The 57,671-nt window shown below is 56.8% G+C and carries 41 protein-coding genes; 12 read left to right on the forward strand and 29 right to left on the reverse strand.

The features are described from left to right. Positions 1-260 precede the first annotated feature (260 nt). The 3 genes from FEM03_RS05265 to FEM03_RS05275 all read right to left on the reverse strand — a co-directional run bounded on the left by FEM03_RS05265 (position 261) and on the right by FEM03_RS05275 (position 3,527). Positions 261-1,238, reverse strand: coding sequence for an NAD-dependent epimerase/dehydratase family protein (locus FEM03_RS05265; protein ID WP_138085150.1), 978 nt, complete (start codon positions 1,236-1,238; stop codon positions 261-263). A gap of 28 nt (positions 1,239-1,266) precedes the next feature. Then, on the reverse strand, positions 1,267-2,568 hold the full coding sequence (locus FEM03_RS05270) for a nucleotide sugar dehydrogenase (RefSeq protein WP_138085151.1): 1,302 nt from the start codon (positions 2,566-2,568) through the stop codon (positions 1,267-1,269). Between the two features lie 89 nt (positions 2,569-2,657). Then, positions 2,658-3,527: a VanZ family protein gene (locus FEM03_RS05275; protein WP_166442640.1), complete on the reverse strand. Its 870-nt coding sequence runs from the start codon at positions 3,525-3,527 to the stop codon at positions 2,658-2,660. Positions 3,528-3,706: 179 nt separating this feature from the next. On the opposite strand from FEM03_RS05275, the gene FEM03_RS05280 reads away from it, so the two are divergent. Beyond that, positions 3,707-5,161 (forward strand): NAD-dependent succinate-semialdehyde dehydrogenase, encoded by a 1,455-nt coding sequence (locus FEM03_RS05280; protein ID WP_138085153.1) that lies wholly within the window; start codon positions 3,707-3,709, stop codon positions 5,159-5,161. 108 nt (positions 5,162-5,269) lie between these two features. Here FEM03_RS05280 and FEM03_RS05285 read toward each other — a convergent pair whose 3' ends face one another. Both FEM03_RS05285 and FEM03_RS05290 read right to left on the reverse strand, forming a co-directional pair. Beyond that, a complete protein-coding gene (locus FEM03_RS05285) occupies positions 5,270-5,896 on the reverse strand; it encodes a hypothetical protein (protein WP_138085154.1) in 627 nt (208 codons plus the stop codon). Between the two features lie 254 nt (positions 5,897-6,150). Beyond that, entirely contained in the window at positions 6,151-6,843 is a 693-nt protein-coding gene (locus FEM03_RS05290) for an epoxyqueuosine reductase QueH (RefSeq protein ID WP_138085155.1), read from the reverse strand. 93 nt (positions 6,844-6,936) lie between these two features. Here FEM03_RS05290 and FEM03_RS05295 point away from each other — a divergent pair, with 93 nt between their 5' ends. Together FEM03_RS05295 and FEM03_RS05300 are read left to right on the forward strand one after the other, a co-directional pair. Continuing rightward, entirely contained in the window at positions 6,937-8,457 is a 1,521-nt protein-coding gene (locus FEM03_RS05295; protein ID WP_138085156.1) for an esterase/lipase family protein, read from the forward strand. Between the two features lie 47 nt (positions 8,458-8,504). Next, positions 8,505-9,356, forward strand: coding sequence for a PIG-L deacetylase family protein (locus tag FEM03_RS05300; protein ID WP_138085157.1), 852 nt, complete (start codon positions 8,505-8,507; stop codon positions 9,354-9,356). 187 nt (positions 9,357-9,543) lie between these two features. Here FEM03_RS05300 and FEM03_RS05305 read toward each other — a convergent pair whose 3' ends face one another. From FEM03_RS05305 to FEM03_RS05320, 4 genes are all read right to left on the reverse strand, one after another. Next, complete coding sequence (locus tag FEM03_RS05305; RefSeq protein ID WP_138085158.1) at positions 9,544-10,410, reverse strand: sugar phosphate isomerase/epimerase family protein; 867 nt, start codon at positions 10,408-10,410, stop codon at positions 9,544-9,546. Positions 10,411-10,477: 67 nt separating this feature from the next. After that, on the reverse strand, positions 10,478-11,596 hold the full coding sequence (locus FEM03_RS05310; protein ID WP_166442641.1) for a tetratricopeptide repeat protein: 1,119 nt from the start codon (positions 11,594-11,596) through the stop codon (positions 10,478-10,480). Positions 11,597-11,770: 174 nt separating this feature from the next. Next, positions 11,771-13,915 carry a M3 family metallopeptidase gene (locus FEM03_RS05315; RefSeq protein ID WP_138085160.1) on the reverse strand — a complete coding sequence of 715 codons (2,145 nt, stop codon included), beginning with the start codon at positions 13,913-13,915 and terminating at the stop codon, positions 11,771-11,773. A 102-nt stretch (positions 13,916-14,017) separates the two neighbouring features. Continuing rightward, entirely contained in the window at positions 14,018-14,224 is a 207-nt protein-coding gene (locus tag FEM03_RS05320) for a hypothetical protein (protein ID WP_138085161.1), read from the reverse strand. A 156-nt stretch (positions 14,225-14,380) separates the two neighbouring features. Here FEM03_RS05320 and FEM03_RS05325 point away from each other — a divergent pair, with 156 nt between their 5' ends. Next, positions 14,381-15,775 carry a DUF2851 family protein gene (locus tag FEM03_RS05325; protein WP_166442642.1) on the forward strand — a complete coding sequence of 465 codons (1,395 nt, stop codon included), beginning with the start codon at positions 14,381-14,383 and terminating at the stop codon, positions 15,773-15,775. Positions 15,776-15,858: 83 nt separating this feature from the next. Here FEM03_RS05325 and FEM03_RS24690 read toward each other — a convergent pair whose 3' ends face one another. From FEM03_RS24690 to bcp, 11 genes are all read right to left on the reverse strand, one after another. Next, a complete protein-coding gene (locus FEM03_RS24690) occupies positions 15,859-16,113 on the reverse strand; it encodes a hypothetical protein (protein ID WP_138085163.1) in 255 nt (84 codons plus the stop codon). A 160-nt stretch (positions 16,114-16,273) separates the two neighbouring features. Then, positions 16,274-17,395 carry a ribonuclease D gene (locus FEM03_RS05335; RefSeq protein WP_138085164.1) on the reverse strand — a complete coding sequence of 374 codons (1,122 nt, stop codon included), beginning with the start codon at positions 17,393-17,395 and terminating at the stop codon, positions 16,274-16,276. Positions 17,396-17,431: 36 nt separating this feature from the next. Continuing rightward, entirely contained in the window at positions 17,432-18,943 is a 1,512-nt protein-coding gene (gene rho / locus FEM03_RS05340; protein WP_138085165.1) for a transcription termination factor Rho, read from the reverse strand. Further along, positions 18,910-19,551, reverse strand: a complete 642-nt coding sequence (gene coaE / locus FEM03_RS05345; protein WP_138085166.1) for a dephospho-CoA kinase — start codon at positions 19,549-19,551, stop codon at positions 18,910-18,912. Before coaE ends, rho begins: the two co-directional genes overlap by 34 nt. A gap of 159 nt (positions 19,552-19,710) precedes the next feature. After that, the gene (locus FEM03_RS05350; RefSeq protein WP_138085167.1) at positions 19,711-22,194 is read right to left on the reverse strand and encodes an Amuc_1098 family type IV pilus outer membrane protein; all 2,484 of its coding nucleotides are present in this window, start codon (positions 22,192-22,194) and stop codon (positions 19,711-19,713) included. A gap of 148 nt (positions 22,195-22,342) precedes the next feature. Next, the gene (locus FEM03_RS05355) at positions 22,343-23,302 is read right to left on the reverse strand and encodes an Amuc_1099 family pilus-like system protein (protein ID WP_138085168.1); all 960 of its coding nucleotides are present in this window, start codon (positions 23,300-23,302) and stop codon (positions 22,343-22,345) included. Positions 23,303-23,354: 52 nt separating this feature from the next. Next, positions 23,355-24,440, reverse strand: coding sequence for an Amuc_1100 family pilus-like protein (locus FEM03_RS05360; protein ID WP_138085169.1), 1,086 nt, complete (start codon positions 24,438-24,440; stop codon positions 23,355-23,357). After that, a complete protein-coding gene (gene mul2B / locus FEM03_RS05365) occupies positions 24,440-26,203 on the reverse strand; it encodes an Amuc_1101 family PilM-like pilus complex protein (RefSeq protein WP_138085170.1) in 1,764 nt (587 codons plus the stop codon). Before mul2B ends, FEM03_RS05360 begins: the two co-directional genes overlap by 1 nt. An 85-nt stretch (positions 26,204-26,288) precedes the next feature. After that, positions 26,289-26,867, reverse strand: coding sequence for an Amuc_1102 family pilus-like protein (locus FEM03_RS05370; RefSeq protein ID WP_138085171.1), 579 nt, complete (start codon positions 26,865-26,867; stop codon positions 26,289-26,291). Positions 26,868-27,034: 167 nt separating this feature from the next. Then, positions 27,035-27,988, reverse strand: a complete 954-nt coding sequence (locus FEM03_RS05375) for a UDP-glucuronic acid decarboxylase family protein (RefSeq protein ID WP_138085172.1) — start codon at positions 27,986-27,988, stop codon at positions 27,035-27,037. A 76-nt stretch (positions 27,989-28,064) separates the two neighbouring features. Further along, positions 28,065-28,535, reverse strand: coding sequence for a thioredoxin-dependent thiol peroxidase (gene bcp, locus FEM03_RS05380; RefSeq protein WP_138085173.1), 471 nt, complete (start codon positions 28,533-28,535; stop codon positions 28,065-28,067). Between the two features lie 118 nt (positions 28,536-28,653). On the opposite strand from bcp, the gene FEM03_RS05385 reads away from it, so the two are divergent. The 4 genes from FEM03_RS05385 (at position 28,654) to FEM03_RS05400 (ending at position 34,851) form a co-directional block, all read left to right on the forward strand. After that, the gene (locus tag FEM03_RS05385; RefSeq protein WP_138085174.1) at positions 28,654-29,235 is read left to right on the forward strand and encodes a CDP-alcohol phosphatidyltransferase family protein; all 582 of its coding nucleotides are present in this window, start codon (positions 28,654-28,656) and stop codon (positions 29,233-29,235) included. Further along, entirely contained in the window at positions 29,216-30,748 is a 1,533-nt protein-coding gene (der, locus tag FEM03_RS05390; RefSeq protein ID WP_138085175.1) for a ribosome biogenesis GTPase Der, read from the forward strand. Before FEM03_RS05385 ends, der begins: the two co-directional genes overlap by 20 nt. A gap of 147 nt (positions 30,749-30,895) precedes the next feature. Then, on the forward strand, positions 30,896-33,517 hold the full coding sequence (locus tag FEM03_RS05395; protein WP_206170881.1) for a DUF1592 domain-containing protein: 2,622 nt from the start codon (positions 30,896-30,898) through the stop codon (positions 33,515-33,517). 14 nt (positions 33,518-33,531) lie between these two features. Further along, positions 33,532-34,851: a DUF1552 domain-containing protein gene (locus FEM03_RS05400; protein WP_138085176.1), complete on the forward strand. Its 1,320-nt coding sequence runs from the start codon at positions 33,532-33,534 to the stop codon at positions 34,849-34,851. Between the two features lie 26 nt (positions 34,852-34,877). Here the strand turns inward: FEM03_RS05400 and FEM03_RS05405 are convergent, their stop codons facing one another. After that, positions 34,878-35,447, reverse strand: a complete 570-nt coding sequence (locus FEM03_RS05405) for a hypothetical protein (RefSeq protein WP_138085177.1) — start codon at positions 35,445-35,447, stop codon at positions 34,878-34,880. Between the two features lie 29 nt (positions 35,448-35,476). Here FEM03_RS05405 and lysS point away from each other — a divergent pair, with 29 nt between their 5' ends. Next, a complete protein-coding gene (gene lysS / locus FEM03_RS05410) occupies positions 35,477-36,940 on the forward strand; it encodes a lysine--tRNA ligase (RefSeq protein ID WP_138085178.1) in 1,464 nt (487 codons plus the stop codon). 190 nt (positions 36,941-37,130) lie between these two features. Here lysS and FEM03_RS05415 read toward each other — a convergent pair whose 3' ends face one another. Next, complete coding sequence (locus FEM03_RS05415) at positions 37,131-38,087, reverse strand: hypothetical protein (protein WP_138085179.1); 957 nt, start codon at positions 38,085-38,087, stop codon at positions 37,131-37,133. Then, positions 38,084-38,686 carry a hypothetical protein gene (locus FEM03_RS05420; RefSeq protein WP_138085180.1) on the reverse strand — a complete coding sequence of 201 codons (603 nt, stop codon included), beginning with the start codon at positions 38,684-38,686 and terminating at the stop codon, positions 38,084-38,086. The genes FEM03_RS05415 and FEM03_RS05420 overlap by 4 nt, the downstream gene beginning before the upstream one ends. 178 nt (positions 38,687-38,864) lie before the next feature. Here FEM03_RS05420 and FEM03_RS05425 point away from each other — a divergent pair, with 178 nt between their 5' ends. Then, on the forward strand, positions 38,865-40,268 hold the full coding sequence (locus FEM03_RS05425; RefSeq protein ID WP_138085181.1) for a hypothetical protein: 1,404 nt from the start codon (positions 38,865-38,867) through the stop codon (positions 40,266-40,268). On the opposite strand, the gene FEM03_RS05430 is transcribed toward FEM03_RS05425, so the two are convergent. Both FEM03_RS05430 and hydA read right to left on the reverse strand, forming a co-directional pair. Next, positions 40,256-41,563, reverse strand: a complete 1,308-nt coding sequence (locus FEM03_RS05430) for a right-handed parallel beta-helix repeat-containing protein (RefSeq protein WP_138085427.1) — start codon at positions 41,561-41,563, stop codon at positions 40,256-40,258. The two genes, FEM03_RS05425 and FEM03_RS05430, sit on opposite strands and share 13 nt — an antisense overlap. 60 nt (positions 41,564-41,623) lie before the next feature. Then, complete coding sequence (gene hydA, locus FEM03_RS05435; RefSeq protein WP_138085182.1) at positions 41,624-43,003, reverse strand: dihydropyrimidinase; 1,380 nt, start codon at positions 43,001-43,003, stop codon at positions 41,624-41,626. Between the two features lie 188 nt (positions 43,004-43,191). Here hydA and FEM03_RS05440 point away from each other — a divergent pair, with 188 nt between their 5' ends. Then, positions 43,192-45,894, forward strand: a complete 2,703-nt coding sequence (locus FEM03_RS05440; RefSeq protein ID WP_166442643.1) for a right-handed parallel beta-helix repeat-containing protein — start codon at positions 43,192-43,194, stop codon at positions 45,892-45,894. Between the two features lie 12 nt (positions 45,895-45,906). Here the strand turns inward: FEM03_RS05440 and FEM03_RS05445 are convergent, their stop codons facing one another. From FEM03_RS05445 to FEM03_RS05455, 3 genes are all read right to left on the reverse strand, one after another. Then, entirely contained in the window at positions 45,907-48,669 is a 2,763-nt protein-coding gene (locus FEM03_RS05445; RefSeq protein WP_138085184.1) for a WD40 repeat domain-containing serine/threonine protein kinase, read from the reverse strand. After that, on the reverse strand, positions 48,666-49,361 hold the full coding sequence (locus FEM03_RS05450) for an RNA polymerase sigma factor (RefSeq protein WP_138085185.1): 696 nt from the start codon (positions 49,359-49,361) through the stop codon (positions 48,666-48,668). Before FEM03_RS05450 ends, FEM03_RS05445 begins: the two co-directional genes overlap by 4 nt. A 142-nt stretch (positions 49,362-49,503) precedes the next feature. Beyond that, a complete protein-coding gene (locus FEM03_RS05455) occupies positions 49,504-54,534 on the reverse strand; it encodes an autotransporter outer membrane beta-barrel domain-containing protein (RefSeq protein ID WP_138085186.1) in 5,031 nt (1,676 codons plus the stop codon). A gap of 330 nt (positions 54,535-54,864) precedes the next feature. Here FEM03_RS05455 and FEM03_RS05460 point away from each other — a divergent pair, with 330 nt between their 5' ends. After that, the gene (locus tag FEM03_RS05460) at positions 54,865-55,548 is read left to right on the forward strand and encodes a helix-turn-helix transcriptional regulator (protein ID WP_206170882.1); all 684 of its coding nucleotides are present in this window, start codon (positions 54,865-54,867) and stop codon (positions 55,546-55,548) included. A gap of 15 nt (positions 55,549-55,563) precedes the next feature. Here the strand turns inward: FEM03_RS05460 and FEM03_RS05465 are convergent, their stop codons facing one another. Further along, on the reverse strand, positions 55,564-57,615 hold the full coding sequence (locus tag FEM03_RS05465) for a hypothetical protein (RefSeq protein ID WP_138085188.1): 2,052 nt from the start codon (positions 57,613-57,615) through the stop codon (positions 55,564-55,566). Between the last annotated feature and the right edge of the window lie 56 nt (positions 57,616-57,671).

The raw sequence follows: 57,671 nt of genomic DNA on the forward strand, positions 1-57,671 counted from the left end.
TTTCGTCTCGTATTTCTCTCCACACGACTTCGCAGCCGTGCAGTTACACTCGACTACCATCAAGGAGCATCGACCTCGAAGACCTGGACTTTCACTGGTTGGTTTCATGTTTTCATATGCGAACGGAGTGCGCCGCTCTGCGGCGCTTTGGATTGTCACTGTGCCCCCGACAACACGCCTCTCTGCCAATCGATCCACCCAGTTCCGCCGCGCAAAAAAAGCGGTGCAGAGCCCCGCACTCCAAAAACTTGCGCCGTTCCTCAAAACGACGCCACCGTTTCCTGAAGACCTTCTCGCAGCGCGTGTTCGGGAGTAAATCCCAGCACGTCACGCGCCCTGGCGACATCCGCACATGAATGCCGGATGTCTCCCGCGCGGAAATCGCGATGGATCACCTCCTTGACCACTTTGCCCGTCTGCTCCTCAACCAGCGACTTCAACACCGCAAACAACTCAATCAAACTGGTCGCATTGCCCAAGCCCACATTAAAAACTGATCCAAAAGCCCGTTCATCGTCAATCAACGCCGCCAGCAACAATGCCTGTGCCACATCGCGGACGAAACAAAAATCCCGCGTGTTCCCTCCATCCCCGTTGATGAACACCTCACGCCCCGCCTTCATCGCGTCCACCCATTGGGGAATCACCGCCGCATAAGCACCATTGGGATCCTGACGCGGACCAAACACGTTAAAAAACCTCAGTCCCACCACCTTCATGCCATAGCAATTCGACAGCACCTGCGCATCGATCTCGTTCATCCGCTTGCTGGCGGCGTAGGGACTCAAACAACGACCAATGCTCTCCTCCTTTTTGAAATCCAGCGAATCATCGCCATAGACCGCACTGCTGCTCGCATAACTTACCTGGACAACCCCCGCCTCTTTCGCTGCAAGAAACACATTGAGCGTTCCCGTGGCATTGATGTCATGACACAAAGCCGGCTTGTCCAACGACAAAGGCACACTGCCCATGGCCGCGAGATGAATCACCCGCTCCACCCCCGCCATCGCCGACGCCACCTGCTGCCTGTCCCGAATGTCCCCCGAAACCAACTCCGCATCCGATTTCAAATTCGCCTCTTTCCCCGTTGAAAAATCATCAAAAACTCTCACCCGTTGGCCAACATCCAACAACTTTTCCACCACATGTGAACCAATAAAACCGGCTCCTCCGGTAACGAGCCATTGTTGGGGACGAGATACCAATACCTGCTGTTGAATCTGATAGGGGGTCATAACAAACAATCACTGAATCAATAAAGGCTTACCAACAAGCACCCTCATACTGCCACGGAAGGAGCTTTAGCTCATTCCATCCGTTCACATCCACCACATGCTGATCCGCCCTCGCGGCCGAGGCCAGTTCATCCGTGCGCGCGCATCGCTGGGATGCCACAATTACATCGCAACGCGACAACACCTCACGCGGACTCTCGCACATCAGCTCCGTTAAATGCGGCATCCTCCTTTGAATCTCACTCGCATTGGCACCGATCAACCTGGCCAAATTGAGCTGTGGATCATAGATGCTCAACTCGCACCCGTTCGCCAGCAATGCCTCCGCCACCGCCACCATCGGACTGCCACGCAAATCGTCCGTATCCGCCTTGAACGCCAGACCCAACAATCCGATCCGCGTTTTCCCCTTTCCAAGAATCAACTTCACCAATGCCTCCAGATGCGCCCGGTTGGTCGCCAGAGTATGACCAAGCAAAGGCAGTTCCACCCCAATCCCATCCGCAAAAGCATTCAGCGCGCTCACATCCTTCGGCAGGCACGACCCGCCAAAAGGCGTCCCCGGTCGCATGTAATACTTCGAGATGTTCAGCTTCGTGTCCGCACACACCACCTCCATCACGGTCTGCCCGTCCTCACCCAACTGCTTGCAAAGCCGGCCAATTTCATTCGCAAACCCCACCTTCACCGCATGGAAATAATTGCACGCATACTTGATCATCTCCGCCGCCCGCCATCTCAACGCCGCCGGTTTGCCGCCCAGCAATTGTCGGGCCACGCCATCCGCTGGCGCAAGGCCATCAAACGTCCCGATCACCGCCAATGACGGATCACGGAAATCCTGAACCGCCGTCCCCTCACGCAAAAACTCCGGGCAATAATAAATCTTCACGCGCCCGCTCAAGCGCAGTTCCTCAAAAAACTCCGCCACCATCAACCCCGTGCTCCCAGGCAACATCGTGCTGCGAAAAATCAACACATGCTCCTTGCCGCTCGTCTTCAACGCTTCAGCGATCTGCCCGGAGACATGACGCACATAATCCAGATTCAACTCTCCCGAAGGCAATGAAGGCGTCCCCACACAAACAATCGACACCTGCGTCTCCGCCACTGCCGCCACCGCATCGGTCGTCGCCCGCAAAGCCCCATCCCTGACCGCCTTGGCAAGCAATTGATCCAATCCCGGCTCCACTATCGGCGAACGTCCCAGATTGAACGCCTCGATCTTTTCCTTTTGCACATCCACTCCGATCACTTCGTGACCCGCCTCAGCAAGGCACGCCGACGTGACAGCTCCCACATATCCAAGGCCAAAAACACTTACTTTCATGATCCACTACACTCGTCGAAAATTTCTCCACAGCCGTTAAACACTCGCCCTCCATTACGCAACCATAGAATCATACAATCCTGTAGCATTTATTGCGGTTGCCCCATCTCCTTTTCACGCCAAAGCCGCATCTCCCCAATCCTGATCCGCCCTTCATTCTCACCCGGCCGAAAGAAGCACACCAACTGCTCCACCTCATTCAAAACCGCCTCATCATTTTCAGCAAACCTCATCATCAATCGATTTGTCCCTGGCTGCAATTCCACCTCTCCGTTGATGCGCCCACCATTCCTGCCATCAATGCGCAAACCCATCTTCACCGCCGCATCACCCTTCCCCATCCACTCATACTCCGCTTCGATCCCGGCATAGTCAGACCAGTCCCCACCAAATCCCGGTCGGCGCAAACTCGACCACTTTCCTGCAACCAACTCCAGCACCAAATCATCGCCATCTCCCCGAACCACCCCATCCACCTCGCGCTGCCACAGACCCACCGGCCCCTGCCCACCCTGCGAACCTATCACCGGCAATAACTCCCGTTGAGCCGTCTCCAATTGAACCCGCTCCACCAATGGCCACCAGGCCGGAACCGAGGTCATCAGCGCCAAAGGCAACACCCAGCCGCCCCAACTTCGCCTCGCATAAGTCAACGCTCCGCCCAACGCCCCCAATCCATTGACGAACACATCGTGACCATCAAAGGTTCTCCCCGTAAACAACTGCAACATCTCCGCCCCCGCCCCTGCCACCGCCACCAGCAACACCGCCTCCATCAGACTTCCCCAACTCACCTTTCGGCGCTGCCAGCTTAACCAGCCCAGCGCCACTCCCGCCGCCACCGGCCAGTGCAACACATTCAACCACAAAGCCTTCCCCCCTTCACGCCAGTCTCCAGGCAAAGGCATCACGCACAATCCCAACACCACCGCCCCCAACGCCAGCCACAGCCACGACACAACTCGCCGACCCCTGAGTCCTGAATTGCCAGTCGGTCTATGCTTCGAAGAATCTCCCATGGGATGATGCCAACCTACCCCCCCACCCTCCAAGCGCAACCCATCCCTCGCAAAGCATTCTCCCCTCGCGATCAACCCCGCGCAAACCCTCCCTTCCCAACGTTTTCTTAATGGTTCCCATGAAAAAACTCCACGCCCCTCATCTTCTCCGTTCCGAATGCTACATCGACGGCTCATGGCAGCAGTCCGACTCAGGCTCGACCATCGCCGTCACCAATCCCTCTACCCAATCGCTCATCGGTCATGTTCCCTCCATGGAAAAAGCCGAAGCCAACCGCGCCATCGAAGCCGCCTACCGCGCCCTCCCATCCTGGCGCGACACTCCGGCTCAAGATCGCGCCACCATCCTGCGCCGCTGGTTCAACCTCATCATCGGGCACCAGGATGATCTCGCCAGCATCATGACCGCCGAACAAGGCAAACCCCTCGCTGAATCCAAGACCGAAATCACCTACGCCGCCTCCTTCATCGAATGGTTCGCCGAACAGGCCAAACGCACCTACGGCGACACCATCCCCTCCAAAAGCAAAGGCAGCCGACTCATCACCATCAAACAACCCGTCGGTGTCTGCGCCGCCATCACCCCGTGGAACTTCCCCGCTGCCATGATCACCCGCAAAGCCGGTGCCGCCCTCGCCGCCGGATGCACCATGGTCGTCAAACCCGCCAGCCAAACTCCGCTCTCCGCGCTCGCTCTTGCCGTGCTCGCCGAAGAGGCTGGTGTTCCCGACGGCGTCCTCTCCGTCATCACCGGCGACTCTTCTGAGATCGGCAAAGCCTTCACCTCCAGCCAACTCGTCCGAAAACTCACCTTCACCGGCTCCACCAAAACCGGCGCCGCCCTCATGCGCGACTGTGCCAACACCATAAAAAAAGTTTCGCTCGAACTCGGCGGCAACGCCCCCTTTATTGTTTTTGATGATGCCGACCTCGAAGCCGCTGCCGAGGGCGTCATCCAATCAAAATTCCGCAACACCGGCCAGACCTGCGTGTGCGCCAACCGCATCTTCATCCACGACACCATCTACGAAAAATTCACCCACCTACTCGCCGCCAAAATCGCTGAACTGAAAGTCGGCGACGGCTTCGAACCCGACATCACCCAAGGCCCCCTCATCAACATCGAGGCTGTAGAAAAAGTCGAATCCCTCCTCGCCGACGCTACTTCCAAAGGAGCCACGATTGCCGTCGGCGGCCGTCGCCATGCCAAAGGCGGCACCTTCTTCGAACCCACCCTGCTCACCGAAGCCACCTCCGACATGCAACTCGCGCAGGACGAAATCTTCGGCCCCGTCGCCCCCCTCTTCCGTTTTCAAAACGAAGCCGAAGTCATCGCCATGGCCAACGACACCGAATACGGCCTTGCCGCCTATTTCTACAGTCGCGACATCGGCCGCATCTGGCGCACCGCCGAAGCCCTCGAATGCGGCATGGTCGGCATCAACACCGGCATCATCTCCACCGAAACCGCCCCCTTTGGCGGCATCAAACAATCCGGCATTGGTCGCGAAGGTTCACACGAAGGCATCGAAGAATATTTAGAAAGCAAATACCTCAACCTCTCCGGCCTGTAACTCTCAACCGTAACAGACGACTTAAGTCGCTCCATACCAAGCGAAATTGTTTGGCAAATCTCCGCCCCATCTTCAACCCGATCCAATCCGTAATGCTAACAAGCCATTTTATAGGTTCGGATTGCTATGGAAGCCGATTCCTTCAAACATTACGTTGCTCCACTTTTCCTTCTCGGCCATTTGACGAATTCGGTCGCTCACAAAAAGCTTGGTCGTGCCACAAACCATCGTTCGCGGATGCTCTGAAACAAGGTCACGTCCGCTCCAGGTATCCTTGCGATAAATAAACGGTCTTGGTGGCCATGGCTTGGGATATGGCCGGAGGATCGGTTTCCCGTCAACATTGATGGGAACGTTCATGGCTCTCCAGTCCGGAACCAATTCTGGCGGCGCCTCTAACACAAAATAACGAGGTGCGTCGGCAAGCTTGGCCCTGCAGCCCGCAATGCTCTCAATCGGAAATTCGGTAATATCGAGAATCTCAACACCTTCTCTCTCCAGCGCCGAAATGACTCGCTCACTAACAAACTGGCTCACATAGCCCCCTCCATTCATCAAAAAGTCGGGCCACTTACTCCCAAAGTCTCCAATATGTATCCCCGGCTTGAAGCCACTGATTCGAGTGAATTCTTCATGCCTTTCCCGCGCGATCTCGGGGATAAATGTCTTTCGGTCGGGTAACGGCGTGTAACCACTCGCGTATGCAAAGCGCCTGCCGTCCGTTTCAGCGGACATGCGAAACAGATTGGGAAGATTGCAAGTCATCATGTTACCCCATAGCACGCCAATCCATGGTTATGAAGGTTAACATTGTCCTGTCCCATCCACATTTGAAGACATTTCTAATGCGGCCTCGTCCAGCTTCCCACAATAAAAACGGATTTGGCATCACGATTTCAAGCACCCAGCGAGAGCCTTTGCGCACCCTCCACAAACTCTTTCCCACCCCTCGTAAACTCTCTCGCTGGTCCGTCGCTTCTCACCCCACCTCAGCAAGCCGCCCCACCGGCATCATCCACGCCGTAATACTTCTCGCCGATCACAATCTTTGGCCGGCCATTCTTCACCCGCCATTGATTGCTGTCGCGCAGGGAGAAAATGCACCCGCAATACTCCTGCATGTAAAACTGCTCGCGTTTGGAAATCTCCAACATCCTCGCCGCGCCGCCGCCTTTGCGCCAGTTGAAGGTCCAGTAGCTGACCCCCTCATACTTCGCCGCCGCCCGCTCCCCGCAGCCATTGATCTGCGCCATGTTTTTCCAACGCGAAATTCCCAGGCAACTGGTGATCACCGGAAACCCATGCTCATGCGCATACAACGCCGTGCGCTCAAACCGCATGTCAAAACACATCGTGCAACGCGCCCCCTTCTCCGGCTCCCACTCCATCCCTTTGGCCCGCTTGAACCAGTTGTCGGAATCATAATCCGCATCCACAAACTCGATCCCGTGCTTCTCGGCAAAGCGGATATTCTCCTGTTTGCGTAAATCATACTCCTGCCGCGGATGGATGTTCGGATTGTAAAAATAGATCGTCATCTCCACCCCGGATGCATGGATCGCCTCCATCACCTCCCCCGAACACGGCGCACAACAGGAATGCAGCAGCACCTTTTTCGCCCCATTGGGAGGGGTCAAAACTGGGCGCTCAATTTGAGTCGTGACTGGGGCCGCATCGGACATTCCCCATCCATACCTCCAATCTCCCTCCGAATCAAGCCTCCACCACAGTTGCCAAACCTGCCCATCTGCCTTTCAATCATCCCATTCCCTGCGATGCGCTCCACGCTCCCCTTTCTCCTTTTTGCCCTTTTCCTGTCGACCGCCTGTCAGTCGACCACGGAAAAAGCCGACCGCCCATCCCATCGACAGCAGGCCGCACTCGCCCAGTGGCTCAAACGCGCCGCTCATGCCGATCGCCGCAACGACGACGAAGCCCTCCGACGCGCCACCGCCAAAGTCGCCGAACTGTGGCGCGAAAATCCCTCCGCCCCCACCGGCAGCTTCAAGCTTGAAGTCGACTCCGGCCCGCACAAAACCGCCCATCCCTATTATTTCCAACACTATCGACCCGCCGACACCAGCAGCGTCAGCGGCATGAACACCCGTTACACCCGCGACGGCATTGGAACGCCACTCATAGGAATTCGCACCTTCGCCGAGGACGACCCTCTGGCCCAATACCATCCCGAAGAAGGCATCGAACGCGCCGTCACCGCCGTCCTCGATTTCCCCCAACCCCATCAGGCCAAACTCACCTTCTACGATCCAGGAAAAACTCTGAAAGTTTCAGGCCAGCCGCTCGCCGCCGACTTCACTGCCCCCCTCAGCAATGCTCTTGGCGATCCCGGTCGCATGCGTCGACTTGGCCTCATCGGCCTCCTTCGTTCCGACAACCCCAACCTCAAAGCCGGCTTCCTTCTCACTCAACCCTACGATCCCCAGAAAACCCCGCTCATCCTCGTCCACGGCCTCCTCTCCAACCAGAGCGCCTGGCGCAACGTCGCCAACGACCTCATCGCCGACCCAAAAATCCGCGCCCGATATCAGATCTGGTTCTACCACTACCCCACCGGCAACCCCGTCCTCCTCTCAGCCGAAGTTTTCCGTCGCAACCTCAATCAGCTCCGCCGCGACCTCAACCCCAGTCAGCATGATCCCGCCATGCGCCACAGCGTGGTCATTGCCCACAGCATGGGCGGACTGCTCAGCAAAACGCTCATCACCACCACCGACGACAAACTCTGGAAACGCGCCTTCACCATCAGCACCGAAGAGCTGCGTCTCGATGCCAAAAACCGCCAATTGCTCGTCGACAGCTTCCAGTGGAAAGCCCGGCCCGACGTCAAACGCATCATCTATGTCGCCGTTCCCCATCGCGGCAGCACCCTCGCCACCAGCTTCCCTGCCCGGCTCATCCAACGGCTCATCCGCCTTCCCGAAACCCTCCTCAGCGTTACCGCTGACCTCATCGCATTGGATGCCGATGCCCTCACTGAAGAAGCCCTTCAAACCGTCGAAAGCCTGAGCCTCAGCAGCATCCACAACCTCTCCCCAAACGATCCCCTCCTCCATTCTCTCAACGAACTTGAAACCGCCCCTTGGGTTCGCCGCCACAGCATCATCGGCAATCGCGGCCGCAAAGGCCCCCTTGAGAAAAGCAGCGATGGCGTCGTCCCCTACACCAGTAGTCACCTCGAAGGCGTCGATTCCGAAGTCATTGTCCCCGGTGACCACGGTGCCTACAAAACCCCCGAAGCCCTCGCCGAAATCATGCGTATCCTCCAACTCCCCTGACGCATTTTATCTATCCTTTAGCCCTTATCCTTTAGCCTTTCTTTTTCATGCTCTTCCGCCATTCCCACGCCGACCTTTTCGTCCCCGATCAATGCGACCCCGCCCAAGCCTTCGCCCGCGTCACCCACCTCGGCATCGTCAGCCATCAGGACGACCTCGAAATCGCCGCCTACCACGGCATCACCGAATGTTTCCGCCGCAACGACCAATGGTTCGGCGGTGTCGTCGTCACCAACGGCTCGGGCAGTCCCCGCAAAGGTGCCTACAGCCATTACACCGATGAAGAAATGCAGGACGTTCGCAAACAGGAACAGCGCAAAGCCGCCTTCGTTGGAGAATACAGCGTCATGGTTCAACTGGGGTATCCCAGCGAAGACGTCAAACACACCCGCCACGACGACGTCTCCTCCGACCTCCTCAAAATCCTCCAACTCTGCCAGCCCCGCTTCGTCTATCTTCACAATCCCGCCGACCGACACGACACTCACGTCGCCACCTTCCTGCGTTGTCTTGAAGCCCTTCGCCAGCTTCCCAAACAAGCGCGTCCGCAAAAAGTCTACGGCTGCGAAGTCTGGCGCAAACTCGACTGGCTGCTCGCCCAGGACAAAGAGATGCTGTGGGTCGATCAATACCCTCATCTCATCGGTGCCCTGCTCGCCGTTTTCGATTCCCAAATCAGTGGCGGCAAACGTTACGACCTTGCCGAAGAAGGCCTGCGTCGCGCCAACGCCACTTACTTCGACTCCCACACCACCGACAACACCAACGCCCTCACCTACGCCATGGATCTCACCCCGCTGATCCAGGACGACACCCTCGATCCCGAAACCTACACCACCGCCTACATCGACCGCCTCAAGGACGACGTCCAGCAACGCCTGCGCCGCTTTCAACCGTGACACAGGCTTGCAGCCTGTGGGTGCGACAGGCATTTCGCCTGTGCGACTGGAAGGTTCGGCTCGGAGCCGTAACACAGACTTCCAGTCTGTGCTTTCAGAAAGTCCTCCGCCCAAATAAGCCCCCACACCGGGCAGGTTGCAAACCTGCCCCACCCACAGGCTGCAAGCCTGTGTCACCTCCCTACACCTACTGGTTCTTCTCTCCCCAGGCCTTCACGAACTCGATGCACTTCTTAATGTCGCCGACATTGTCCTCCCACTTGTTTTCATACTCGACCGACACGTTGCCATCAAAACCCTGTGCCTTCAGTTCCGCAAGCATCGCAGGCACATCGCAAATCCCCTCGCCATAAATCTGATCCTTCGCCTGTCTGCCGATCTCCGTGCGATCCTTCAAGTGGGTGCTGATGATCCGACCTTTCAAAATTTTCAAGCAGTCCAAAGGCACCAATCCACTCGTCGCCCAATGTCCGGTATCGCCACAGGCACCCAAACGCGGATCACGATCCTTCACCAGGCTCAACACGAAATTGGGATCCCACAATTGATAGGCCCGGTCCAAACGTTTGGCATGCTGATGATACCCCGCCTTGATGTCATACTCCTTCACCATCTTTTCGATGATATCGACATTCTTCACGTCTTCCGTCGTCACCGCATAAAGCCCCAGCTTCTTCGCAAACTCAAAAATTTGCTTCCACTCCGCTTCATCCTTGCCGCCCACCACCCCGTAGTTGACCGCTTTCACGCCGTGTTTGGTCAGCTTTGCCTGAAGCTCCGCGAAATCTTCGTCGCTCATGGTGTGATGCAACTTTTTGTCCGGCTTCTCCACGCTCAGCTTTTGTCCTGGATAAAACTCAATCACCTTCGCCCCCGCCTCCGCCGCCTTCTCCACCGCCTCAAACGCCGTGAACTTGTTGAACGAATAAGCCTGCGGCCCGACCGCAAAGCCTCCTTGCTTCACCTCCTCGGGAATCTGATTGGCTGCAAAAAGACCGCCAGCCGCCAGAACGGCCGCCGCAAAAAACGAAAGGAAACGGGTGCATGTTTTCATCAGCCCCAGTCCAGCTTGCAGCGACTCCGATGTCAAGACGCAGTTGAATGGAAAACCCGATCAGCCCTCAGGAAATTTCAATGTCATTCCCTGGACTAACATTGCGTTTCTTACGACGCGGCATGTGCTCTTCCTCGAGTATCCGATCGTCCATCAACGGTTTCGTGCCCGCTTCAAATTTCGGTTCCTCCTCAGTGAACGGTTGCTGTCCGCGATAGGTCTTCAGACGCTCACTCAATTCCTGCTCCAGCTTCGCCACGTCTTCAGGCGACATCTCCTTGTTGCTGGTCTTCTCTTTTTCAAAAGCCAAAATCGCCTTGGTCTGGGTCTGCACCGCCTCGCCATAGTTGCCACTGCGCGCCAGTGCGGCGGCCAGGGTATCAATCACCTGGTAATCCTCCTCCTTCAAATCTGCCAGAGAACTGCGTGCAAAATCCACCGCACTGTCGCCGTCATGAAAATTGTCATCGGGACAAACCGAAAGGAACCACGCCAGGTCATTGCGGGCCATGGGATCATCCGAACGCGCCGCCCGCCGATACCAGGCCTCCGCCCTTCGGTAGTCCAACGGCACCCCTTTCCCGATGTAATACATGTAAGCCAGACGAGTCATCGCACGCACCAGACCACCTTGGGCCGACTTCAAATACCAGTTCGCCGCCTCCTTCGTGTCTTTCTCAATCCCCGTCCCCGTTTCCAGCTTCCAACCATATAGCGCCTGCGCAGGAGCAAAATCCTGATGAGCCGCGCGGGCCAGCCACTTGGACGCCTCTTTCGAATCCTGCGCCACTCCACGACCCCGCTCAAAACATTCCGACACATTCTGCTGCGCCAGCGGATAACCATACTCAGCCGCCCTCAAATACCACTCATAGGCCTTCTTCTCATCCTTGGCCAAACCCGCCCCGGTTTCATAAAGCGTTCCCAACGCATTCATCGAAGGCAAATGCTGCTGGGCCGCCCCTTTCTGCAACCACTCCGCCGCCTTCTTCTCATCCTTTTCCAGACCCTCTCCCCCCAACAGGCGAATGCCCAGCTCAAATTGCGCATCGGGGTTTCCCCGTTCCGCCATCTGCTCCAATATCGCGGGGTTCACCGGCTCGTCCCGCACTTGAGCCCTCATATCGAAGGCCATCGACAAGCTGAAGATGACCATAGCCAAGATCACCCGGGGAAATGTGTTCATGAGCGGAAATATAGAGTGAACCATCAAATCGGCAACTGCGTGCATGCGCCGCGCTGCGGAGGCAAGACCCATCGCCCTACTGTCGCAATTGGACCTCCTTGCAAAGATACGCATACGCCATGCCAGCAGGTTGCCAAGCATTTACGCATTGACCAAGGATTAGCCATCCGTTCTTCAAGCCAGCAACGGTGTCAGCAATCCCGCCCGGGCAAGAAGCGCATTCGGATCTGGATCGCGACCCATGAAATCATGAAACAGCTTGGCTGGATCATCACTGTTGCCACGACTGAGGATGCTGTCGCGCAATGCACGCCCCACCTCTGGATTCAACACGCCCTCCTCCTGGAATCGCGTAAACGCATCCGCATCAAGCACCTCAGCCCATTTGTAGCTGTAGTAGCTGGCCGCGTAACCTGTCGGATTCGAGAACAAATGGCTGAACCGCCGCGCCATCGTAGGAGCCTCGGTTCCGGTCGGAAACATGTAGTCTGCCAGAATCTTGCGTGCGAGCTGATCCAGATCGGTGTTCTCGTCCGTTGCATGATGCATGTGCAGTTCCAGATCCAGCTTGCCGAAGCTCAACTGCCTCATGATCGCCACCGCGCCCATGTAGTTGCGCGCCGCCGTCATTTTTTTGAACAACCCATCCGGAATCGGCGAGCCCGTTTCGTGATGTTTGGCAAAAAAGTCCAGGCTCTCACGCTCCCAACAAAAGTTCTCCATCAGCTGGCTCGGCAGTTCCACAAAATCCCATGCGACATTCACACCGTTCAAACTGGGGATCTCCACATTGCCCAACAACTGGTGCAGCAAATGACCGAACTCGTGGAAAATCGTGCACACCTCGTCGTGCGTCAGAAGCGCCACCTTGCCATCCACCGGCGGCGTCATGTTCCCACAAATCAAACCCAGATGCGGCTGCCGATCCCGATCACCCGACGGAGGCGCGCCCCCCTTCAAATAATTCATCCACGCTCCACCGCGTTTGCTGTCACGAGGGTGCCAGTCCGCATAAAAACTGCCCACATGCACGCCCTCCGCGTTGCGCATTTCATAAAATTTCACTTCGGGATGCCAGGTTTCCACCACGCCGCCGTCTTGGGCACTGACGCCGCTTCCATCACCTTCAGGAGCATCAGCATCAGCACCATCGATACAAACGGTCTGACGTTCCTTGATGCGAATATCAAACAAACGCTCAGCGATCCGAAACATCCCACTCAGCACCCCATCCACCGGGAAATACGGACGCAACTGCTCCTCATCAAAATCATACAGCTCACGACGCCTTTTTTCACTCCAGTAAGCCACCTCCCAAGGCTCCAGCAATCGCACCGCCGCCCCTTCCTTGTCCGCCACATACTCCTGCAACGCGATTACTTCCCGACGAAACGCTTCGCTCACCTTGGCATGCAGGTTGTGCGTAAAATCCAAAGCATTCTGCCCCGACTTTGCCATGCGTCGTTCCAGCACGTAATCAGCAAAATTCTTTTTGCCCAACAATTGCGCCTTCTCATTCCGAAGCTTTAAAATCTGCCAGATCAAAGCCGTGTTGTCATAGTTTCCCCCGCGTCCAATCGTTCCGCTGCCTTCCCACACCTGCTTGCGGATCGCCGCATCCTCGAGATGCTCCATCACCGGAATTAGCGAAGGTGCCTTCAATGTGAAGCGATACACCGGCTGCTCCTCCGTTCCCAAACCCTTCGCCGCTGCATCCGCCCGGGCGGCATCCACCGCACTCGCTGGCAGCCCTGCAAGTTTTGCAGGATCATCAATGATCAATTCCCAAGCATTGGTCGAATCCAACACATTCTCGGAATATTTCTGCGTCGCCTGTGACAGCTCGGCCTCAATCTCTTCAAGCCGCTGCTTTTTTGCCACTGGCAGTTCCGCGCCGTGTTGACGGAAATAGGCTAGCGCTTCATCCACACAACGACGTCGCACCCCCGTCAAATCACGCGCCTGATCGGTTTTGCTATAGGTCAAAAGCAGATCCCACAAGTGCTCATTCAGCGGAATCTTTGCAAAAAATGAACTCACCAACGGAAGCATTTTGTTGTGTGCCTCACGAATTTCCGGCGAGTTGCAAACCGCATCAAGATGCGTCACCAATCCCCAAGCTTCGTTCAATTCTTTCAAAGCGTCCTCATACGCCAGCATCACCCGTTCAAATGTCAGCCTCCCGCGATCCTGACTGATCAGGGCATCAATGGCCTGCTCTGCCCTCAGAAGCGAAGCGGAAATATCCGACTCGATGCAGGCAGGATTTAAAGTGGACCATCGAACGTGAAACGACTGGGCAAGAAAGGGAGCGGACATGGGATAATGAATGGGCAAACATGGCGTGTCGAACACGAGTTTGCCAGCCTAATTTGTCAGGTTACGCATGCCCGTGACCAAACAGATGAAATTTCAATGAACTCATCCGTTGGCCCAAGACTGCCGTCCCTGATCAATGCCATTTGCGATCACGACGCTGGCTATGACCAGAACCATGACCACGGTCATGATCACCACGACGATGATCATTTCGGTCATACCGGGAATGACTGCGGTCGCGATCATGATCACGGCCATAACCATGACCAGGCCCATGACCACGGTGGGGAAGATGATGATAACAACCACTCGTCAAGAGCGTGGTTCCGATGACAGCCAAAAGCATGAAGAGTTTCATAATGAGTAAGTTCCGATGAAATCGCCCCTGACAGCCAATCCGGCTGTCACCTGTTCAGGCGCACAAGATTGCTTGAGCTTCTTTTGCTCTTCGCTATGATGGTATCCATGCCATACCCCCTTGCGGCACGATACACCCAATTTCTCGACGCCGTCTTCGGTGGACTTGCAGAACCTACCTCCCCTTCATGGCCAGGTGCCTTCTCTGAACTCGACCTTCAAAGCTTGTGGTTTTCGGGCGAGTTCGGCCATTCGTTTCTCACCACCTGCGGCCAGCAGGTCACCATCCGCGACTTCGGCATCTGGAACCACTCTGCCGGACCTGACTTTATTCAAACCTGCGTCCAGATCGGCGACAAAACATGGCGTGGTGCCATTGAACTCGATCCCGATGCACGCGATTGGGAACGTCACGGCCATGGGTCCAATGCCGATTACAACCACGTCGTCCTCCACCTGTTCACGCAAACTCCCTTGGCGAGGTTTTACACGCGCAACAGCGAGCATCGCGAGATCGTGCAGGTCCATCTTCAACCTGAAATGCTCGCGGCCAATGCGGTTCCCCGACGACAGGCCGAAGCGCATCTCGGACGATGTTTTACACCGCTCGCCTCCATGCAGGACGCCAAGATTCACAGTCTGATCGAAGCCGCAGCCGAACATCGACTGGAGAGAAAATCCGCACGGCTCCAAACTCTCATCGCCATTCATGGTCGGGATCAGGCCATCTATCAAACTCTCGCCGCCATTCTCGGCTATCGTCCGAATCAACGTGCTTTCACCATCCTCGCCCAGCGACTCCCGCTCAAACTTTTGCTCAAGAAACCAAGGAATGAACGAGAATCCCTGTTGTTTGGAGTGGCCGGTCACCTCGAACCCATCAAGGACGAGGACACCAGCCCTGACACCCGCCTCTATCTGAAAACGTTATGGTCGGAATGGTGGAAACGCCGCCACGCCTTTCTCACCTGGTTGGAACCTGCCACCCTGCCGCCATGGCAAAACACCTCCTCGCGACCAGGCAACCATCCTCAACGGCGGCTGGGCGCGCTCGTCAGCATCCTCGGCTCTTGGAGGCCCATCACTGCACCGCTCCGAAACCGTGAATGGGATCTGAAAAAATTTTGCGATGCCCTTGCATCACTCGATCATCCCTACTGGAGCCACCACTACACCCTGCTTTCCAAGCCCATTGTCAGACCTATGGCATTGCTTGGAAAAACGCGAATCCGCGAAATCCTCGCCAATCTCGTTTACCCCTTGTTGATTCCTGATCAACCCGAACTCGGGGACGAATACCTGCAACTCAGCGCCGCACTCGACAATCACAAAGTGCGTCGTGCCGCCCTGCGGCTGTTCGGCAACGACCCCCGATCCGCAGCTTTCCAAAAACGTCTGCATCAACAACAAGGCCTTCTGCAATTGTATGAAGACTTTTGCCTTGAAGATCATTCGGCGTGCTCCGAATGCCCATTCCCTGAACGGTTGCGCGAGTGGAGTTGACCTCCTGAAACTGGCTCCCAAAAAAATTCTTGAATAAGCCGCAAGGGGCTTCGTCGAAGAAAACAGCTGCGGCCAACTGGCCTTCAGCCGCCAATCAAAGAATTCAACCGCCAATCCATATGAAATACATCCTTGCCATCCTCGCCCTGCTTTTTGTCGCCGCCACCTCGCCGCTCGAAGCCCGCGACCATCATCGTCGCGACCGCCATCATGACCATGATCGTGGACATCATCATCACCGCGATCACCATCGCAGCCACTATCGTGGCCATGACTACGGCCACAGCTCCCATCACCGCCACCACTACCCAAGCCGCGGTCCAAGCTATCGTTGCCATGGCGGATTCATGGTCTGGCTACCTGGGTTCGGATACGTCTTCAGAAGCTCACATCATCACCACTGCGATTGATCATCGCATGGCATTCAACGAACAATTTTCAAGCTGCTGGTCGAACCAGCAGCTTTTTTGTTTGTTTCAATATCAGGTCGAGACTGGCTCAAGCCGCCTGCCGGGTTGGCTGAACCAGCTCCAGCGCATCGCCAAGCACTTCAATCTGCCAGCGCATCAATCGCTCCTGCGGCGAAGCCTGGTTCAACACCAGATCCTCCATCACCGCACGCGAACCCAACAACGAAGGTTCAAGTCCCAGCGCATTGGCCTTCGCATCGCGTGCCCTGCACAGATTGTCAATGCGGGTGCGCTCTTCATCCGTGCAACGCCGTTGCAATTTCTTGGGACGCTCCGGCCAGGTTTGTGGATCGCTGTTTTTTACCCCGTTCAATATTTCCTCGAACGAAGTGCGCCAGCGACCACGCCAGCGATTGGGGATGTTGACCCTCCCCTGCTGCTCCCAGTCAGCCGCCATGGTGAGCATCTGCTGGTTGTTCAAAATACGGAACGGCGGCACATCGCGCTCGCTTGCCATGCCCTCACGCCAGCGCCACATTTCGCGGAGCAAGGCGAGTCCCGCAGGTCGAAATTTGCCAGCCCCTGAAATGCGCCAGGCCTCCTCGCGATCTCGCACCTGCCGCGCCAGCACGTCCGAACGAAGCGTTTCGCAACTTTCTTCAAACCATTCCACCCTTCCCGCCGCGCGGAGTTCGTCCATCAATCGCGATGACAACTCTGGGAGATACCGAACATCGTCGACTGCGTAAGCCTGCATTTTTTCCGACAGCGGTCGCTGACTCCAATCTTCCTTCTGCGAACTTTTGCACAGCGTCACTCCTGTGTAATGCAGCACCAATGCCGCCAGACCAAAAGCCCGATGCCCGGCCAGTCGGGATGCAATTTGGGTGTCAAAAAATCTTGGGGGGGTCCACTCGTAGGATCGTTTCAACAAGGTCAAATCATAGTCCGCCCCGTGCAACCAAAGATCGCACTTCTCCAGCAACGACAGCAGCGGTCTCATGTCGGCAATCGCCAGGGGATCGATCAAGGCAAACCGGTTGCCAATGGCCAGCTGAAACAAACACAGCTTCTCCTGGTAATGATGCAGACTGTCCGCCTCAGTATCGATGAAGGCCGGAATCACCGTTCCGTCCGGCGGAGACGCCGCATCGCAAAACTCGCGCAGTTCGGCGTCCGTGCTGATCCAACTAAAGTCTTTTTCGCTCACGATGGAAAAATGGCAGGCTCAACCTCATTCATGAATTCAACGCAATCCCGAGAGCAACAGTTCGGCATTGCTTCCGCTGCGCTCGATGTTCTTCAGCAAAAATTCGATGGCTTCGTAAGCGGGCACACTGGCCAGTTGCTTGCGGATCACCGCCACCCGTTTCATTTCTTCAGGATGATAAAGCAGATCATCGCGACGGGTGCCTGACTTCAAAACATGGATCGCAGGATAGATGCGACGCTCTGCGATCTCACGATCAAGGCTCACCTCCATGTTGCCCGTGCCCTTGAACTCTTCAAAAATTAATTCGTCCATCCGGCTCTCGGTATCCACCAAAGCCGTTGCCACAATCGTCAAACTGCCGCCCTCATCCACCTTGCGCGCTGCCCCAAAAAATTTCTTCGGCTTCATCAACGCTTTTGAGTCCATCCCGCCGGACATCGTGCGACCCTTGCCGCCCTGAAGCGCATTGTATCCCCGTGACAAACGGGTGATGCTATCGAGCAAGATCACCACATCCTTGCCCATTTCCACCAGCCGCTTGGCCCTTTCGAGAACAAGCTCAGCAACCTGCGAATGGCGCTTCGGACTCTCGTCAAAGGTGGAACTGTAAATCTCCGTGGCCACGGTGTCTTCAAAATCTGTCACCTCCTCAGGCCTTTCATCCAACAACAGGATGATGAGATTCACCTCCTTGTGATTGGTGATGATGGAGCGTGCCACATCTTTCAACAACATGGTCTTGCCACTGCGCGGCGAGGCCACGATCAACGCACGCTGGCCTTTGCCGAGCGGGGCGACCAGATCCATCACACGGGAACTCACCGAAGCCTCCTTGGGAGTTTCGAGAATCAACCGCTGCGAGGGAAACGTCGCCGTCAATTTTTCGAAATCGGCCGTTGGCTGCCAATCATCGGCAGGCACCCCTTCAATTTCCAGGATACGATCCATCGCTAAAAACTTCTCCTTCTCGCGCGGCGTTTTCAGCGTCACTTTCACCTTCTGACCCGCACGGATCTGAAATTTTTTGATGGCAAACACCGGGATGAACACATCTTCCGGCAGCGGGGTGAAATTGTAGGCCGGATAACGCAAAAGCCCGAAAGTGTCCTGCTGCAACTCGACAAATCCCTCGGCCTCAATGCTGGTGCCATGTTGAAGCATCCACGAAAGCAGCTCGCAGATCAGTTGATGTTTGGTGCGACTGCCATTGACCCGCCAGCCAAGTTCCGCTGCCAGCACCTGTAGTGAACCCAACGAACGAGTCTGCAGCTCATTTACCGATGACATCTCAGGAAATGGCGGTTTAACCTTCGGTTCAGGTTCCCCCATTTCGGGGGCAACCGCCGCCGCCGCATCGTTGCCAATTTCAGCTGATCTGTTTTCGGACAGAGGTTCAGCCACTTCATTTTCTCCCGGGCTTGCGCCAGTATTGGAGACAGTGGCCGGATCGAGTTGGTCGTTGATGTTTGCCGTGGTGTCAGGGACGAGTTCGGTGGCCGACGTATCAGACGTCACGGCCTCGGTTCCAGTGGATTCAATGTGCATGTCGGGGAATTAACTTGATGAAGGATCAGTTGAGCCTGTCGTAGCAGAAGGTCGGTATCGCCCTCGTTCCAGACAACCCTGCCAGCTAGTTCGAGCTTGCTGGCAAGTGGTAGTTGCGCATCAAGGATGCGCTCCACATCAACGGAAGTGAGCCCCCGTTTTTCCATCATGCGCTGTCGCTGCACGGCGGGGCTGACCGCCACCAAAATGACCAGATCAGCCGGAAACTCCCTGCCAGTCTCGTAGAATAGCGGGATTTCCGCAATCAAAAGTTGCGTTTTTCCATCGCCAGAAAGCCTCTCCCGCAACTCTGTCAACCGCTCAAATGCCAGCGGATGAAGCAGATTCTCCAGCACCTTCCGGTCCTCGGCATGATTGAACACCCTCTGACGCAGGGCCACCCGGTCCACTTTTCCACTGGTGGCGTTCACCACCATTTCTCCGAAAAGTTGCACCAGTTCCTTTTTTACGGACGATTCTTCGAAGAGAGCATGCACGGTCTCATCACTCGAATAGAAGGCGATCTTTTCCGGCTGCAACGACTGCAGCATTTTACAAAATGACGATTTCCCTGAGGCGGCTCCTCCGGTGATGACCCAGGTCTTCATCGTGCTACTAGAAGGCGCTGCCCGGACTGTGCGCAACCACTAAATCGACAACGAGACTTCGAACTGCCCCCGCCAAAACAAAAAATGAAAGCGAACCCCGCAGGATTCGCTTTCACAGTTAAGTCTAAAGGTTGTAGAAGCCCGAGGCCAAAATCAGCATCAAGGATTCACCGCAGGGAGAAGTCCTGGACCGCCGTCCATGGAGACTGGAGCAGGTCCAATCGGAGCGGTGGTGTCAGGAGCTTTCTGACGGAACACTGGCTGGCCAGATGGATCGATCAGTTTTGCGGTAACGAAGATCATCAAGTTGCGTTTGAAGTGGTCTTCAGCTTTCGACTGGAACAAACGACCAAGGATCGGGATGTCACCAAGAAGAGGCACTTTGTCTTCCACATCTTGCACGTCTTCGCGGATCAGACCGCCGATGGCGACCGTCTGGTTGTCCCAGATGGTGACGGAGGTGGTCACTTTCCGGGTGGAGAAGATGGGCTGCTCAATGCGGTTTTCCGTAAGAGTGATGGTGGTAGGGTTGCCAAGGGCATCAGATGCACCTGTCTGAATCGGACTGCCGTAGTTGATGAATCCTTCGAATTCGGTGACTTCAGGAGCGAGGTTGAGGTCGATCGTGTAGCCATCTGGGCCGAGCACAGGATCCACTTCCATCCGCACACCCACGGGACGCATGTCGAATGCGGTTGGGGTGGTAGGAGTGACCGGGAAGGAGCCCGCACTGCCACCGCCAAGGATGTCGCCACCAACACCAGAGGTCGCACCAATGGTCTGAGGAATTTGCGGTGGATCGAACTCGGTTGGATAGATGAATTCGCGAATCACTTCAATCACCGCACGCTGACCGGAGCGGCAGGTGACACTAGGCGCACTCATCAAGTCCACCCCTTTTTTCTGGCTCAGCGCCCGGATGACCAACTGGAATTGTGGGTCAGTGAACACACCAGCAAGGGAGAACACGCCGGGGGCGATGGCGGAAGCAACGCTTTGGGCCTGCAGCAAACCATCGATCGAATCCGGAGTAAGAGCGATCGAACCGCTGCGGTTGCCCGCTGTTACCGGGTTTTGACCAATCACCGTGCCACCGTTGGCAAACGGAAAGTCGGTCTGGCTGACGGACCCATTGGCCGAGTTCCCTGACACACCGCCACCACCAAAGGTGCGGGCGGAGCCGCCGATGTTGAACTGGCCAAGCAACCAATCAAAACCAAGCTCGTCGGTGTTTTTCTGAGTCACTTCCACAAACTTGGTGGTGATGTAGATCTGCTGGGGAACCTTCTTGCGAAGGCTGTCAACAAAAGCTTCAATCGCATCAAGGTTGGGCTGGGTGTTGCGAACAATGAGCTGCGAGGTCGAAGACACGAAGTTGGCGGAGGCTCCCTCTGGGAACTGGATGCCACTGGCGGTCAACACATCCAAGGCGGTGCCTCGTCCAGCGATGGCAGCGCCGCCGCCACCTCCGGCTGGAGCAAATGGATCTGCGGGGGCTGCCGCAGCGGGGTCTCCACCAGCGGAGCTGTTGAGGAAATCCGGTGGAACAAGGAAGGTGCGGGTATACTGTTCGTCACCAACTTCAGAAAGTGGGACCACCACCACGGCGAATTTCTCCACCTTGTATTTCATGTTGGCCAGTTCGGTGATGTAGCGAAGCGCTTCATCCATGGGAACTTCCTTCAGGTCGAGGCTGATCGTTGCGGTCGAAGGGGCGGCACCCTGACGGAGAATCAAGTTCACCCCTTTTTTGGTGGGATCACGCTCTTCAGTATCAAAATCGCGGCTCTTGATGCGCAGGAATTCAATGGCTTCATCGATGCTGGCTCCCGAGAAGTTCACGTTCGGGAAGATAATGTTGCGCATTTTCTGACTGTAATAAGCGGAATCATCGATGGTGCTGCCATAAGCGTCACCTGGATCCTGAATGATGGCCGTGGGAACCTGATCTTCCCAAGCCTTGTTCACATCGTTCAACATCGCGGCACGACGCTGGTCGCGAGCGGTGTCAAAGTAGTTTTGACGCTTCAATTCCACCTGCTCCATGCCACGACGGGCGGCGCTGTTGTATTTATCGATACGCAGCACCCCTTGAAAGGTGGTGTTGGCATTGTCATAATCGCCAAGGTTCATGTAGCTGTAGGCCATCTGCAACAGACGGGTCACTTCGCTGACATTGGCGGCGTGCTCAGGCGTGAGCGCTGGCTCGTAACGCTCTGGATCATCAAGGTGCTCAAGCAAGGTTTTGGCATCTTCACACTCTTCATGACGGGCAATGGCTTCGTTCAGCAACGCGCGGGCATCAGCATAACGGCCATTTTCGGCACGTTCACGGGCCAGGCAGACGGCGGCAGCGCAAAAGCGATGATTGACCTGCTCACGCAACTCAGCGGTCATTGGAGCATCGGGAAGCAAATCCAGCGCGGTTTTGAATTCGTTAAGGGCACCTTCACAGTCCCCATCAGCCATCAACTTGTCTCCACGTTCGATGGCGCCCTGCGCTTCCTGCACACGCGCCATGCGGCGTGCCATTTCACGTTCGGCTGCGCCGGACGTCGACCCGCCAGGACCGCCGTAGCTTCCCGCCTGGGCGGAAGTGGCAACGATCGCTGCAGTGAGGATAAGTAACGCGGAGTGTTTCATGGGTTTATGTCTGTTGATGCGTAAGGTCATGAGAGAGGTTGAGAGCGAGGGAGTAATGAGGAATTTCGGCGGAGTGACAAACGTTATTCAAAGGAGAGGGTATTTGGCGAGAACAAAATCATCAAATGCCGGATATTTTGAGAGTTGACTAGCCTTTTTTGATTTCAATGGCGGCTCCAAGCTCTCCAGCGGCATTCACCGGGGCGATCTTGGCGTCGTCTTCATTGACTTCAATCAGCTTGTAGGTGGTCGCATCGAAGCCCGGAATGCGGAACAGTCCGTCTTTGGGAACCGTGAGGTTGGAGATCACTTTCAGACGAAACTCCAGTTCTGCACTGTAGTCTGCAATGTTGTTCTCCACGTCCTTCACCAGAACCACTTCGTTGTTGCGAACGTTGTCTTTGACCGTGAGTTCGGACACATCGCGTTCGCCAATTTTTGGATCGGGCACCACTTTGCGCTCCAACTTCACCACCGTGAATCGATTGTCCGAGCCAAAGCTCTCACCAGGACCGCCTGCAAACCAGTTCTTGCGTTTCAGATCATCGGGTGTCGCGATTTGATAAGGGCTGGAAGATGACTTCAGGATCACACGGTAGTCCTTGGCCAGACGATTCACCATAAACAACTTGTTGGTGATCGGCGGATGTTTGCTGGCATCGACCGGGCTGGTTTTTCCTTCGAATTCTTCCAGGTTGGTGAAGCCATCGTTGTCCGAGTCCAGATCCGCCACATTGGGATGTTGATAAGGCAGGCCGTTTTCACGCAGGAAACTGTTGGTCAATGGCGGGCGAATCTGAGGCTCCTCGAGGAACAGGTCAAAAAGCTGATCTTCCTTCAGAACCAGAAGAACGGACTTGTTGAGTGGGACAGGCTTCTCACGTCGAACCGGGGCAATCCACGGCTTGGTGGGGGTCACCGCACTGGCGATGGCGGACTGAACCTGCTCAATGGGGATCTCCCCAAAGTCTTTCTTGGGCACCACCTTCTCCGTTTGAACGGTGGAGCCAAAATCCAGGCTTTTGTAAATCATCCATCCACTGCCACCGAGCGCCGCGAGCGCGACGATGGTGAGGATGACTTTTTCGTAGTTGCTTTTGTCCTTCATGGATCAATAAAAATCAGCGATGTTTCAGTAGAGATAGAAATAGGATCGACCCTCAAAGAGCCACGGCAGCCGTGGTGGCCTGCTCTTCGGCAGCAGCCTCAACTGCAGCGGGACGGAAACGAATGTAGTCAATCTCAAGATAGACTTTCAGCATCTCAGCACCCATCACCGTGACGGCATCAGGAGGAAGCGGGGTGGGAGGAACAATGACCCTGGCTGCGCCCGATGCGGATGGGGTGGCCGCTGCCGCGGAAGCCGTTGTTCCGTCTGCGTTAACTCCACCGTCTCCGCCAGTGCTCCCGGAGCGGGCCTGACTGCGGATGGTTTCCTTCAGCGGACTCTCAGTCTGCTCGTTTTCGACGCGCAACAAACGAACCACCACAAAATGTGGCATTTTCGCTGGATCGCTCAACGAGTTAAGCACCGCCTGGAATGGCGCCTGGTCAGCTGTAAGAAACACTTTCACGGTGTAACGATCCAGAACCGGTTCCGCAGCTGTCTCTTCGCTGATGAGTGCTTTCTTTCCACCGCGACGGCTGGCGCTGTTTCGTCTCGCCGGTGCCGCTGGTTCAGGCTTCGGCGCAGGTGCAGCCTTCTCATTCGGAAGCGGAGCGCGCTCAAAACCATCGAGCGACTGCACCCCAGAGTCCACCAAGGCGGTGACCAGCTTTTCCATCACATCCAAATGCAACCCAAGCTCCGCCGCCACATCCGCCGAGCGTGGCAACGATCCGGTGTATTCTTCAAAGCCCAGCGCAAAGTCTTCGGGCAGGGTCATGTTGCCGGTGGCACTGCCGCGGACGGCGTTCACCCGTTCTTTCAGGCGGGCCTGAAACTCGGTTTCCGAAAGCGGTTTGATGGCCTGCTGAACGGCTGGATTCAGCAACGCAGAACGCAACAAATTGACCTGTTCAGCATACTCGGTGACGCGCTGCTCCTTTTCTGCCGCATTGGCGGCATCTGGATAGAGCTTCTGCGATTCAAGAGCTTTGATTTTCGCAGTAGTTGTCTCCCATTCCTCGCGTTTGGCGGTATAACCCGAATAGGACATAAACAGCCAAGCACCCAAAGCGATGGCTCCGACAATCATGACACCGAAAACGGCGGCAAGACTTTTGTTCTCTTTGATCCAGTTCATTATTTCTCGAATTTCATTCCGTTAACCAGTGGCAGGCGAAACTTGAACTGGTAGGCATACCGTTCGTCGTCGATGCCAGAGTCCACATCTGGCTTCTCTTCAGCCGTCACGGCTCCAAACAACTTGTCGTCCTTCTTCAAGGCTTCGTAATACTTGTAAACCACCTGCTGTCCGCCTTCGTCATTCTTGCGATAGAGACCTTGGAAGCGCAGCGCATAAGCCACCGCCGGTGGTGCGCCCGGGGCTGTGGTTGTCGCAGGAGGTGTTGGCGGCTTGGGTGCGGCCACCGGTGTGGTGCCTGCGGTGGACGTGAGGGCTGGGGTAATCGAACTGCCGTTTTTCAACACCTCCAATTGGGTAAGCCAGACGAAGTCGGTTTCAAACTGATTGTTCAAAACGGCGAGAAGGCCTTTCCAGTAACCACGGTCATTGATGGCCTGCTCGAGCTGGCCGCTCTGACCACGCAGCAACTGCAACTGCTTGTCCCAATCCTTGATGGTATCGTCATCGCGTTGAAGGTTGGCCTGAAGGGAGCGGCTTTCCACCAGTTTGCCTTCGACCACACTTGCTGCGTGGGAGAAGTAGAACCCGGCCAGTCCCAAAAGCGCAAACAGGCAGACCGTCGCGAGAATCAAGAATGGCATGCGCTTCGCTGAATCGCGGGCGGCAGCCACGCTGTCAGGCAACAATTCGACCTCAACGGGACAAGCGCCGGCGTGGCGCAGTCCAAGGCCCACCAACTCCATCATGGCAGGCGATTGCGCATCGGCCACTTGTTGCGACACTCCGCGATCAAGCGTCACACCGCGCAACGGATTAAGAACCTCGACGGGCAGGTTGAATTTCTCCTGGAAAAAGTCGACCGCCAACGGTGTCTGGGCACCTCCGCCGCACAGGAAAAAACGACGGGGAGGACTGCCGCCTTGCTGACTGCGGTAATAGTTCACCGTCCGGACGATCTCGCCATGCAAACGGGTCATGGTGTTGCGCATGATTTTCGACATGGCCTCAACCACCTCGTCGTCATTCGGTTCGTAAGCCCCACCTGGCGCCACGTAACCACGCGCACGTTTTTGATCTTCCGCCTCGGCAAAGTTCATGCCCAGCTCCTTGCCGACGTTGCCGGTCACCGTGCTGCCACCCACCAGGATGTTGCGGGTGAAAACACGCTCGCCTTCCACAAAAATCAGGTTGGTCGAACGGGCACCCAAATCGATGATCAGGGAGGTCTCATCGACATCAGGATAAGTGTAGCGGAACGCATTGAACACCGCCAATGGCGCGAGGTCCACGGCGGCTACTTTGATGCCGACCGATTCGACCTGATCGTTGATGTCATTGAGGGCATCCGCCTTGATGGCCACCAGCGCCACTTCGCGCTCCATGCTGTCTTTTGACCCAATAAACTCATAATCCCAGATCACCTCATTGATCGGGAATGGCACGTTTTGACGCGCCTCAAACTCGACAATTTGATCCGCCTTGTCTTCATCGAACGGCGGGAGCTTCACAAAACGCGTGAAGACCACATGACCGGCGATGGCATAATAAACGGTCTTGCCCTTCAGCTTGAGCTTTTCCGAAAGCTCGACCAGCGCCACACGGAGCTGCGGCAAACGGGTCGCTTCGGCGCTGGGGTCACCGTGCATTTCGGTGACTTCAAAAGCCTTCAAAATGAGCTCCCCATTGCGCCCCTTGTTGAAAACCGCTGCGCTGACACGCTGCGATCCGAGATTTAGAACTGCAAAACTGCTATCCGCCATGATGATTTAGATGATCCAATTAGTCGACTTCCACCCACGCCACGTCTTCATCCCGAAAACGCGGCCTGCTTGAGGTTGTTTTAAATTACTCGGCTGCCTCCAGATCGTAATCGCCCCACAGAGTGGCGAACGGAGTTTTTGGTTTTGCCAAAACGACGTCGCTCACCACAGAGAATTTCTCGATTTCCGCCCACCAGCGGGTGTTGCCCATGGAGGAATAAAAGCCCGCCACCGCACCACCGCGATAAATTTCCACGCCAACCGCCTTCACGTCAGCTGTGCTGAAATTGGTTTTCTCCAGCACCCGGGTGAGGGCGGAAGGAGCCACGAATGCCAACGCATGCTGCTCTTCCTTCTCCACCACGTTGTTGTAGGTGATGTTGGCTGTCAGCACCACGTTCTTGCCGTCAGCGGAAGTTTTGTTCAAACCGATGAAATAACGGAACTCCAAACTCTCGATCACCGGGCTCTTGTCGTCTTCTTTCGGAGCTTTTTTCGCTTCAAAGTCCACGTCGATCTCAAGCCAAACTTTGGGTTTCCAGCGTTTGTCGACCACGTTCTGCACGTTGAACTGGGGCGTGTTCTGAGCCTGCACCTTCACCCCTTTCACCGCCACCCTCACTTCCGTTGAAGCTTCCTGAGCATGAACAGGTGAGAGCGACATGGCAATCAATCCGACCGCGCTGAATAAAAGTGACAAAGGCTTCATATTTCGAGTGTTAAAAAAAATCGTGCTGATGGCAACTCAAAAACCAGCCGCAGTGACAATGAGTGCCTGCGGCTAATTTAAACTGCCGATTCCCAAGTTTTAGCAGTGTCGGCGCTCAAACATCAAGCGTTGAGTGCAAGAAAGTTTTTAAAATACGCCACTGTATTTACAATGCCTTCTTCAAATGGCACTTTTGGCTCCCAACCGAGCGTTTTTCTCGCCAAAGTGATGTCTGGCTGCCGCACTTTGGGATCATCCTCGGGCAATGGACGAAATTCGATTTCCGATTCGCTGCCGGTAATTTCCAAAATTCTTTGGGCGAATTCCAGCACCGTCATCTCACGTGGATTGCCGATATTCACCGGCTCATGATAGTCGCCCTGCGACAGCCGGTAGATGCCGTCGATCAGATCGCTGACATAACAAAAGCTGCGAGTTTGCGAGCCATCGCCCTGCACCGTCAGCGGCCTGCCCTGCAATGCCTGACCAATGAATGCCGGCACCACACGGCCATCGTCCAGTCGCATGCGCGGGCCATAGGTATTAAAAATGCGCACGATCTTCGTGTCCAGCTTGTGAAAACGATGATAGCCCATCGTCATCGCTTCGGCAAAACGCTTCGCTTCATCGTAAACTCCGCGCGGCCCCACCGGATTGACATTTCCCCAATAGGTCTCCTTCTGCGGGTGCTCGAGCGGATCGCCATAACACTCGCTGGTCGAGGCGATCAAAAAGGTCGCCCCTTTTTCCTTCGCCAACCCCAGCGTGTTGTGAGTGCCCAGGGACCCCACCTTCAGGGTCTGAATCGGTTTCTCCAAATAATCGATCGGACTCGCCGGTGACGCGAAGTGAAACACCAGATCCACCGCGCCCGGAATGTAGATGAACTTGGTGACGTCGTGTTTGATGAATTCGTAATCCTGATTGCCCGCCAGATGCTCAATGTTGCGCACGTTTCCGGTGAGCAGATTGTCCATCCCAATCACCTTGTAGTCTCTCGCCAGCAAATAATCGGTCAGGTGGGAACCAAGGAACCCGGCAGCACCGGTGACGACAGCAGTTTTTTTATGACTCATAGGGGACAAGATTAGGAACCCAGTCCAAAGCGGGGAAGACGCCCCGGCGCAAGTGAAATTTGTCGACTCCTGCCTGTCACAGCGCCTTCAGCAACAACGAAGCGTGATCCTCAGGCTTTACCTTTTCCCACACCGCCGCCACCAAACCATCCACTCCAATCAGAAAGGTGCTGCGCTCCATGCCCATGTATCGTTTCCCATACATGCTTTTTTCCACCCAAACGCCGTAAGCCTCCGCGATGGCGCGATTTTCATCAGCGATCAAAGGAAACGGCAGCTCAAACTTTTGGATAAACTTCTCATGCGACTTCACCGGGTCCGTGCTGATGCCGAACACATGAGCCTTCGCAGCGATATCGCCCCAGACATCCCGCAATCCGCAAGCCTGCGTCGTGCAGCCCGGCGTCGCGTCCTTCGGGTAAAAATACAACACCACCGGCTTGCCGCGCAATTCGCTCAAAGTTACCGAATCCCCTGCCCCATATCCACCGCCAACGACCACTGCCGTAAAATCAGGGGCCACAGATCCAACTTCCGGTTTGCTCATGCCGTGCCTTCGCGCTTGAGCCCCACATTTGCAAGCAATCCCCACCGAACTCTCCAACTTGCGCCCTTGCACGTAACATTTGCAACTCGCCAGCCTTGCCGTTAAGTAGCCGGTTCACGTGACGCTCGCCAACAAGATCACTCTCAGCCGCATTCTGCTCATTCCAGTCTTCGTTTGGCTCGCCGTTGAATACACGCGTGGCACCACCAGCAAAGGCAGCAACGAGGCCCTGCGCTATTACGCCACCGCCGTTTTCGCGGTCGCCGCCGTCAGCGACGCCCTGGACGGCTGGGTCGCCCGACGCTTCAATCAGCAAAGCAAACTCGGCGTCATCCTTGATCCCCTCGCCGACAAACTCCTCGTCCTCTCCGCCGTCGGCGTCCTCGCCTTCTCCGGCTGGCCGGTCACCATCCCCCTCTGGTTCGCCGTCATCATCTTCGCCCGCGAAATCTTCTCGACCATCGGCGCTTTTGTCATCAACCACTTCGCCGGCAAGGTTACCATCGTGCCCCACTGGACCGGCAAAGTCTCCACCTTCTTCGCTTTCGTCACCATCAGCCTTGCGCTGTTGTGTCACGCCCCCCTTCTCCCCTGGGTCGCTGCTCCTGCCGCGTTCTTCGCCTGCGCCTCGGGAGCCGTCTACACCCTTCAAGCAGCTCATCAAATCCAAGCCGCCGGTCATGGAAATCCAGAACACTAAAATCGTCGCCATCGTCGGACGCCCCAACGTCGGCAAATCCGCCCTCTTCAACCGCCTCGCCGGGAAGAACATCGCCATCGTGCACGACCGCCCCGGCGTCACCCGCGACCGATTGATCGCCTCCTGCCGCAAAGCCGAACCTCCGTTCGACATCATGGACACCGGCGGGATCGGCGAAACCATCGAAGACGACTTCAACCTCCAGGTCAAAGCCGAGGCCACCCTCGCCCTCGACGTCGCCGACGTCATCCTCTTCGTCGTCGATGGCTTCCAAGGCGTTACGCCCGTCGACCTCGAACTCGCCAAAACCCTGCGCCAGTCCACCAAACCGCTCATCCTCGTGGTGAACAAAATGGACTCCGAAAAACGCAAACAGCACGGCAGCGAATTCAGCAAACTCGGCTTCAAGGAAATCCACGAAACCAGCGCCGCCCACGGCCACGGCATCACGGAACTCATTGCCACCGTCGGCAAACACCTCAATTCCGTCCCCGCCAAGGCCACCCGCCCTCCCCGCACCGCCACCGCGCCACCGCTCAAACTCGCCATCATCGGACGACCCAACGCCGGCAAATCCTCCCTCGTCAACGCCCTCATCGGGGACCAGCGCACCATCGTCAGCGACATCGCCGGCACCACACGCGACTCCATTGACATCCCCTACGAACACGACGGCAAAGCATACACCCTCATCGACACCGCCGGCCTCCGCAGAAAGGCAAAAATCCACGACGCCGTCGAAACCTTCAGCGCCCAGCAGGCCACCCGCAGCATCAAACGCGCCGACCTCTGCGTGCTGCTCGTCGACGCCAGCGGCATGACCATGCAGGACCGCAAAGTCGCCCAGATTGTCGTCGAACTGCAAAAACCCTGCATCATCGTCCTCAACAAATTCGACCTCTACCACCCCGGCGCCAAGCTCAAGGACCGCAAAGAAGAGCTGCTCGAAACCGCCCGGCGCGAGTTCTTCTTCATGCCCCACGCGCCGATGATCCCCATCTCCGCCAAGGAAGGCCAATACCTCGACAAGATCTTCAACGCCGTCGAACGCGTCCACCACGGAGCCCAAAATCCTCCCGGCACCGGTGCCCTCAACCGCATTCTGCACAAGGTCATCGACACCTCCCCCGCCGCCCTTGGCCGCACCGGCAAATCCTTCAATCTCCTCTACGCCTCCTTCATCAAGGAAGACAATCCGGCACCGATCCCCGTTCCGCACATTGTGCTTTTCGCCAATCGAGTCGACAAACTTCAAGACAGTTTCCTTCGTCACCTCGAAAGCGTCCTGCGCAAAACCTGGCCCGCCGAAGGCATCCCGATGCGTTGGAGCATCCGCGGCAAAGGCAAAAAGAAGGATCTGGAAACCATGCCCGCCAAAAGATCCCGAAAGGACATCACTGGCGAAGAGCCACCACCGAAAATGATGGTCGACCGCCGCGAAGCCCGTCGCAAACATGCCGCATCGGACCGGCCAGGCCGACCCGACTATCGCAAAAACCGCAAGCCTAGATAACTAATGGATTCTTGGAGGTGCCTGGTTGCAATGACGTGACAGCCTGCCCAACTCAAAAGCGGCGAAAATCGCCGCACTCCAAATCCCCTCAAAACGATAGATTTTCCTAGGGACGGGCGTATCTTCCTTGTCCCTTTGGACACTTTCATGCTCATCCCTCGTCCACACTCCATCCTCCTTGCCCTCGCCATCCTTGCTGTGGTGCCTTTGGTCCATGCCACCCCCGAGATCGCCCTTAAACAACGCGGCGCGGAAATTTACAAGCAAATGTGCATCTCCTGCCATGGCGATCAAGGTCAGGGCGTTTCCGGCAAATACGACGAACCCATCCACGGCACCCGCACCCTCGACTCCCTCGCCAAACGCATCGACCGCACCATGCCCGAGGACGATCCCGATCTCCTCGACGAAGAAGGTGCCCGCGCCGTCGCCGCCTACATCTACGACGCCTTTTACTCTCCCTCCGCCCAGGCACGCAACAACCCCGAGCGCCAGTCCCTCTCCCGCCTCACCGTTGCCCAATACCAAAACTCCGTTCTCGACATCTTCAGCCGCTTCCGTGGTGGCAACGACCGACCCAAACCCGAAGAACGCGGACTCAAAGCCCGCTACAAAGTCGTCAAAGGCATGGGACGCGATGGCGGATTCGATCGCATCGACTCCAAAATCGACTTCAACTTCGGCAACTCCACACCTGATCCCGAAAAACTCAATGGCGAAGGATTCTCCATCAGTTGGAACGGAGCCCTGCTCGCGCCCGAAACCGGTCACTACGAGTTCATCCTCAAATCCGAAAACGGCATCAGCCTGTGGTTGAACTCCAATCGCGAGCCCACCATTGATGGTGCCATCGCCAGCGGCGAAACCGTCCGTGAAGAGAAGAAAACGGTCTTCCTCATTGGCGGTCGCTCCTACCCCATCCGCGTCGAATACCTCAGCTACAAACAACCCAAATCGTCCGTCCAGCTCATGTGGAAAACGCCACACGGCGTGCAGGAGGTCATCCCGGCCCACTATTTCTACAAAAACTCCGGTGCCGAACGCATGGTCGTCACCACCACCTTCCCAGCCGACGACCGCAGCGACGGCTACGAGCGTGGCACCACCATTTCCAAAGAATGGGATCGCGCCACCACCAACGCCGCCATTGAAGTGGTTACCCACGTCGAAAAATACCTCGACTGGCTCGCAGGCACCAAAGCCGACCAGCCGGATCGTGTCGACAAGCTCAAAAAATTCGCCCACGCCTTTGCCGAAGCCGCCTTCCGCCGACCGCTCAGCGACGAACAGAAAAAAATCTTCGTCGACCTCCAGTTTGAAGGCGCCCCCACCCCTGAGATCGCCGTCAAGCGCGTGGTCCTGCTCTCCCTCAAATCGCCCCGTTTCCTTTATCCTGACCTCAAACTCAACAACAGCGACAAGCCCGACGGCTACGACATCGCCACCCGTCTCGCGCTCGCCATGTGGGATTCTGTTCCCGACACCAACCTCCTCAAAATGGCCGCTGAAGGCAAGCTCACCGATCCCCGTCAGGTCGCCGCGCAGGCCAGCCGCATGCTCGACGATCCCCGGTCCAAAAACAAACTCCATGGCTTCTTCCACCACTGGCTCGAGCTCGAACGCGCCGAACTGGCCAACAAAGACGCCAAACTCTTCCCTGGATTCGACAACACCATGCTCGCCGCCCTGCGCGAATCGCTGCTCACCTTCATTGACCAAACCGTCTGGAGCGACCAGTCCGACTACCGTCAACTCATCAACGCCGACTACCTGATGCTCGACGAGCGCCTCGCCCGATATTACGGCAAGAACGACCTGAAAGGCGGCGAATACCAACGCGTTTCCTTCGATCCCAACCAGCGCGCCGGCATCATCACCCATCCCTATTTGCTCGCCTCCTTCGCCTACAACAAAACCACCTCCCCCATCCATCGTGGCGTTTTCCTTACCCGCAACATTGTCGGCATGACCCTTAAGTCTCCTCCCATCGCCGTCGCTTTTGAAGACTCCAAGTTCGACCCCACCCTCACCATGCGTGAGAAAGTCATCGAGCTGACCAAGGACACCTCCTGCATGGGTTGTCACTCCTCGATCAACCCCCTCGGCTTCGCCCTGGAAAACTTCGATGCCGTCGGACGCTGGCGCACCCAGGACAACAACAAACCCGTCGACCCCACCGGCGAATTTGACACTGAAGACGGCAAGACCCTCAAGCTCAAAGGTCCCCGGGACATCGCCGTCTACGCCGCCAACAGCCCCGCCGCCCACCGCGCTTTCATCCGCCAACTCTTCCATCACTTCAACAAACAACCCGCCGGAGCCTATGGACAGGACACCGTCGAGTTCCTCCGTCAGACTTTTTCTGACCAGACATTCAACATCAAAAAACTCATCGCCAACGCCGTCTTCATCCACGCCAGCCAGGGACTTCCCGAAGCCCGCCAGGTGATCGCCCAATCCAAACCCGCACAACCGAAGCCAACCGATCCTCAACCGAAACCCACGGCAGCAGCCGCAGCACCAACGAAACCCGCCACACCTGCTCCTACACCACCACCAGCCGCCACCCCACAAAAAAATCCGTCCGAAAAACCCCAGAAACCGCCTGTTGTTGTTACCAAGGCCGATCCTCCCAAATCCCCGCCACCGCCTCAAACTCAGACTCAACCGCCAGCTTCCAAACCGCCTGAACCTGCCAAACCTCAGGCCACACCAACTCCAGCGCCTGCTCCTGCTCCCACCCCTTCGACCACACCTGCCAAGCCATGATCAAGCTCACGTCCATGTCCAAGTCCCTAAACCGCCGCCAGTTCCTTCGCGACCTTGGAGTCTCCGCCGCCGCCTTCCCCTTCCTGGCCGGACTTCCCAGCCTCACCGGTGCCCCGCTTCCCCAGCGTCGTCAGCGCTTGATCATCGTCTTCTCGCCCAATGGCACCCTGCCCAACGACTTCTGGCCCAACCAGTTCGGCGAAAACTTTGATCTCAAACCGATCCTCAAACCCCTTGAGGCTTACAAAAACAAGATGCTCCTGCTCAAGGGCATCCACAACAAGATCCGCGGCGACGGCGACCAGCACATGCGCGGCATGTCCTGCCTCCTTACCGCCAGCGAACTGATGCCCGGCAACATCCAAGGTGGCTCCGACAACCCCGCCGGCTGGGCCAGCTCCATCTCCATCGACCAGGAAATCAAAAACTACCTGCAAGGCCGACCCGACACCAAAACCCGCTTTGGCTCCATCGAATTCGGCGTTGCCGTCCCCAACCGCGCCGATCCCTGGACCCGCATGTCCTATACCGGTGCCAACCAGCCCGTCGCTCCCATTGATGATCCTTACCAAATGTTCTCCAAGCTGTATGGTCAGATGAAGGACAAGGACAGCCTCGTCAGCATTCTCGATGACGTCAGCGCCGACCTCAAACGCGTCTCTGCCAAACTCAGCGAGCGCGACCGGGCCATGCTCGACGAGCACCTGACCCTCGTCCGCAACCTCGAGAAGGAACTGCAAACCCCAGTCGACCAAAACCTCAGCCATCCGATGCCCGATCTCGATCCCGGCATCGAACTGGTTAATGACAACACCCCCGAGATCAGCCACATGCAGATCGATCTCCTCGTCAACGCCCTCTCCAACGACATGACCCGTGTCGCCACGCTGCAATACATGCGCAGTGTTGGCCAGGCCCAGATGCGCTGGCTCGGCGTGGAAGAAGGACACCACGGCCTCTCCCACGATCCCGACGACAACAAGGACTCCTACGACAAGCTGATGAAGATCAATACCTGGTTCGCCGGTGAAGTCGCTTATTTGGCCAAACGTCTCAGCGAAACCAAAGAACCGACCGGCGAAGGTTCCATGCTCGACAACACCCTCATTGTCTGGACCAACGAACTCGGCAAAGGCAACAGCCACACCCTGGAGAACATCCCTATCGTCATGATCGGCGGTGGCGCCGGATTCAAAATGGGCCGCGCCCTCGACCTCGGCCAGACCCCGCACAACCGCCTCTGGCTCACCCTTGCCCACGCCATGGGTCACCGCGATCTGAAAACCTTCGGCAAGGTCGAACTCAACGAAGGCGGCATTCTCCCCCTCGCCTAATCGACAACCTCCATCTCAAAGACCAATCACGGCTCCTTTAATCGGGAGCCGTTTTTCATGTATTCATCAAAATCCTTGTGGGTCATCATCAATCCAAACACATGCACCTTCTCCATACCCAGCGATCTAATCTCCTGATATTTGTGCAAATACAAAGCCTGACTCAGCCTTTGAATACTCCCCGGCCTCTCCATCAAAACGTTAAACTCAATATCATCACCCCCGGATACTCGAAGTCTCAGCCCAAGTAATCCATCCCCAGACGCCCGGTGCACCTGCTGCACCACAAAAATAAATCCCTCCGGCACCTGGTAGCCACGGCTGATCTCCACCGTCTTCGGAACAATGTCCGCCTGCACCTGTGTGACTGTCAGACAAATCGAAAACAGTAAACCAAATAGAATCGCGGATTTCATAACGATCGAGTCAACATCCTTCAAGTAGGCTTGGCAATAGACAAACGGCGAATGGCCGGCCCATCCCGGGCCTTTCATCCATCCAACAAGGCTCGGGACGAGCCTTCTACTTTTTTCATTCCTGCTGGCAAAAAAGCGGGATCGGGTATAAAGGACTTCCCCCGTCGTCAAGGCGGGCATGCAATCGCATGGAATAGAATCCCAATCTCATGGAAGCACCCGAGCAAACCGAATCCGAACTGCTGCAAAACCGCCGCGAGAAGTTGAACGCGTTGCAGGCCCAAGGCGTGAATGCCTTTGGCGGTCGTTACGACATCACCCATCAGCCCGGTGCCCTGCGAAAGGATTTTGCCGTGGAGCTCGAAGTCAAGGTGGCCGGTCGCATGACGGCACGACGCATCATGGGCAAGGCCGCGTTTTTCGATCTGTCGGATTTCACCGGTCGCATCCAGGTTTACGTGAACAAGAAAGAGATCGGCGATGAAGCCTTCGCGCAATTGACCGAGTTGCTCGACATTGGCGACTGGGTGGGCGTTGAAGGCAAAACGTTCTTCACCAAAACCGAAGAACCCTCCGTCCACGCTTCGTCGTTGACCGTGCTCGGAAAATCGCTGCGCCCCCTCCCCGACAAGTGGCACGGCGTGACCGATCGCGAAATCAAATATCGTCAGCGCTATTTGGATTTGATCAGCAACGAAAAGAGCCGCGAATTGTTCGTGACGCGCAGTCTGATGGTGGCGGAGATCCGTCGCTTTTTGCAGGAGCGCGGCTTTCTCGAAGTGGAAACGCCGATGATGCAGGACGTGCCAGGCGGAGCCGCCGCCCGGCCGTTTGAAACGGACTTCCATGCGTTGAACCAGAAAATGTATCTGCGCATCGCTCCAGAGTTGTTCCTGAAACGTCTTTTGGTGGGCGGCTTCACCAAAGTGTTTGAGCTGAACCGTAACTTCCGCAACGAAGGACTCAGTCGTCGCCACAATCCCGAGTTCACCATGCTGGAAGCCTATTGGGCGTTCAGCGACTTTGAACAAATGGCGGATATGGTCGAGACCCTGGTCTGCCATCTGGCCGAGAAGTTCTGTGGTGGATTGATCATTGAACACAAAGATGATGAAGGCGAAGTAACGCGCACCATCGATCTCACGCGTCCATGGAAACGCGCCCCGTTCAAGGATCTCGTGCGTGGTGTGGCCGGTGACGACTGGTTCGATAAAACCACCGAACAGAAAAAGCTTCACGCCCGTGAGATCGGCGTCGAAGTGAGCGAACACATGGCGGACCACGAAGTCTCGCAACAGGTGTTTGAAAAGCTGATTGAAGAGAAGAGTTTTAATCCGGTCTTCGTCACCCATGTGCCGAAAGAGCTGGTGCCGCTGGCGAAGGAAAATGCCGTGGATGGGACAGTGGTCGATGTCTATGAGCTAATCATCAACGGCCAGGAAATCTCACCGGGTTACAGCGAGTTGAACGATCCCATCGTGCAACGCGAGCGGCTTGAGCATCAGGCCGGGGAGGAGACCCAAAAGCTGGATGAAGAGTTTTTGTTGGCGCTCGACTACGGCATGCCTCCCGCAGGTGGCATCGGCATCGGCATCGACCGTCTGGTGATGATGCTGACCGGCGCCGAAAGCATCCGCGACGTCATCCTGTTCCCGCAGTTGAAGAAGAAGTAGTTGGGAGCATACGGATCGCTTCGCGGCTACGCAGCTTGCGTGTCGTTCTGCGCGTCTCGCGTAGAACCCGAGCGTTTGTGTGCGACTCTGACGGTTGAAGCGTGCAATTTTTGTGCGCTTGAATGGCTATCTGGTTCCCGGCAAGATGCCGAGAACGACACGCGACCACGTAGGCTCCCCTCCCCCGCCTCTAACTTTGAGCCAGGGGACTCTTGCGCATGTTCAGCGCTTTCCTCACCAGCCACACGGTCCAGAACGGAATGTTAACGGCATAGATCCACATCATGGATTCGTGCTGTTGGAAACTGAGGCGCATGGTCAGCGTGATGATGAAATGCATGCCGATCACAAACAAGCCGGTCCAAAACGACCAGGCACGCCCGAAGAGCAAAGCGATAGCACCAAGCTCGGCAATGAGGCCGGGGGTGTAACACATCATGCTGAACCAGGGGTTGTGAATGGCGAAGTCGTTGAGTTTGTCCGCCAGGTTGGGAGGATTGGAGACCAGCGCGTTATGAAAATGCTGCATCTTGATCTTCTCAAATTGCAGGGGCATGTATTGCGAGTTCCAGATCCATTTGCCTTCGCTGATGATGAGTTTGGTGAGCCCGCACAAAACATAGTTGGCCGCAATGACCTGAAGGGTGACGCGGGTGGTGAAGCTGTGCAGCAGGCTGGGACCGACGGCAAAGTTGGTCAGCCGCCTTGGATTGCCGATCACCCACACCCACGAAGCCAGCGCCTGGGCCAACAGCAGCAGGGTCATCATTTGGTAATAATGACTGAACGAGCCAAGCGAGTTTTGCAGGGTGCAGGGAATCAGGTAACAAACAAACAGCGCGGTTGAAGCGACAGGGAAGGCAAAACCGCTCACGTAAAGAAAGCAGGCGGCGATCATGGTGAGCCGGATGGCGCTGTAGGCATCGGGTTGAAGCGCCCAGGTAAGGTCGACCCATCTGGCGATGCCGTTCGGAAACGTGAGTGGTTCATCCGCATGCGGGAGTCGACCCAAAGCAGGGAACCGGGTGTAGAGCAGCCAGGCGAATCCGATCCGCATGCAAAGCGTTTCCCACCAGGCGAAGTGGATGTGCGGCACGATGTTGAACCGAGATGGAGCGGGTGTGGAGGAATCAATTTCAGTTTTCATTCGTTGCCCTCCTCTTGATTTTCGTCATCGGCACTCGGTGGAGGTGGCGGGGGCGGAAGGGAACCTTCAGGAGCATGGGGCATGTTGGAAAGATCGATGAGGGCACCTTCAAAACGATCGCGGCGGATCTCATTGTTCTCGCCGTAGGAGAGCACCACCCGGACCAGACGCATTTTGCCGTAGTCGGTCTGCAATGATTTGGTGAGCCGCTGGGCGAGTCGTTCCGTCATCAGGACGGCTGCGTTTGCGACGGACTGCTGCTCAAACACCGGGCGCATGGCGCGGGTCTGGTCGGTCTTTCGCAATTCGGCATATTCGCGTTTGCGCTCGCTGTTGAACTGACGTTTGAGGCGCGCGGAGGTTTCGCGGAAGAGAAAGGCGGGAATGGGATCGCCCTTCTGATCCTCAAAATACACGTAGTCGACGTTCTGGGCGAAGTCGCCATACATCGGCCAGTGGGAGAAAGGAAAATTCTCCTTGGCTAAATGGCCGATGATCATGCTGAACACGAACCATGGCCAGTATTTTAACAAATAGAGCACCCCGTCGACGGGACGCTTGATCCATGGAGATTGGAGGGTGGCTTGAAGGGCGGACAATGCGAGGGTGGTTGGGTGAAAGTGCGGTTGACAAAATGAGGCGCAGGCTGGGCGAAAGGCAAATGCGGCGTGAGTTAATTGTGAACGAATTGTAGCGGGGTCAACCCTAATTTAAATGAGGGCAGATTCCAGTTGCGAGGCGGACGGGCTGGTTTTTTGTGCGTATTCCCTCTCTCACATGTTTCGCTTCCCCAATTCATTTTTTTACGCTGTCGGTTTGATGGTGGTCGCGATGTTGACCTCCTGCGACGGGGACACGAAACCGAAGCAGGAGAAAGGGCAAGAGCCACCGGTGGAGGAACTGTATGGCGGAGTCGCCAAGGTGGAGGCGGTGCGCATCGCTGCCTCCAAAGGCCGCACAGCGGAGGACATCGCTCCGTATGATGAAGCGTTGGCGTGGCATGAGTATGACGTGAAAAAGGTGTTGGGTGGCAAGCTCGAAGGACAGCGCATCCGGGTCGCTCACTGGTCGGTGGTGCGGGGAAAAACCATTCTTCAGGACACGACCATCGGCCAGCAGGTGGAGATGACCATCAAACCTTTCGATGAAAAGGTGGGAAGCGTCGAGGATGTCGCGGTGGATGATGAGCTGGACATTCTTGCTGAAGAACCCCCAAGATATCTCGACCTCAAGGTGGTGGCGGAAGGCGGGCAGACGCCGGAAGCTCTGCGATATGACTACGGAGGGCATTTTTCCAATCAGATGCAGCTCTACTGGAAGCTGCGCCCGCAATTGCGGCTGGTGGTTTTGGGCAATTCCCACGCTTCGCGCGGCATCATCACCAGCGAAATGCTGGATGACAAAAACAAAACGTTTCCTGAAGCACTCAACATGGCGGCGGGAGGCGCCGATGGATATTTGCAGTGCCTGATCGCCAAAGAATACGTCACTCCCCTGCCGAAATTGGAGACGATCGTCTGGATGGTGAGCGCCCGGACCTTCAACAAAGCCCGCCGCTCGAACCACCGGAATGAGATTTTTCAGGCCAGTCCGGCCTATGACTATGATCGCAAACACTGGCAGGAACTTTGGCCTGCCCCGGAAAATCCGGCCGGCGTCAAGGTCAACGAATTGGAGGAACTGAAGTTGGTCGGCGCCGACGTGTGGGGTTGGACCGGGCATGACCGCATGGCGCGCAACCCGGGCACGCTGGAAGAACAGGAGCCCGCCCTGCGCAAAGCCCTGACCCCGGTGCGGTATGAGTTTGATGAGGTGTTGTGGGAGCAGTTCGCGCAGATCTTGAAGGGCTTCACGGACAAGGGCGTGCGGGTATTTTTGGTGGTGTCCCCCATTCACCCCTTAAGCCAGGACACCCCGGCGGCCGATCCAGATGGCAGTTCCCGCGAAGGATTGAAGAACACCGTGTCGAGACTGGAAGACCTGGAAAAGGGCAATCCGATGATCTGGTTTCACGATACCAACCGTCGTGGCGCGCATCATTTTACCCACGAGCAGTTTTATGATGCGGACCACCTCAACAAGGTGGGGGCGACCCAGTTCACGGCTTGGATGAAAGACTGGATTCAGCGGGTGGAAAAACTCGGGCCGAGGCCGCCGGTCACTCCCGCTCAATCTCCCTGAGGCAGTTCGGTATTGGAGATCCCCTGGGTGCCGGGGTGAAAGAGATTGTTGGAAAAACGCAATCCGCGCGGGGTGTTTTCTCCGCCCGCGATGATGACGGTGTATTGGTATCGCGGTTTGCCGATGGCATGAACCAGATTGCCCTGGATGATGACGTCGGTAAGCGGTGGATCATCGGGCTGCTGACCGGTGTCGAACTTGAACGGTGAACGCTCCTCGCCCCAGATCCAGCTCGCGTCGCCGTGCCCAAAATCGGAGATGATGTTGTTCGCGATGATGGACCCGCCATCGAAATTCCCGGCGTTGGAACCTGCTCCGGGCATCAAGCCGATGGCCCAGAGACTGTTGCGGGTGAATTGATTGCCGGTGATCAGCACATTGCGGGAGCCGTGCATGGCCTTCATGCCGATAAACGCGTTGGTGACGACGTTGTTGGACACGATGACATGATCGCTATGCAGGTCAATTCCCTGAGCGGCATTCTCCACATGATTGCCGATGATGCGGGTGAAATCACTGCTGGTCGGCGAGGTCACAATGATCGCCGATCCCTGCTGCCAGGCATCGGTGTATTCCGCATCCCAGGTTTGCTGATTTGTCACTCCCCCCTTCACCGCGTTCTTCTTCACGAACTTTCCGAGTTGGTGTTTCTCCTTGATCTCCGGAGTCGGAACAAGGTGATCTTCGATCACGCGATTGCCTTCGATCAGGGTTCCGACGCTGTATTCCACACTGATGCCGGTGCCATCGGTGCAGTTGAAAGCGTAACCCCAATCCTTGCTCCCAGTGCGATCATCGATGGACAGCCTCATGTAGTTGCGCACCAGACAACGACTGATCCGGCTGTCGTTGCATTCGCGCAGCTTGATGGCGGAAGAGCGCGTTTGATTGTCGATGATCCGCAAATTCTCCAGCACCAGACCTTTGCATTGAATGGCGACAATGGCCTCGTGATCCGTCACGGCCTGGTCCTTGGAACGTGCCAGGGTGAGATCGCGGATTTCAACGTCTTCGCTGTTGCGGATCTCGATGATGGGTTGATCAGCGCGTTGCTGAATGATGCGGCCCGGACCGTAGAGGCCTGAACGGGTGCCACGGATGACGATTTTTTCGGTGATGATGTGATCGCCAGCGGGAACGAAAAGTCTTTTCTCGGGATTCGCATTCAGCGCTTCCTGGATGTTCGGATAGGTGGCCACCGACTGTTCGTTTTCAGCAAAGACCAGGGTGCCGATGCCAAGCACGAGCACGACGAATCCAGATTGCAGCCTGCGGATTGTGGGATGGCGCGACATCATTGGCAGTGAAACGACTCCTGCCGGTCACCTCTTGCCTGATAATCAAAGATCGGATCGTCAGCTCCGGGTGGGTCGTTTGAGGAATTCACCACGCGTCGGATTGCCGACGAACTTGCCATTTTTCACCGCGACCTGACCACGCACGGTGACAGTGTCGGATCGGCCATGAAGCGGCCAGCCTTCAAAAGCGCTGTAGTCGACGTTCATGTGCTGGGTTTTGGCGGAGATGGTGCCGGAATGGTTGGGATCAAAGATGACAAGATCAGCGTCGGCTCCGGGTTGGATGCAACCTTTCCTCGGAAAGAGTCCGAAAAGTTTGGCGATGTTGGTGCTGGCGATGGCGACCATGGTGTGGAGGTCGATGCGACCCGATTTAACGCCGTGGGTGTAGAGAAGATGGATGCGTTCTTCGAGGGAAGGAATGCCGTTGGGGATTTTCGTGAAGTCGTTCTCGCCCATGTGTTTTTGATCGGCAAAATCGAAGGGCGCGTGGTCGGTGGCGACGGATTGAATGAGTCCGTCGCGCAGACCGTTCCAGAGGATGTCCTGGTTGGTTTTGTCGCGAAGCGGCGGCGACATGACGTATTTCGCGCCTTCGAAGTCGGGGAGTTCCGCGTAGGTTTTGTCGAGGACAAGGTATTGGATGAGGGTTTCGACGGAGACCTTCACACCACGCTGCCGGGCAGCGATGGCATTGGCCAGGGCTTCTTTGCAACTGAGGTGGACAATGTAGGTTTCGGCTCCGGTGAGTTCGGCGAAGGTCAGGAGGTGGTGAACCCCTTCGGCTTCGACGATCGGCGGACGGCTTTCGTGGTGCTGGCCGGGATCGGTGAGTCCGGCGGCGAGGAGCTCCTTGCAGCGCTCGGTAACGAGGGTTTCGTTCTCGCAATGGGCGGTGACGATGACGCCGAGTTCGGCGGCAAGCTTAAGGGTGCGGTAAAGTTCGGTGTCGTCGATGCCAAAAGCACCTTTGTAGGCCAGAAAGATTTTGAACGAACTGATGCCTGCAGCGACGATTTCGCGCAGTTGGGCTTCGGTTTGGTCTTCGAATTTGGTGACGCCCATGTGAAAAGTGAAGTCGCAGGCGGAACGTCCTTCGGCCTGCGCGAGCCAGGTGTGGAACCCTTCGAGGGTGTCATCGCTGCGGGCGGGACAGGCCATTTCGATGAGGGTGGTGGTGCCACCGAGCAGAGCCGCCTGGCTGGCGGTTTCGTAGGTGTCCTTGGCGTAGGTGCCCATGAAGGGCAGGTAGATATGAACGTGTGGATCGATGAAACCGGGGAAGATGTATTTGCCGGTGGCGTCGATGACTTCAGTGCCTGGCGGTGCCTCGATGTTGCGGTCGATTCGCGTGACGGTGTCACCTTCGCAGTAGATGTCGGCGATGTAACGGGAGTCGGCGGTGATGATTTCGCCATTTTTGATGAGGAGAGACATGGAGCGGATGGAAAAGAAAGGTTTAAAGTCAGAGGGGCAGATTTCGTGCCGTCCAAGGGTTGAGTCGATTCACCGTGATCAAAATGAAATGGTTGCACAAGATGGGGTCAAGAACACTGTGAGTTTGCCCGTTCAGCGGGCGTTTTTTTATGATGCGGTTTTCTCAAAAATTTTCCAAGTGGGTTTTCGTGATTTTGTCAGCGGGCATGGGTTCGTTGGGTGCAGCGGAGATTGTGCTGTCTGTCGATGGAGACATCAAAACACCGGAGGCAGCGAGAGACGCGGCGCGGGCGGCGACGAAGCCGGTGAAGGTGATCGTGCAGGGCGGACGCTATGAAATGACCGGTCCCTTGGTATTGGGTGCGGATGATTCTGGAGTGACCTGGGAGGCGGCAGCAGATGCAAAGCCGGTGTTCTCAGGGGGGAAGAAGATCGGTGGATGGACCAAGGTGGAGGGCACGGAAAATCTGTGGAAAACGGAGGTGCCTGAAGTGCGCGATGGAAAATGGTATTTCCAGCAGTTGTGGGTGAATGACCAGCGGGCCACCCGGGCGCGCACGCCGAATGCGGGGAAGGGATTTTTGCACATGCGGTCCCAGGCTTCTTCGGAGATTTTTCCAGCGGAAAAGCCGGGGGATGAGAAGTGGGATCTGGCGCTGAAGTATTCAAGTTTTGTGACGGATCGCGAAACGATGGATCTCTTAAAACAGGTGAAGGACGAGGAGTTGAGCGATGTGAGCATCACCATTCCGCACACCTGGGACGTGCATCATTACCGGGTCAGCAAGATCGACCTCGGAGCCCAGGCGGTGTTGATGAAGGGTCCAAAAATTCGTGAGTTGCTGACTTATGAGCCTGATGGTCGATTTTTTGTGGAGAACTATCGCGCGGCGTTGGATGTGCCGGGCGAATGGTTCATGAATCGCAAGGGGGAACTTTTTTATCTGGCGTTGCCTGGCGAAGACATGGCGAAGGCGGAGGTGGTGGCACCGGTCGCGGAGATGTTGGTGAAAGCAGCGGGAGTGAAGGATCTGACGTTCAAGGGGATCGCTTTTGAGCATCAACAATGGGTGATGGGACCGGATGGATTCGGCATCAGTCAGGCAGCCCAAACGATGGGCGCAGCGCTGGAGTTTGATGATTCGGAGCGGATCACCTTTGATCAATGCGAGATCTCGCATGTGGCGGGTTACGCATTGTGGTTTCATCAAGGATGCCGCGAGGCGTTGGTGCAGCATTGCCACATCCACGACTTGGGGGCGGGTGGCGTGCGCATGGGGGCAACGAGCAAGGGCGCGCAAAATCCGACCAGTTTTGTGACTTTGGACAACAACATCATCCAACATGGGGGACGCATGTTTCCCGATGCGGTGGGGGTGTTTATTGGCCATAGCTCGGACAACCGGGTGACGCACAATGACATCGGCGATTTTTATTACACGGGGATTAGTGCGGGATGGCACTGGGGTTATGGCGAAACGGTTTCTCATCGTAACTTGATGGAGAACAATCATATCCACCACTTAGGCTGGGGATTTACCAGTGACATGGGCGGATTTTATGGATTGGGCGCGGCGTTTGGGACGGTGGTTCGGGGGAATCACATTCACCATGTGTCGAGTTATCGTTATGGCGGCTGGGGGTTGTATACCGACGAGGGCAGCGCTGGCGTGGTGATGGAAAACAATCTGGTGCATGACACTAGCGAGAGTTTGTTTCATCAGCACTACGGTTATTACAACACGGTGAGGAACAACATCCTGGCGTTCGGTGGCAAGGCACAGTTGCAGCGGAGCCGCAATGAGGCGCGATTAAGTTTCATCGTGGAACGCAACATCATCGTGTGGGACCCGACCAAGAGCGAGTTGTTGCACGCTGCCAAATATAACTGGGATTTTGTCGAGTTGGAAAAGCGCAACAAGGGTGAACCGGCGCAGAGTTACATCATGCGCAATAACTTGTATTGGCCGGTGACGGGCAAGATGCCGGAATTGTTGGCGAAGACATGGACTTGGGATGAATGGCGCAAGACCGGGCGCGATGCAGGATCGGTTGTGGCTGATCCGCTGTTTGAAAACATCGAGAAGCGCGACTTCCGTCTGAAGGAAGGCAGTCCTGCTTCGAAGATTGGATTCAAGCCTTGGGATCTGACGGTGGCCGGGGTGCGCAACGATGGTCCGCGTGGCAAGGAATGGCGGGCAAAGGCTTTGAAGGGAGCCCAGTATCCGAATTGGGAGGTCGAGGCCAAACCCTGGCCGTCGCCGCCTTATGAAGTGAAACTGGAGACGTTTGAGTATCGCAGCAAGCTGCCTCCCAGTTTGTTGAAGCAGAGGACGCATGTGGAGGACAAGGGAGATGCGATTGTGGTGACGGACGAAGCGGCATCGCCCATCGCGTTGCCCGAAGGTGCGCCGGGCGGCAAAGCGAAACGGAGTTTGAAGCTACAAGATGCCGAGGGACTAACCCAGAGTTACAACCCCCATTATCAACTGATGCCGGAATATGAGGCCGGAACCGTAACCTGGAGCTTCGATGTGATGGCAAAAGAAGATGCGCCGTGGTATGCGGAAATGCGTTCGCCAACGGAAGGCCCCGATTACAAAGTAGGCCCCAGACTATCCTGGAAAAACGGCAAACTCATGGCCGGATTGGGAGACAAGTTGAAGGTGCTTGATTTGCCCGCAGGAAAGTGGGCACGGATCGAAACCACGGCGGTCTTGGGTTCGGGTAAATGGGATTTGGTGGTGACCGCCGAAGACGGAACCAAGGTGATCCACGAAGGGTTGGCTGCCCAAGAGGGTTGGGCCGTGGCCAATGTGGTTTTGTGGAGTTCAATGGGGACGACGAATACGGCGGTGTATTTGGACAATTTGAGGTTGTTCAGAAAATAGCAACGCCAATACTTAGTCCACCGGCCAGTCAATTCCTATCGAGTGGAGTTGACTGGTCATTTCTTTGAGATCCCAGAGGATGATGGAACCATCTTCGAGCTGCATGCCGAGGACGGGCTGTTTTTTGTCGAACGTGATGGCGGTGTAGTGCGTGCCTGGTTGCGGGGCGGGCGTGGCGAGTTGGGCAAGCAGGTGTCCATCGCGGACCCGGTAGATCATCGCCCCGGTTTGATTGAGGACGGCGAGGAGTTTGCTATCGGGCGACCAGGCTCCGAGGGAGGCGGGTTCATGGTTGTCGATATTGCGCAAGGGGCGGCCGCTGGCGATGTCCCAGAGGGTGGTGTTGCGCCGGGAAACGGTGGCGAGGGTGCGACCATCCGGGGAGATGGTGAGCGAACTGGCGTGTTCATCGACGGGAAGGTCGTAGAGGGGCGCGGGCGTGGGCTTGAGGGTCCAGAGCCTGACGCCGGGTTTTTGAAAACTGCTGGTGGCGGCGTGGGTGCCATCGTTGGTGAGAGCGATGGAGTAGGGATTTTTTTGGGGGAGGTTGAGCATGCGGGGTTTCGGTCCCGTCTGCGAAAGAACAAAGCGGTGTTGGGGGCTTTCGAGAAGAGCGAGCAGGGGTGGGTTTGTCGGGGTGGCGGAGAAGAGCACTTTGCCGATGTATTGTTGTTGGGTCAGGTCAACGGGCGGGGTTTGGCGGGATCGAAGTTGATCGAAGTTGAGGGAACGCAAGCCGGAGTTCCACCCGCAGGTTTGCAGGCCGGTGGCGGTGAGTTGAGCACCGAGCCATTCGGTGCCGGTTTTGGGGACGAGCAGTTGCGAGCTGCTTTGCTGAAAGTCCCAGAGATGGGCGCCTTGTTCGGTGATCCACACGACGAGTCCACGTTCAGCATCGAGATCGATGGTGGGAAAGGTTTCGCGTCGACCGGAAGGGCTGTCGCTGAAGAGCAACCGCACGCCGGTGGGAAAGGTGACTTTGGCGTGCCTTGAGGTGCCGTCGGCATTTTTCCAAGTGAGACCCTGGCCGTCGCTGTCCCAGGTGAGGGTTTGACCGGCGGGGATGTAGAAGTCGCCCATGACGAGATCCTGACGGCGTTCGAGGTCCCAAAGATGCAGGGAACCTTCGTCGGTGAGGCAGGCGATGTGCCGTTCTTGAGGATGCCAGGTGAAGCTTTGGGTAGCGCTGTCGCGTCCGCGGACGTGGGGCTGGAGGAAGGTTTGACCGGCCTCCCAGAGATAGGTGTTTTTGGCGGAACAGCCGAGCGCGAGTCGGTCGCCGGAGGGGTTCCATTGGAGGGCGGTGGCGCGATCTTGCAGTTCGAGGGTGGCTTCGAGTTGGCCGTCCTGATTGAAGATTTGCACGCGTCGGGACTGATCGCTGACGACGGCTTTGCGATGGCTGGCGGGTGAGGTGTGACTTTTCGCCGGGGAGGACAGGGTATACGCGGCGCTGTTATGGGCGGGCAGGGGGCCATCGACGGTAAGATCGGCAAGGGCAAAAGCGCGGAGGACCAGCGAGCGAAGGGTTTCTCCTGGATGGGATTGCCATTCTTCGCGCAACAAGCTGAGGGCCTCCCGACGGTTGCCTGCGCGACGGGTGTCGAGAAGCAGGCGGATGTGGTCGAGACGTTCGAGGTGGCGGCGTTGGGTGGAGAGTTGATGTTCGGCGGTGGTGCGGATCTGCCGGGCTTGTTCGAATTGTTGTTGGGAAACGAGGATGAAACTGAGGGAAATGATGACGGCGAGCGCCGTGGTGAGGATGAGGGCGGTGGCGAGCGGGTTGCGTCGGATGAGGCGGCTGAGTCGGGTAAGCGGGGTGAGGCGGCGGACGCTGACACTGCGGCCTTGAAGCCAGGCGTTGAGGTCTTGTTCGAGCGCGGCGGCGGTGGGGTAGCGATCGGCGGGTTCGGGTTCGAGGCATTTGCGGGTGATCCGCCAGAGGTCGAGGGAGATGCCGCGACGGGTGAGGGGTTCGGCTTTGCCCAACTGAGCAAGTTCGAGGGTGGTGGTGAGGGTATCGCTTTTGAAAGGTGGTTCGCCCGCGAGGAGATGGTAGAGGATGGCACCAAGGGAAAAGATGTCGGCGGCGGCGGAGGGGGCGCGGCCTTGGGCGACTTCAGGAGCGGAGTAGCCGGGGGTGCCCAGGGCGGCGAGGGAGCGGCTGAAGTTGGGGTTGCGATCGTCGGCGCGAGCAAGACCAAAATCGCCTAGCATGGGGACGTTTTTTTCGTCGAGAAGAATGTTCTGAGGTTTGAGATCGCGATGGAGGATGCCGTGGTCGTGAGCGTATTGGACGGCGGAACTGATAGTGAGCAGTATCTGCGCAGCTTCCCGGGGTTCGAGGGCACCGGATTGCTGGAGGAGGTCGGCAAGGGTGCCACCTTCCGCGAGCTTCATGGCAAACCAAGGTTGCTCGGGATCGTCGCCCACTTCGTAGATGGGAAGGATGCCGGGATGGTCTAGCAGAGAGAGCAGGCGGGCTTCCTGGGCGAAACGTTTGATAAGGGACGCGCGCTGACTGCCACTGCTGACGGAGGGGATTTTCAGAGCAACGGCACGGAGGGTGTTTTCATGGAAGGCCAGAAAGACTTCGCCCATGCCGCCTTCGCCGAGCGGTGAGTCGATGACATAGGGTCCGATACGATGTTGCCCGCTGAGGCTGGTGGCTTTGAGAAGACATGCAGCGCAGACGAGGCGGGGATGAGCCTGAGGAAGCGGTGTGCCACAACGAGAGCAGCAAACGCTTTGGGACGTTTGCCGGTCGGTGCTCATGCGGAGGGACCTCCGAGGATTTCCGAGATGTAGACGAGTTCGGCCTCAAGTTCGACGTCGTTGGCAACGGTGCGTTGCACTTCCTCACGGAGTAGTTCACGAAAACGGCGGCGCATGCGGAAGACGCGGGTTTTGAGAGCAGTGACGGTGATGCCTAGTTGGGCTGCGATTTCGCGTTGGGGAACGGTGGCATCACCATTGACGAGCGCGGTGGTGAGATCGGCGTCGATCCCCTGTTGTTGGGTTTCTTTTTCAAGCCGGGTCATGCTGTGAGAAACCACGGTTTGCGCCCATTCGAGGTCAAACAACCGGGCGTGATCGGCATCGGGCGTGGCGTTTTCCTGATCCACTGCCTCAAGGGAAAGGGCGATCTTGCCGCCGCCGCGTTTTTTGGCGCTGGCTTTTCGATGCACTTTCTGGACGTGATGACGCAGGGCTCCGAGAAGGTAGGCGCGGAAGCGGCCCTGGCCTTCATCGGCGCGGTCGAGGGATCGGCTTTCGAAAAAGTTGAGAAAAAAATCCTGGGCGACATCTTCTGCTTCGGTTTCAGAGATGCCCATACGCCGCAGGTAATCGCAGATGGGACGCCAGTAGAGCTGATAGAGCTCGCTGAGCGCCTCCCGCCTTGGCTCGGGAGCGGCTGAGGCGCTGCGAACCAGCGACCACCGGGTGGTAGCGAAGTGGGCGTTCATGGACAAGTCGCGAAAATTTCCGTCGCTTGCTGCCTGGACGCTTCACGACGGTCATTCTCTCTATGCCACCTGCACGAATAGGGAGCAACCTTGGATGTGTTAAGTCTTTCACGATGAGGCGTTTGAACACTTGTCCATGATGTCAGAACTTGACGGTGGCGCTGATGCTCACGTTGTGGTTGGGGTCGTTGCGACCGAGATCGGCGTTGTAATAAAGATTGGCATAGAACCTTTGGCCGATTTGTAATCCGAGGCCGGCTCCGATGAACAAGGCGTCTTTGTCGTCGCGTTCGCTTTCGTAAGTGAAGTCGGGGCCGTTGCCGCCATCAAGACTGGCATTGAGGCTGTCGCCGTCGAGGAACTCATGCTGCCAGAAGGCGCGCAGTTCGGGGATGATCGCAACGCGGTCGGTGGCCTGGATGGTGTAGGCAACGCGGGCGCCGAGATGACTGCGTAGGCTGTCGGATTCGGGGTCGTTCATGCGCAAGTTGAGGCTGTCGGCTCCGCTTTCGATGAAGGAGTTGAGCGAGACTTTGCTGTATTGAAGACTGGCTTGCGGGCCGAAGGTCCAGTTGCCGCGACGGAAGTCGTAACCACCGCCGAGCAATGCAAAGAACTCGTGACCATCGGGTTCGCTGCTGGCGCTGCGGTTGAGCGTGGCGAACTGGATGGGGCGGTTGATGTCGTAGTCGACGGTGCCGATGCCGAGGGCGGTGTTGAGATAAAAATGGCCGATGTCGATGGTGGCGTAGGCACCGAAGAGGATGCGTTCGAGGTCGATCTCGCCGCCGTTGTCGTAGTCGCCCCAACCTTCGCTATAGCCGGCAAAGATGCCGAGGGCGAAATGGTCGGAGAGGGCGTAGTCGGCTCCGGCGATGAAGGTGCCAGATTCAAAATTTTCGCCGGGGGCGAGGGAGAGGCCGCCGCTGCTGAAGAGGCCACTGCCCTGGAACCAGGTGGACCATCGGTAGTCTTCGGAATCAGGTTGGATCTGGGGGGCGGAGATGGCTTTGACAGATTTGGGATTTTTTGCGCCATCCACCGTGGTGCTCATTCGTTGACCCAGCTGCGGCTGGGTGGCGCGTTGACCGAGACGGCGGGCACTGAGTTGTTGATGGAGCAGTTGACCCTGGCTGTGGGAAAGTTCGATGGCGGTGCTGAGGGCGGCGTCGTGGAAGCCGGGCATGATGGCTTCGAAGGCTTGCGGATATTGCTCTTCGCGCAGAAGATCGAGGGCAAGGGTGACGGCGCCGATGTCGCCGGACTCGATGCCGATCCAGTTATCAAGAGCAGCAGCGACGCGGGACTGATTGGGGGTTTCGGCAACCAAGGTATAACTCTTGGGAGCGACCAACAGAACGCCTACTTTCCCTAAGTTAAGAAAGCGACCGCGATTAACTTCAGGGTCGGGCATTTCGATCACATCGAACTTACCGGTGATGTTACCAGCGCGAAGGAAAGGGATTTGATCGCCGTATTTGGCTTTGTATCCGAGGGAGGCGATTTCGAGGGTGCCATCAAGCACGGCGGTGCCGCTGACCACGAGGACATCATGATTGTTGACGCTGCCAACTTCAATTTGCAACGCGCCACTTGGTAGCTGGGTGTAGTTGCCGAGGATGGTGAGCAGGCCGATGGAGTTGCCGGGAGCGACGGTGCCGCCGTTGAGCACGTTGCCGATGACGATGCCATTGCCCATCAAGGTGCCTCCGCCGAGGACATGCAGCAGCGGGGTTTGGAAGGTGCCATTGACGGCCAAAGCACCGCTGTGGATGTAACTGTTGCCGTTGACGACAAAGTTACTGCGGGCGTCTAACGTGCCGGATCCGAACTTATTGAATTCACCGGGGACCAGGACGGTGCCGCCTTGAATGGTAGCCTTGCCGCCGGAGACGGTGAAGTTACCACTGGTGACGGTGAGGTTGTTATAGACCTGCAGGTTGGAGCCTGGATCGAAGTGAAGCGATTTGATAGTGTTGTTTTCGTCGAGTTCGCCGGTGCGCACCTGACCTTGCACAAAGAAGTCGGCAAAGGTGGGAATGAACGCCGGGGCGCTGTTTTGTAGAAGAGGTCCCCAAGCTTGGGCGCTGAGGTTGGTGATGACAGCGCTTTCGGTGATTTCAAAGGCATATTGGATGGCGACGTTTGGGATGGCGAAGCCGCTGATGCCGGTGAAGTCGGCGTTGGTGAAGTTGCTGGTGCCGTTGTAGGTGAGTAGGGTGTATTGCTCGACAAGCGGAGTCATGCCGTCGAAGTCGAGAATAAAGGTGCCGCCGTCGCCGAGGTTGGTGAGGTTGTTGTCGATGTTGACCAGAGGGTCGCCGAGGAGGAGTCGGAGGCCGCCCTGGTTCCAGTCGAGGGAGTTGATGTTGAGGTTGCTGAGGGGCTGGATGAAACCTCCATCGATGGTGACAGGGCCGTTGCTGAGGGCGAGGAGGTTGTCGGTTTGCAGGATGCCGTTGCTGACAATGGTGCCGCCGGTGTAGGCGTTTTCGCTGTTGAGGAGAAGGGTTCCTTCGCCGAGTTTTTGCAGGGCGGCGGTGCCGCGCAAGGGAGCGGAAATGATGGCGGTGACGTCGGTGTCAACGGTGAAACGGGCACTGTTGAGGATTGGGTCGGCGGGGTTGAGAAAGATGCCGATGTCGGTGGCGAGGTCGCCGCCGGTGATTTCGTAACCGTCGGTCATGAACTGCATCCCTTGGACGTAGATTTCGTCAGCGACCGTGACAATGCCGGCGGTGCCGGCGAACATGGCGGTGCCGTTTTGCCAGGAGCTGTTGGCCGTCGCGGGAGGATCGGGGAAGTTGGGATTGAAGTTGGTCCAGATGCCGTCGCCACCCTGGACGATGCCGTCGTCAGCAATGCCAGCGTCGCCATCCCAGAACTGGGCGATGTTGTCGGGTCCGGTGACGATCAGATTGACCTGGCCGCCGATGGCGGTGCTGAGCACGAGGTGATCGGCGTATTGGGCGGGCACGTTGGATGAGTCAATGATGGGGCCGTTGTTGGTGAGGGTTCCGCCGTAGTTGAACAGGCGGTAGGCACCTTGTTGAAAACCGATATAGGGATAGATTTGCAGGGTTCCGGCAAGGGTCATGTTGCCCCCGACATCGACAAGATCACTGGTTGCGCCTCCAACCACTCCGATTTGTCCGAGCTCAAAGAGGGAAGTGGTGCCAGCAACCAACTCAAGATTGCCATTGATCTTCAGGGTTCCTTGGCCGTTTCCGATCAAGCCGATGATGATCGACGCGCCGGGACTTAGCGTGGCGGCACTGCCGAAATTGACGTTGCCCCCAATGGTGCCATTGCCTCCCAATACGGAGTTAAAAGCGACACTTGTGTCGCCGGTGGCGGCCGTTTGATCTCCACTGATGAGAAGAGTTCCGGCCAATACACCGGTTATTCCGGTGTAGGTGTTGTTACCATTCAATACCAACATGCCAGGTCCTGTTTTTCCTAAGCCACTGGCTCCAGTAATTTCTGAGCTGACGAGAAAAAAATCTAAACCTGTGTTGAACTGGAAATTGTTCGGACTGCTAAGTGTGCCGCCAGTGATGAAAAAACCACCATTGCTTGTATCAACGATGCCTGAGGTCACTTCCAGGTTGTTGGAGACGGCAAGTCCGCTGTTAGGGGTGAACTGCAGTGAATTGATGATGTTGTTCTCGGCGGGGGTGCCAGTGGTGATGTTCATCCCGTCGACGAGGAAATCGGCAAAGGTCGGGATGTTTACGGGTGCGCTGTTTTGCAAGACAGGTCCGGTGGCAGTGGCACCATTGATGATGATCTGGAGGTTGTTGCTGTTGAGAAGGAAGTCGTAGTTGTAAGTGACGTTAGGAATGGTGTTGAAGAAGGTGGCGGTGAAGTCATCGCCGCTGTTGAAGTTGGTGCTGCCGAAATTGATGAGGGTGTAAGTCTGCAGGCTAAGTCCCTGGCTGTTGATGGAGAAGTTGCGGGGATCGGTGGTTCCCGAGTATTCAAACTGGTCGGCAATGTTGAAGATGGTGGTGGCCGGATTGAATTGAACGGTGCCGTTGAGCCATTGGAAGTCCTGAACGTTGAGGTTGGACTGGAGGTCGAGGGTGCTGCCGTTGCGAAGAACGACGGCATTGGAACCGATCGTGACGCCATCGTAGACGCCGAGTGCCTGCACGTTGTTGGTGGAGAGCGTGCCGCCTTCGATGTAGGTGGTGCCGGTGTAGGTGTTGGCTGCGGTGAGGAGGAGCGTGCCGGTGCCTTCTTTGACCAGACTTCCAAAAGTGAAGGTGGGGGGAGGTCCCAGGAATGGGTTGATGGTGAAACCATCGCTGACGACGCCGCTGATGGTGGCGTTGGTGTTCTGGCTGCCGACTCGGAGTTCGCGATTGCCGAGTTGAATGTTTCCGGCGCCGGACAGGTGGCCGATGGTGACGCTGGTGGTATCGATGCGGCTGATGTCGAGGACGCCGCCCGCTTCATTGTAGAGCGTGGTGCCGGACGTGCCATTGGCATTTTGGGCAAAAAAGAGGCGCCCGCCGTTGGCATTTTGGAAGGTGGCACTGCTCGCGCTGGCGTTCCCGGTGAACTGCACGACTCCTCCACTTTGATTGAGGATGGTAGCAGTGGAGGCACTGCTGTTGTCGCTAAAAAAGAGATCGCTGCTTGAATGGAATAGATGGATCGTGGCGCTGCCGGCGTTGCTGTTGTTTTGGAAATACATGGTTCCAAAGTTGTCGATGTTGTAGGTAACGTTGGATCCTGCACCAGCACTGTTGGTGAATCCGAGGGTGGCAGAGTTGTCATTGTCGCTGCCACGCACGTTGAAGGTCTGAAGGTTCGAACTGAGGTTCTGAACCCCGCTGCCTTCGATGACCAAAGTCGCAGAGTCGCCGCTGCCGCGCACCACAAGTCCATAAGGAATGGCGTTGGCCTGGAAGTTGATGGTGCCGACGCGAATCAAGGTATCTTCGATGGTGACATCCGAATACAAGGCGGTGGGGCCGAAGTTGACGGTGGCACCGACACTGTTGGGAACGCCGCCGTTCCAGTTGTCGCCGTTGGTCCAGTTGTTGTCCTCAGCATCGTTGCGCCAGGTCGACTGCGCCAGAAGCTCGGCTGGTATCATCCAGAAGAGAAGACCCAGACTCAAAAATCCGGTTACAAGATGCGGGAGGATGGTTGTTTTTTTCATGGCAACGATGGGATGGTTGGAGGCGGTTGGTGTCGACGAAGTGGCACGGGCTGCCGGTTGTGTGGTGGAAGCTACGCACACAGCTTTCGAACGCGCTATATGCCGGTCGGCAGAGGCGCAGAACTTTTTCTGAGAAGGTCGGTAACTATGCCCTCGCTAAGGGAAATAGCTGGTTGAACACGCCGTGTTTTGATTCTGCATCATCCCTCGTTTGGGCCGTCGACGGATGGATGGATGCGACGAGTGGAACTGCCTAACCGAAGGGAACTAGCTGAGATGAAAAGATTGAGACATCAAGACTTTGTGAAATTTAATTCTGCTGTGGCTGGGATGTATCAAACCGCATTCTCACAGGGGGCATTGCACGCCATCGCCCATGCGCTGCCGGAACTGGTGGGAGCCGAGGTGGGCATTGTCTCCATGATCGACAAGACGGGCTTGTCACTTCAGATGAGTCAGGAGGAGGTTAGAAAGTCGATGCTCAGGTTTCCGATCGACCTGCTCCCGACTCATCCACGTCAGAGCAGGGATGACTTGCAAGGAAACGTGGTGATGATTTCTGATTTACTCAGTCGCAAGGAGTGGCATCGCAGGGAATTGTATCAAGTCTCGCTCGATGTCCACGCGCTGGAGGAGGATATGGGCACCGATTTTCGGCTGAGGGACGGAAGCATGGTCAACACCTGTGTCTTGCGCAAGCGCCGCACGTTTCGTGAGAGCGACCGGGATCTTTTCACCCTGCTGTTGCCTCACATGAAAGCGCTGCTGGAGTGGGATTGCCCCAAGTGCAAAGAGGCGAATCTAAACGGCTTGGGCCTGACGCGGAAGGAGCAGGAGGTGTTGCTGTGGGTCAGTGAAGGCAAGACCAATGCGGAGGTGGGCCAGATTTTGGAGATCAGTTCAGGGACGGTGAAGATTCACCTGGAACGGATTTACAAAAAGCTGGGCGTGGAGAACCGGCATGGGGCGACACGCATGGCGCTGGAGAAGCTTCATCCGCGGCGATTTTGCTGAGGTCAGGTTGTTTATTTATTGAGGAGCAAACTGCAGAAGTTTGCTGGTGGGGTCGGCAGCGTAAGTCACGTTAACGGCCGTCTTGTTGGAAAGAATAAGTTTGCCGTCCTTGTCGAATTGATGGACGCGACCGGCGTGGATGCGGGCCCAGCTCAGGATGGTGCCGTCGGCGGCGGTGGTGTAGATGTCGCGCCAGGGTTTGACGGTGGTGAGCATCTCGTTGGTGAAAGCGAAGGGCGTGGACGGGTCAAGGAAGTCGTAGAAGAGCAGGTTGCGAAGGAGCGCGAAATTGACCTGGCGCAGCTGGTAGCGTTCGCCACTGGCGAGCTTCTCGGGGGGGTAATGGAGTTGGTATTCGCCGTCGCGATTTTTGGCGAGGACAAGCATGTTGAGCGCGTGTTGAAGAGCCTGATTGAAGGGGGCGACGTTGGTGTCGGGGAGGTCGCGCATGAGCTTGCGGGCGTCGCGCTGATGGGTGATGTAGAGCTGCGGGTCGTCGGCGATTTTATTGATGGCGTCGCGGATTTGTTGAATGGCAGAGGGTTGGTTTGCAATGGGCTGGTCGAGGGCTTGCTGGACCTTGGTTTGCAGGTTTTGCTGGGCGGTGGCAGCTTGGGTGGCGAATGCGGGATCGCCTTGGAGTTTTCGCCAGGATGCCTGGAGGGGCGCGAGTTCGTCGGCGAGGGTTCCGAAATGGGTGATGAGGGTGGGGTTGAGCTGGTCGCGCAGAAGCTGGATGCTGATGTCGCTGTCTTTGCTGGCAAGCCGTCGGGCGAGGGCGAGCCAGCGCAGATCGGTGGTAGCGGGGAGGGCGAGGTCGGAATTGTTGGCTTGATAGCAGATCTCCTGAAGGCGGCCCGCGCTGTCGTAGAAGCGCTGTTCGTTGGGGAGCATGTAATAGGTGAGCATGGCGGGGGTGGACCAGGCGAATCCGTTGTGGACGAAGAGGCCGATGTCGACGCGATGGGTTTGGAATCCAGGGCGGATTTCCCAGCCGGGATGCCATTGCACGCTGATTTTTGCTTCGCTGCCGTCGGCACTGGGTTCGATTTTGACCTTGTCGGGATCGCCTTGAAGAAGCGCCCAGCGGAACGTGAGTTTGCGTTTGAGGATGTCGGCGGATTGACCGGCACTGAGGGTGATTTCGCGGGTGAGGGCGCTGCCGCGGAAAGTTCGGGCGACGGCGAACGGGGTGGTGCCGAGCACTTCGCTTTGGATGGCGGGGATTTCGAAGAAGTCGCGGTTGGGTTTGGGCGTGGTTTCGCTGATGACGCGCAGAACAGCGAGCGGCGGGACGCGGGCCGGGGACATGTCATGGGCGAGGGTGATCATTTTGTCCTCGTTGATCTGGGTGCCATCGAACACGGGAGGATGGGCTTTGCCGGTGAAATAATCCTCTTCGATCTGCACGGTTTGATTGCTGCGCCGGAAGATGTTTTGAAGGGTGGGAATGAGGAGTTTGTTGTTGATGAGCCCCTGCTGGGTTTCTTTGGGAAGGGCGGCGGCGGTGCTGAAGAAGGCCTGCATGAAGGGGAGGTCGGAGAAGGAGGAGCCTTGCGAGATGAGCACGAAGGGAATGTTGGTGGGGTAGAGGTCGCCCCAGCCGCCGCGACCGTTGTAGCCGGGGTCGTAATCCTGGTGTTCGGGATAGAAGTAGAGGTTGTTGTTGAGGTATTGGCTGGCGAGGAAGTTGAGGCCGTCTTTGTTGGACATGTAGAGCCGCGGGAGGGATCCGCCTTTGTCGGCGGGGGCGGACATGGAGCAGTTGCCGAGCACGGGTTCGCGTCGGATCATGTTGGCGGGGCCGACGTTTTTTTTCTGCGCCCATTCTTCTTCGGTGGGTTGGACGATGGTGAGTTGTGGATAGTTTTTGGCTTCAAAGATGGAGTGGCCGCCGTCGCGATTTTCGTAACTGAGGGCGTGGAGTCCGGCCGAGTCACCGTTGGCAAACCAGGTGTTGAGTTTTTGGCCGATGGCGTCAGTTCGGGTGGTGATTTGCGCGGTGACGTTGGTGGCGGCAACGACCAGGAAAAGGACGGAGAGGAAAAAAGAGAGGACGGCGCGCATGAGATTGGCGGGTCTGACGTTGGCAACGGGGAAGCGCCAGAATACTTGGTTGCGGG

Source organism: Phragmitibacter flavus (assembly GCF_005780165.1).
In the GTDB taxonomy this organism is placed as follows: domain Bacteria; phylum Verrucomicrobiota; class Verrucomicrobiia; order Verrucomicrobiales; family Verrucomicrobiaceae; genus Phragmitibacter; species Phragmitibacter flavus.

Excerpts from the sequence above, each read along its gene's own strand:
- FEM03_RS05450 (WP_138085185.1), bottom strand. The coding sequence starts at position 49,361 with ATGAACGCCCACTTCGCTACCACCCGGTGGTCGCTGGTTCGCAGCGCC.
- FEM03_RS05425 (WP_138085181.1), top strand. The coding sequence starts at position 38,865 with ATGTTTCGCTTCCCCAATTCATTTTTTTACGCTGTCGGTTTGATGGTG.
- mul2B (WP_138085170.1), bottom strand. The coding sequence starts at position 26,203 with ATGGCGGATAGCAGTTTTGCAGTTCTAAATCTCGGATCGCAGCGTGTC.
- FEM03_RS05415 (WP_138085179.1), bottom strand. The coding sequence starts at position 38,087 with ATGAAAACTGAAATTGATTCCTCCACACCCGCTCCATCTCGGTTCAAC.
- der (WP_138085175.1), top strand. The coding sequence starts at position 29,216 with ATGGAAATCCAGAACACTAAAATCGTCGCCATCGTCGGACGCCCCAAC.
- FEM03_RS05455 (WP_138085186.1), bottom strand. The coding sequence starts at position 54,534 with ATGAAAAAAACAACCATCCTCCCGCATCTTGTAACCGGATTTTTGAGT.
- FEM03_RS05300 (WP_138085157.1), top strand. The coding sequence starts at position 8,505 with ATGCTCTTCCGCCATTCCCACGCCGACCTTTTCGTCCCCGATCAATGC.
- FEM03_RS05405 (WP_138085177.1), bottom strand. The coding sequence starts at position 35,447 with ATGCCCGCCTTGACGACGGGGGAAGTCCTTTATACCCGATCCCGCTTT.
- FEM03_RS05375 (WP_138085172.1), bottom strand. The coding sequence starts at position 27,988 with ATGAGTCATAAAAAAACTGCTGTCGTCACCGGTGCTGCCGGGTTCCTT.
- FEM03_RS05360 (WP_138085169.1), bottom strand. The coding sequence starts at position 24,440 with ATGAACTGGATCAAAGAGAACAAAAGTCTTGCCGCCGTTTTCGGTGTC.
- FEM03_RS05445 (WP_138085184.1), bottom strand. The coding sequence starts at position 48,669 with ATGAGCACCGACCGGCAAACGTCCCAAAGCGTTTGCTGCTCTCGTTGT.
- FEM03_RS05460 (WP_206170882.1), top strand. The coding sequence starts at position 54,865 with ATGTATCAAACCGCATTCTCACAGGGGGCATTGCACGCCATCGCCCAT.
- FEM03_RS05285 (WP_138085154.1), bottom strand. The coding sequence starts at position 5,896 with ATGTCCGCTGAAACGGACGGCAGGCGCTTTGCATACGCGAGTGGTTAC.
- FEM03_RS05395 (WP_206170881.1), top strand. The coding sequence starts at position 30,896 with ATGCTCATCCCTCGTCCACACTCCATCCTCCTTGCCCTCGCCATCCTT.
- FEM03_RS24690 (WP_138085163.1), bottom strand. The coding sequence starts at position 16,113 with ATGGCAACGATAGCTTGGACCGCGGCTTGGGTAGTGGTGGCGGTGATG.
- FEM03_RS05280 (WP_138085153.1), top strand. The coding sequence starts at position 3,707 with ATGAAAAAACTCCACGCCCCTCATCTTCTCCGTTCCGAATGCTACATC.
- bcp (WP_138085173.1), bottom strand. The coding sequence starts at position 28,535 with ATGAGCAAACCGGAAGTTGGATCTGTGGCCCCTGATTTTACGGCAGTG.
- FEM03_RS05400 (WP_138085176.1), top strand. The coding sequence starts at position 33,532 with ATGTCCAAGTCCCTAAACCGCCGCCAGTTCCTTCGCGACCTTGGAGTC.
- FEM03_RS05465 (WP_138085188.1), bottom strand. The coding sequence starts at position 57,615 with ATGCGCGCCGTCCTCTCTTTTTTCCTCTCCGTCCTTTTCCTGGTCGTT.
- FEM03_RS05310 (WP_166442641.1), bottom strand. The coding sequence starts at position 11,596 with ATGAACACATTTCCCCGGGTGATCTTGGCTATGGTCATCTTCAGCTTG.
- coaE (WP_138085166.1), bottom strand. The coding sequence starts at position 19,551 with ATGAAGACCTGGGTCATCACCGGAGGAGCCGCCTCAGGGAAATCGTCA.
- lysS (WP_138085178.1), top strand. The coding sequence starts at position 35,477 with ATGGAAGCACCCGAGCAAACCGAATCCGAACTGCTGCAAAACCGCCGC.
- FEM03_RS05270 (WP_138085151.1), bottom strand. The coding sequence starts at position 2,568 with ATGAAAGTAAGTGTTTTTGGCCTTGGATATGTGGGAGCTGTCACGTCG.
- FEM03_RS05295 (WP_138085156.1), top strand. The coding sequence starts at position 6,937 with ATGCGCTCCACGCTCCCCTTTCTCCTTTTTGCCCTTTTCCTGTCGACC.
- hydA (WP_138085182.1), bottom strand. The coding sequence starts at position 43,003 with ATGTCTCTCCTCATCAAAAATGGCGAAATCATCACCGCCGACTCCCGT.
- FEM03_RS05265 (WP_138085150.1), bottom strand. The coding sequence starts at position 1,238 with ATGACCCCCTATCAGATTCAACAGCAGGTATTGGTATCTCGTCCCCAA.
- FEM03_RS05305 (WP_138085158.1), bottom strand. The coding sequence starts at position 10,410 with ATGAAAACATGCACCCGTTTCCTTTCGTTTTTTGCGGCGGCCGTTCTG.
- FEM03_RS05355 (WP_138085168.1), bottom strand. The coding sequence starts at position 23,302 with ATGAAGGACAAAAGCAACTACGAAAAAGTCATCCTCACCATCGTCGCG.
- FEM03_RS05315 (WP_138085160.1), bottom strand. The coding sequence starts at position 13,915 with ATGTCCGCTCCCTTTCTTGCCCAGTCGTTTCACGTTCGATGGTCCACT.
- FEM03_RS05350 (WP_138085167.1), bottom strand. The coding sequence starts at position 22,194 with ATGAAACACTCCGCGTTACTTATCCTCACTGCAGCGATCGTTGCCACT.
- FEM03_RS05325 (WP_166442642.1), top strand. The coding sequence starts at position 14,381 with ATGCCATACCCCCTTGCGGCACGATACACCCAATTTCTCGACGCCGTC.
- FEM03_RS05430 (WP_138085427.1), bottom strand. The coding sequence starts at position 41,563 with ATGTCGCGCCATCCCACAATCCGCAGGCTGCAATCTGGATTCGTCGTG.
- FEM03_RS05290 (WP_138085155.1), bottom strand. The coding sequence starts at position 6,843 with ATGTCCGATGCGGCCCCAGTCACGACTCAAATTGAGCGCCCAGTTTTG.
- FEM03_RS05370 (WP_138085171.1), bottom strand. The coding sequence starts at position 26,867 with ATGTCGCTCTCACCTGTTCATGCTCAGGAAGCTTCAACGGAAGTGAGG.
- rho (WP_138085165.1), bottom strand. The coding sequence starts at position 18,943 with ATGCACATTGAATCCACTGGAACCGAGGCCGTGACGTCTGATACGTCG.